Origin of the sequence: Pseudomonas putida, from assembly GCF_050989985.1 — a bacterium.
GTDB lineage: Bacteria > Pseudomonadota > Gammaproteobacteria > Pseudomonadales > Pseudomonadaceae > Aquipseudomonas > Aquipseudomonas putida_AI.
On the sequence record NZ_CP158815.1, the window covers coordinates 4,671,453 to 4,724,022 of the forward strand.

A 52,570-nucleotide genomic window follows, 5' to 3' on the forward strand; every position below is an offset into this window, starting at 1 on the left:
AAGGCTGCGTCCAGCGTTGGGATACCAAGCATTTCGGGAGTGGGCTGGCACAGGGCGATGAACTTCCCAACGCTCGGCGCGAAGTCGGAACCGGCCTTCCTGCACTGCTCGATGCCGAAGCGGATCTGCTCGATCTTGGTGATCTTTTCGGCCATGAAGGCCTTGGTCCAGGTTGCCTTCGCCGCGTTGATCGCTTCCTGATCGGGCCAGGCCTGCTTCCAGGCTGGAAAGATCGCCATCAACTCACGGAACAATGCGTTGATCACCTGCACGGTCCCCGTATCCGCCTTGAGAGGCACGACTTCTGCGCTCGGAACGTTGGACAGGGTTTGCAGCACGCTCGATACGGATTTCATCACAGACCTCCTAGGTCATCGCCCCAGCTGGTGTCGTTGAAGTCAGGTTCTTGCCCGCGCCCAGCGGCCTGAACGCGCTCACGCTTAACCCACTGCACTAGGCGGTAGCACCAGCCGGCAGCTGAATCCAGGGTGTTCGGCTTGGCGCAGTGGAACCCTTTGAACTTGCGGATGGCTTCGTCGGGAACGCAGTCGGCGGGTAGCCCTGCGATTGCAATCTGGTCGGACAAAGCTTTGGTCGGGGGAACCCAGGTGGCGAACATGGCGAAGCGTTGGTTTGCCGCTGGGCATTCGGCGGCGACCTGCTCTTGCTGTGCGATCTCGTCGGCCAAATCGCGCTGCAGCTGCTCTTCGGTTACCTGATGGTTCAGTGACGGATTGGGTGCAGATTCTGCACCCCGTTCTGTTCCAGGCTGCACCCCGTTCTGTTGTGAGTTGCACCCCGTTGCGTCATCTGCACCCCGTTTTGTACGGGGTGCAGGATTTGCACCCCGCGATAGTTGAAGGTCGTAAACGACTGGTCGACGGTCATGACGATCGATGTGCACGGCGGCGATAGCTTGGTTGCCTTTCAGGATTAGGCCGACCTTCTCCAGATCGTCCAGCTTGTAGCGCACGGTGCGCTCAGACAGGCCGGTGTCTTGTGCCAGGGTCGACGCAGATGGAAAGGCGCCAGCGCCGTTAGAACCGGCATAGTTGGCAAGACACAGCAGCACGTGTCGCGCGCTCGAGTCTTTCAGGGATTCGATGGGCAGAGAGAGCGCCCAGGACATAGCTTGAACACTCACAGCGAGGCTCCGATATTCTTTTCGGCCAGGTAGGCAAGGCCTTTCGGTGTTACGAGAGGTTGGAAGGCAGCACGGTCCAAGCCAGTCTCGGGGTCGCTCTTCAGCGCAGTGACTTTGTGCACCAGGTAGCCGGAGGTGATGCGGGGCTGGTAAGCCGTCCAACGCTTGGAGCCACCGCGATGGAATATCCAGCGATTCTTCTCAAGCCATTGGAAAAGCTTGGACGGAGGCACCTGCAGTTGTTTGGCAGCATCGCTGATGCAGATCGCGCCGCCAGCCGAGGCCAGACGCTTGATCGCAGCGACCTTCGGCTCCTGGTCGAGAATCACCAATCGAAGCGACTGGTTCTCCTTCGCCTGATCGGCAGCTGCTTGCAGGGCCTCGGCATAGGTCGCCGGAATTTGGAACTGATCCGCCCTCGCCTCCAGTTCCTGCCAGCGATCGATTATCCGCGCGCGCAGCTCAACGCTGTAACCCGATACCACCACCAGTGTGTCGCGCTGGGAAAGCTGGAACTCACGATAGACTTGGCCATTCTGCGGGTGGACGTAGGGGGTATCGTTTGAGGAAACGACACCCTTAGCAACGTAGGCCCTGATGGTTTTCAGAACATTGTCATGCGTGCTGCCGGTGAGTTCAGCAATCTCGCGTGACGACATGGTGTGTCGCGACACTTTTTCAGACCCAGCAAAATGTGTCGCAACACGGGTGGTATTGCCTGGAGCGGTGTCCGTGTTCATAATGGCTCCTCAAATGTTGTACCGCTGTTGAAAAAGCCGACCTCGACCGTCGGCTTTTTTGTTCCTGCAATTCAGGCAACCTTGACCGATGCTTCAATTGCGTCGATTTCACGGCGCACATGCGCGATTTCTTTACAGATCGCCGCCTTCTCGATCTGCGTTACGTGTCCATCGCCCAGTGCGTTATGTACTGCAACCGTCAGGTCAGCGAACTCCTTGCCTACAAGAGCCAGTGCAGCAGGAAGGGCTTTCACCTCCTTCACTTCCTTCGCTACAAGCGAATATCCGAACTCATCCAGCAATGCGCTGAGAACGATTGCCCGAGATTCGCAAGAGAGGTGAGTCAGGACCTGGCCGAACATCTCCAGGTTCATCCGGTGCGCTTCCCGATTTGGATTCGCGCAATCAAGCAGGCGGGTTTCGTTCACACCCATTCGCTTTGCCAAGGCTGTGCCGCCATCAGCCTTTACTTCCCGGTGCAAAGTCCTTTCAAAATGTTCCATTGCGAAAACCTCGTTTCTTCTCGCGTGGCGCTAAGCCATCACTGGTATCAAAATATTTCTCAAGGACCGGAGCGATGCAGAAGTCGCTTCAGGCCACCATTTCGGCCCATGGAAAAGCCGGGCAAAGGTCTTCCTTTTTGAAGGCCCGGCCGGTCAAATCTTCGGCCCGCTTGGCAATGACAGGAGACATGCCGTGCTTACCCCGGACCCAGCCAGAAACCGTGCTTTGATCGACCTTGAGCTTCTCAGCGGTGACCTCTTGCGTCCCGAAGAAGGCAACGAGGTCTTTAAAGATGGTGTTCATGCTGCCCCTCCGTATGTGAATACCCATATCGTAGAGCATGGGCATACCACTTTGCAACGATATGGGCGCACCAGTAATAATCGGGTGATGGAATATAAAGAACGCATCAAAGCAGCCCGACACCACGCCGGCCTTACCCAGGCTCAGTTAGCGAAAGCAGTGGGCATCGATCAGGCATCTATTTCTGACCTCGAGCGAGGCCGGTCACAGCGATCGTCTTACAACGCCTCAATTGCCAAGGCTTGCGGGGTTTCTGCTATTTGGATTGAAAGCGGTTCAGGTCCAATGGTGGCGGCTGAGGCCGAGCACGCCAACGTTAAGGATATTGTTCAGCCGGAAATGCTCTACCGATACCCGGTCATTAGCTGGGTTTCTGCAGGGTCTTGGGAGGAAGCAGTTCAGCCCTATCCGGATGGCTTCTCAGATAGGTACGAAGTTTCTGACTATGACTCAAAGGGGCCGGCCTTCTGGCTTGAAGTAAAAGGCGACTCAATGACAGCGCCCGCCGGCACCAGCGTGCCTGAGGGGATGATGATCCTGGTTGACACTGAAGCAGACGTCAAACCTGGCAAGTTGGTCATAGCCAAGCTTCCAGCAAGTAACGAAGCAACGTTTAAAAAGCTGGTTGAGGACGGTGGAATTCGCTACCTGAAGCCCCTGAACCCCGCATACAAAATGGTGGAGATGGACGAGGACTGCCGAATTATCGGGGTCGCAGTGCGGATGACTGGAAAGCTTTAAGGCTAAAAAACACTATGAGAAAAGCCCGCCAATAGCGGGCTTTTTTTGTGCCCGAGAGCCAGAAGAGTACAAATGTACTCCTCCCATATTGCCGTTTTCCCTTGGAACGAATACTGTTTATCCATACAGTAAAACCAAGGAAGATCAGTATGGAAGTCAGCAACTCCAGCATCACATTCAAATCAAATTCCTACGAGTTGGTTGGTCGACGTATTCAGCGCATGGTGTCCGATCCAGGCGTGCAAAAAGTTCAAGCGGTAACGGTAGTAAAACGCGAGGACGAGTCTCCTGATGCGTGGGAGCGAGTTCTCCAAGAGCTCGATGAAACCGTCGGTATAACCGTCGAGCGGATCGATGCCGTGAGCGTGACAATCGGATGGAGCAAATACGTAGACCTGTAACCGGAGCCCGCACATCGCGGGCTTTTTATCGCCCACGGGAAAATTTATGGGTTTACCCATTGACAGGAAATATGTGTAAACCTATATTTTGCCCATACCGGCACATAACCGGCTCCGCTCTTTAACAGTCAGCGCAACAAACAACAGACCGCATTGCCTCTACCGGCGACCGGCGAGCAGACAGGCCCGAAAGCCTGCCAACGACAGGAACAACCTGGACGGCTGCTCGATGGTGAAACGCCTTAACCGAGTGAATGACCCGGCAAGCAATGCGCCCCGCCCCTTCCGGCGGTAATTGGACGGACAGCATCACTTCTGCACCTTGGCGACAGGGTGCAGCGGGATGTAACCCAACCCAGAGGAATAACCATGTTCGGCAAACTGTTTGGCAAGAAATCCGGCGAAGCCCGTCAGGCCCTGGCCGTGATGACCAACCGCGATCTGATGCAGGCCTCGGTGTACGGCGTGTTCTACGTCGCTTCCGCCGATGGCGACATCGAGAAGGAAGAGCTGGAGAAGATCGAGAAGCTGATCAACAACTCCCCGGCCCTGAAAGGCTTCGGCGCCGAGCTGAGCAACACTATCGACCGCGCCAAGGCTGACTTCAACGACGGCGGCCCGCGCATCATCCGGCAGAACGCCGAGAAGGAACTGAAGGACCTGGCCCACAGCGTCGACGACGCGGCCACGGTGCTGAACTTCATGCTGACCGTGGCCGAGGCAGACGGCGAGATCGAAGACGCCGAGATGGTGGTGCTGGAGAAGGCCGCCAAGATCATGAACCTCAACCTCAAAGACTACCTGTAGTCATGTTCGGCAGGTTCAGCAACAAAGCGCAATCGCTGGCCGCCTACGGGCTCGCCGGCGGGATCGTCTTCGTCGACTCGGCCAGTCGAGTCCTTTCAATGGTCGGTGACCTGGTACTGGTTGCGCTGCTGTTGATGGTCCTGATGGTCGGAAAAACGAAGGACAAACCGTAGACATCACTTCTGCTCATTCACTGAGTGGGCAGCGGGATGCGGACGATTCTGCACCGCGCAACGCGGCCCCCTGCATAGGACCGGAAACAAATTGCACCTTTCCGGAATAGTTTTTCCACTCCCACCGAGGGCGACAGCCATGAAATAGACCATGACCGGAATTCACCGCATCTATGAAAGGCCCGAACGTCCAACGGGCCTTTCTTTTTTCCCGCGTTTATCCGCCAGCACTCTCCCCTGCGCCCAACGGCAACCAGCAGGCGGACAGAGTGTTGACGAATACACGCAACCCACAACGAGGGATCAGCCATGCAAATGCACCCATTGATCCAACAGAGGCGCGATGTCCTCAGCGCCTTGTTCATTCGCACCTACGCCGCTCGCGAAACCTTCGCCCGCCTCGCCAACCTGGTGATGCCGGAGAAGAAGGTGCGCTTCCAGGTGAAGACAGTCGGCAAGGCCTACCACGTCATCGACCTGGCCACCGGCAAAACGAAGGCGTTTCGCTGGACGTACAAGGCGGCGCTGGACATGGCCATGCAATTCGAAGAGAAGGCCAGCCGGTCGGCGGAAGGTGCGAAATGATCGGTCAGCCAATGCCCAATCCGCGCGACTCGATCATCGCGAACCTGAACCAGCAGCTGGACCACTTCTTCGGCGCCGGCCGGAAAGTGGAAGTGATCGCCCCGGGCGTCAGCGGCGAGCGTGAGCTGACCTTCGGCACCGCCCGCGGCAACAAGCTGCGCGCCGACCGCGACAAGCTGGCCCCGGCGCTGAAGAAGTTGGCCGAGGACGGCGCCACCCTGTACCAGGCCGCCAGCGAAATCGGCATCGACCACAAACGCGCCAAGCTCATCGCCCGCGAAAACAACTTCACGTACGCCGACAAATGAGGCGCATCAACAACCAGGTGCGCCAGCGCCGACGACAGACATGGCTGGATCTACCGGCCCACGGAATTGAAGAGGTAGGCTATGGCCAAGAGCAATGCAGATCGCTCAGCGAAAGCCGCGGCGAAGAGGAAGGAGCGCGGCGAAGAGGAAATTCGGCTGCACTGCCTACCCGGCACGCGCCAAGCCCTTGCTGAGCTGATGGCCTGGAGCGGAATCGAGGAACAGGGCGAGGCGATCACGCTGATGATTCACCACCTGCACGGGCTCGGCCCGGGCGGTGCCCTGCCCCTGCTTACGCCGCCGCGACACGAATACGTGGTACCCGAAAACGTGTCGCGGAAATTGGAGATTGCATATCGGCGCGAGTCTATGCGGCTGACCTGCGAAAGCTGATCAGATTTTGAAGCCTGCTGTTAGCTGGATGTTTTCCAGGGCCTCACGCGCCGCCGACTTCTCTTTAGGTCCGCCCGGCCCATTACTTCCCATGATTGATCCTGCTGCAGCCTTGAAAACCGAATCAGGAGGAAAACCAGCCCTCAAGCTGTTCTCCTTGATTAGGGCGATCACAAGATGCTCAAGAGCAGCCAAGCGTGCTGACTCATCCATAACAACACCTCCGTAGTAACCGGCCCCATGCCGGTCACCCGTAATACCCCAACCCAAACCAAATTGCCACCACCGGCCACGGAGGGCGGCGCCTACCCGAGGTAATCGCAATGCCTGTTCTCCACAGCATCATCCACAAGATCGACAAGAAGCCCGACGGCACCCCGGCCATCCTTCATTTCGGCAATGCTGAGCTGATCGATAGCCAGGCTCGCGAAGACCTGATGAGTCAGCTCAACGAAAGCTACAACGCCAAGACCGGCAAGGCCTGGGGTTTCTTTCATGCCGAATCGGGCGCCTACCCGCTCAGTGGATGGCTAAACGACTACTTGGCCGGCACCAATGACTTTATGAGCTTCAGCGGCAACGCCGTCGAGCACCTGACAAGGCTCATGGAAGAATCCAACCTGTCGGTGGGTGGCAATGCGCTGTTCTGTCACTACCAGCAAGGCATGACCGAATACCTGATCATCGCCCTGCTGCAGGAAACCGATGCGGTGATCATGACCGACGGGCTGACGCTGATGCCTGTTCGCCGTCTGGACCTGGATCACATCCATCTAGCTGCGCGAATCAACCTCAGCGAGTGGAAGAGCAACCCGGCCTCTCGCCAGTACATCTCGTTTATCAAGGGCAAGAAGGGGCGGAAGGCGACCGATTACTTCCGCGACTTCATCGGCTGCCAGGAAGGCATCGACGGCCCAGGTGAAACCCGCACCCTGCTCAAGGCCTTCAGCGACTTCGTGGAAAGCGAGGACCTGGGGGAAGAGGCGGCACGGGAGAAAGCGCACGCTCTGGTCAGCTACTCCATGGCGCAGGCTAAGCTCGGCGAGCCAATCACCTTGGACGATTTGTCAGAACTGATCGACGAGGATAAGCCCAAGTCGTTCGCCGACTTCATCCGCAACAAGGACTACGGCCTTTCCCCAGAGATCCCTGCAGATAAGCGCACGCTGAACCAGTTCCGTCGCTTCACTGGCCGGGCCGAAGGGCTGTCGATCAGCTTCGAGCAGCACCTGCTTGGCTCGAAGATCGAGTTTGATCAGGAGGGCGGCACACTGACTCTTCGCGGTCTGCCTACTCAGCTCACCGAACAGCTCAAGCGCGCAAGCCTCTGACGCCAACCCCACTTCAACGAATCACGCCAGCAACTCAATTTGACGCTTCACGATGGTCGCTAGTTGAGTTAAGCGAGGATCAAGGCCAGGCCTCTGAAGAGGGTACAACGAGAAGCCAACCGCACAACCGTCCATGATGCATCCTGTGAATCTATGGGTGTTTATTACCAAATCATCACCAGTAACTTCGATATCGATAAACCCGTATGTCATTTTCAACCGCTCTACAACTAAGGTGTGTGGCGGGTCAACGCGAAGTTTAAGAACGATATCTCTTGGACCATTTCGTACAGTTATTCCACCAGCTGAAACTTCAACATCCCAACTGTCTGTGTATGCAATCCACTCGTTGTCTACAATTTTTAGAGTTGGAGATCCGGACTTATCACAGAACGTCCCACTCAACAAAAATGGACCGCCCTCGCATTCTGGAGGCTTAATTTTTAGGAGCGGCGTTCCAAACATTTCCATTGGCGTTGGGCAGTTTTTTAGCAGCGCGCCACCGAATTGCACAGACGGGTGACCGTCACTATAAAAATCAAAAACGTGTTTCAGAAATCCTTCTTTGAGGCACGCCGGGTCCAATGCGTGGCGTTTAACCCTTTCCTTCGACCAAAACTTTGAAGTCACACTCGCATGACAAGTAGGGCATAACGTAACTATCGAATCTGGGTCATGAAATTCGGCTTCATGAAATTCAGGATCAACATGCTCATACTGAATTAGCCCACAGCCACAAATTATGCATCCAAAACCGCACCTTTTCCGAACTTCTCTCTTTATATGGGGAGGAATCTTTCGCGAGAGGCCGTATTTATTCTTCCCTGATTTTTTTACTTGCTCACTCATCGCTAAATCACCCGGCGCTTGCCCAAGAAAATAACGCTCTGACATTACCAGACAATGGATGCGAGGTATCCCCATGCCCACAGCTATCGATTTGTTCGCCGGTCTCGGCGGATGGTCCACCGGTGCCCGCAACGCCGGTATCAACGTTATATGGGCGGCCAACCACTGGCCGGTCGCGGTTGAGTGGCACAGCGCCAACCACCCGGAAGCAATCCATATCTGCCAGGACCTGCACCAGGCAGATTGGTCGAAGGTTCCATCTCACGACATTATGCTGGCTTCGCCGTGCTGCCAGGGCCATTCGAAAGCTCGTGGGAAAAAGTCTGGCAACGCTCAGCACGATGCATCTCGCTCGACAGCCTGGGCGGTGGTGTCGGCCGCCGAGTTTCACCGGCCGGAAGTGGTGCTGGTCGAGAATGTCGAAGAGTTCATGGGCTGGGCGTTGTACCCCGCCTGGTCGCAGGCGATGGCCGCGCTGGGCTACATGATCGCGCCGCATGTGGTCGATTGCGCAGATCTCGGTGTACCCCAGCACCGAGTGCGCCTGTTTCTGGTCTGCACCCGCAGTAAGTCGCCGCTGATGCTCGAGTTGCATCGGCGCCAGCATGTGCCCGCCGCCAGCTTCCTCGAGTTCGACGCCGGTAAGTGGTCGCCAATCGAGAAACCTGGCCGCGCGCAAGCCACGCTGGACCGGGTACGGAACGGCCGGGAACGCTTCGGTGATCAGTTCATCATGCCCTACTACGGCAAGGGCTCAGGACTAACTGGGCGCGACATCAACCGGCCGATCGGCACCATCACCACGCTCGACCGGTGGGCACTGGTTCGCGGCGACGAGATGCGGATGCTCTCGGCGAATGAGGCCTTGGCAGCCATGTCGTTCCCGGCCGACACCAAACGCCCCGACAACCACCGGCTGACAATGCACATGGCTGGCAATGCGGTACCCCCCCTGGCCGGTCAGCGAATAATTGAAGCGTTAAAGGTTGCTGCGTAGGAGAAGCGCTACGCGCTTTGTTCTGGGTCTTTGGTATGAAGGTTTTTCACATCACCCTTGTTCAAATGCGCCACAACATTTCCGCGCTCATCGTAAAGCGTGAACGTGTACTGCTCTTGAGATACGCGAGTGGCAGTGTCGTAGGCGTAATTGCTCCCATCATGCATTTCTACCTTAACGGTCATATTTGCCTCAGTTGTCAGTGAATGTTCGCTGAATATGGCACACAGCCGTGCATGGTTCAAAACGCCTGCCGCCGCCAATTTTTATGGTTCTTCACGCGATCCGCGCTCATTCGAAGCCCAACTCACTCCACCGCCCGGGCATGACCCGGCATAGGACGCCCCATGCCCACAGAAAACAAACTCGCCCTCAAGCGCCAGCGCTGCGAGCAAGTCAACCAGGTGATCCGGATCATTGCCGACCACGGCCGCCGGTTCTTCTACAGCCAGACCGTGAATCGCTACGCCAGCATGGAAGTCGATCGCCGCGGCAAGGTCTGGTTCATCGACGACTACAGCGGCAAGCGGGTCTTCACGCATGACACGGTGTACGGCGGCCGGTGGCGCGGCTTCAGTCACGGCGGCACGCTGAAGGATGTGGTCAAGGCTTTCCGTGACTACATCTGCACTGGCGAGCCGCTGCACCCTGGCTATCTCGGCCCTGAGCGGTTCAACGACAGCAACGTCTGGGGTTACGACGAGGCAGGCATGAAGGCCGTGCGCGAGCAGGCCGGCGCTCTTCCCGTCTTCCGGCAGACAGTCTCGGAGGCAGCATGATCAATCTCTTCTGGCGCCTGGTCGCCAAGCTGCTCGCGCGCCCGGCAATTGCCGACTGGCTCATCGCCCGCGCCAAGCTCACCCCGTACCAGCACATCATGTCCGCCGACGGCTCCGAGATGTACATGGGCCGCTGGTGGCTGTTCAACCCCTACTCCCGCACCACGCACAAGCCGGCGCTCTGGTGGTTCCCGTGGTCGTTCCGCATTCACCACATCATGCGGCCGGACGAAGACCGGGATCTGCACGACCACCCATGGAATGCCCGGACCATCATCCTGCGCGGTTGGTACACGGAGCAGCGACCGGCGGGCGATGAATGGAAAAAGGCAGTCATGGACGGCATGGTTTCGAAGCCGTCGCCCAAATGGGTTAGCTGGATCATGCGGGACGCCTGCGAGTGGATCAGGCGCGACCAGGGTGACACGGCGCAGCTGCTGCACGGCGAATACCACCGCATCGACCAGGTATCCCCCGGCGGCGTTACCACCCTGTTCATCACCAGCAAGTGGCGCGGTGACTGGGGATTTCTGGTCAACGGCGTCAAGGTCCCTTGGCGCACCTACACGGGTACGGACAATTGAAGGGGTTCAAAGTGAGCGAGCCAAAAATCAACTATCTCGGCCCGGCGGGCGAGGCTGACACCGGAGTTTGCAGGATGAACAATCAATGGAAGCTGGTGCCGGTTGAGCCCACACGGGAAATGCTTGTGGCAGCTCTGAAAACAAATGGCGCATGCCCGATCTACGCCGCCATGCTCGCCGCCGCACCTGAGCCGTCTGCGGGCTGGGAGCCGGAGGTTGTCGCAGTGATCAACGAGGAAGGCGGGCACTTCAAGGAAACAGTCGTCGAGCATCGGCCGGGCATTGACCGGCTTCCCGTGGGAACTGAGCTGGTAGACCGCGCCCACGTTATCCGGCTACAGGCCGAGCGTGACGCCCTGCAGCTGCGCCTAAACGCAGCAGATCAGCGGATTGATGAGCTGACCGCGCAGAAGGCCGAAAGCCGCATGATCACCCTGTCGGGCTGCGAGTTCAGCGAACACGAACTTCTCCGCACAGCCGTTCGAATGGTGACCGGCACCAGCCGGCGCGGCACGCAGCGCTGGGTCGCGATGAAGGACGCTTTCTGCTGTGGATCCGGTGTCGCGCACGCGCTATGCAGGCGGTTCGGGTTCGACCCCGACGAAACGGTGAAGCCGTGAAGCGATTCATCCGCCGCAAGGTTGAAGCCTGGCTGATCTTGCTGGCCGCGAAGATCCTCGAAGGCCGGAACGTCCACCGCTCACCGGTCGTCTCCCGCCGCGACAACAACAAGATGTACGGCATGGCCGAAGAACTCGAAGACATCGCCGAGCGCATCAGCAACAAATACCAGTAACTCCCTCCCCCTTCAAAGTCAGCCGCTATAGCGGCAAAGGAACAGTCATGCCTGAAGAAATTTCAGCCCGCCTGAATCGCGCGGCGCGGGATGTCATTGCCGAACGCCAGCGCCAAGTATCAGCAGAAGGATATTCGCTACATCGTGATGACCTCTATGTGAAGGGCGAGCTCGCCGAGGCTGGCGCGACGTACGCAAGCCTTGCCGGGAGGCCACGAAGCATGAGCACGGCATGGCCCTGGGGCGCCAGCACATTCAAACCAAGCGATGATCGGCGCCGAGACATGGTTAAGGCTGCAGCGCTGCTGCTTGCAGAGATTGAGCGCCTAGATCGTGTCGGCCTGATCCATTCCTGGCCGGTCAAGCGGGATGAAAACGGCATGTTCCAACATCCCGACCTGCCTGATTTTGATGAAGGCGACGAGGAAAAATGCAAAGCCTGGATCGCCGAGCAAGGGCTGCAGGTGAAAATGGTCGAGCTCGAATACCACAGCGACCAAACGGTATCTGAACGTTACTTCGACGCGGGTGATTCGGATTGCAGCTACTGGGATCCGGACAAGCCGGACGGCGACGGCTGGTTCTGCCTGGCGATCCACGACACAGACGATGGCCCGGTCTGCTGGTGGGCTCGTCGCGAGGTGACGCCATGAACACCTTGAATAGCTCGGCCGTGATCAGCGAGTGCGGCCTGTACCGGTACCGCCTCGACCGTTCGTGCTGCCCGCAGTTCGACGGCAGCAAGGTATTCGCCTTCTTTGGCGTAAACCCTAGCACCGCAGACGCAATGCTCGACGACCACACCGTCCGCAAGTGGCGCGGGTTCACGCTGCGCAACGGTGGGCATGCCTTCATCGTCGGAAACGTATTCTCGTTTCGAGCGACAGACGTGCGAGTGCTGCGCAAGACGCTTATCACCATGGGGCCGGATCACGGCAAGCACTTGGAAGCGATCATCCGCGAGGCCGACGTGCTGGTGCCATGCTGGGGCAGCAGCGACAAGCTCGACTACGGACACCGCCTGTACATGAAGGAGCTGATGCGCACGTTGCTTGACTCAGGCAAACCGGTGCTGCACTTCGGCAAAACTAAATCAGGTGACCCGATGCACCCGCTCACGCTTGGCTACGACACGCCGCTGATTCCGTGGGTGACGCCATGATCGCCCTCGCCTGGTTCGCCTACGTGTACTGCTACAAAGGGCCGAGATAAAAGAGTTCGCCCCACCAGTCATTCAGGGGAGAAAGCGTGTACGCAACTGGTGAGGCGAACTACTCAACCCTAGATCACCTGCCGCAGCCGCCTCACTCCCTTCGTCAGATATCACCCCTACCCCAAACAAGAGCCTGCCGGTGTACGGCGGGAAGGATGTCGTATGGAAAATGAGAACATCACCACGGAGGCGCAGCTGTGCACGATATTCATGGCGGAGTTCAACAGTTTGCCGGGCTGGACTTGCCACCCTGAGGCCGCTGGCTTCGATGTGTTGGTGGTTCACGAAGACGGCCGGCAGATCGGCGTCGAGGCCAAGATGGCACTCAATGCCAAAGTGGCCGACCAGATCCTGCCATCGCTCGGCGACGAGTTTTACGGAAAGCCGGGACCGGATCATCGACTGGTGATCGTCAGCCGGATAACAGACGCCAGCGCGGGCATATGCAAGATGCTCGAACATCTGGGTGTGCGGGTGCTGGTGGCCTCGCGATGCTCAAGCGTAAAGGGCCAGGAACATGCGTTCGGCATACAGCACAACTTGTTCTGGCCAGAGAAGAATTTCCCCCGGTGGGGCTACTACAACCGCATGTTCGATTGGTGGCCCGAAGAGCGCTGCAAAGTCCCTTCAGTGGTCACCACCTTGCCCGCTGGTGTGCCGTCGCCGGTCCGGCTCACTCCATGGAAAGAGTCGGCCCTGCGCGTCATCGCCCAGATGCGCCACCAAGGCTTCATCACCGCGAAGCAGATCGCTTCCTATGGGATCGGCGTAACGGCTTGGACGCAGTCGCCCGGCAGCAAGCCAGCATGGCTAGCCAGGGGCACTTCGCGTGGCCAGTGGCTCGAAACCGAGCATATGCCTGCCTTCGACAAGCAGCACCCGGACGCCTATGCGATGGCTGTCATCGAGATCGACGCCAAGGCCTCCGCGCCACTGGAGCTATTGCCATGACCATCACGAAGATCATCAAGGGCCCGCACCGCTTCGGCGGCTTCTGGTGGGTCATCGCCGACTGCGGCGGAAAAATCCAACACATCTGCCGACGTACCGAACAACAGGCTCGCGCGATCGCCCCAGGGCAGGACAGCGTGACCATTCACTGAACACTCTGCCGCCGCAGGCGGCATGGAGCATCCAATGAAAAAAGAACTGATCAAGATCAGCGAGTTTCAGCGCCGGCGCTGGGGCAGAGGCGGCACTCCGCTCTGCTCGCAAGCTATCCGCAACCACATCCGAAACGGGCTCGTTCCCGGCGAGCAGATCGGCAAACTCTGGTACGTTGACTGGAGCGCATTCAGCCGCTCGAACGGCAACGACCTGGTCGCAATGGTATTGAAAGGAGCCGCATGATGGTGCCACGGCCGCGCAACCCTGCGAATAAGGGACTTCCGCAAAACCTGTACTTCGATGCGCGGCGCTCGACCTATCGCTACCGGCGGCCAACCGACGGGAAGTGGTTTCCGTTCGGCGCCGACCGCCTCAAAGCCATTGATGCCGCGAAACAGCTGAATCTTGAATTCATGCGCGGCGCCGACCTAGTTGGCTCAGTTATGGGCAACACATCGGATCTGTTCACTGGATTTCTCGACACTTACGAGCGTGACGTCCTTCCGCCGCGGGAGCTGGCCAAGGGCACCCTGGGCTTGTACGCGGTGCACTTCCGGCGCTTTCGGAAGCATTTCGAAGGCAAGGCGGTGGACCAGATCACGATCCGCATGATCGCGGAGATGCTCGATGTTCTCACCCCGCGCACAGCTAACCAGTGCCGCGCCCTGCTGATCGACATCTTCAATCACGCCGCGGCGAAGGGGCTATGCCCGGATAATCCGGCCGCCAGCACCATCAATCGCATCGAGAAGAAGCAGCGCAAGCGCCACACCGTGGAGGGCCTGAAAGCCATCAGGGAGAAAGCACCAGCCTGGCTGCAGAACGCAATTGACCTCGCCCTGATCACCGCCCAACGCCGGACCGACATCCTCGATATGCGCTTCGACGGTGTTCGTGAGGGCTACCTCTATCTCGTGCAAAAGAAAACGGCCAAGGCCAGTGACGCAGCTTGGATTCGCTTTCGTGTGACGCCAGAGCTACAGGCGGTCATCAGCCGCTGCCGCGATGACACCGCATCACCATATCTCGTGCACCGGAAGCCTGATCGCCTGAAACAGAAGCAGGCTCAGACCAAGGACCACTGGACGAAGGTTGAAGAGCGTTATTTGACGCGAGCGTTCAAGGAAGCGAGAGAGGCAGCGGAATGTTACAAGGGATGGAAGGAGGAAGAGATGCCGGGCTTCCATGAAGTGCGAGCGCTGTCGCTGCACTTGTACAAGAAAGCCGGAAAAGATGGGCAGAAGATCGCGGGGCACGCGAGCGAGGACATGACCAAAAACTACCAGCGGGACCATGCGGAAGTCATCTGGTCCGAGGCAATTCCAGACCTGAATATCAGCGAAATCACCGGGTAGTTTTGCGCCAGTTTTGCGCGGGTTTTGCGCAGGCACAAAAAAGCCGATCTATTTGATCGGCTTAAGTGTCTGATTTTACTCAGGAATAATGGTCGGGACGGAGTGATTCGAACACTCGACCCCTAGCACCCCATGCTAGTGCGCTACCGGACTGCGCTACGCCCCGACTAGGCGTGTAACCTGTTCTTCACCTCGAAGAACGCTCAAGAATATATCGCAAGCTTTTGAAAACTGGAAGTATTTAAAAGCAGTAATTTTATTTCTTGAGGACCACCAGAACATCTTCAAGCTCAGCGATCATCTGGCGAATCATTTGCTTGTATTGCGTTGTGTCGTCTTTGGCTTCATCACCGGACAAACGCAGACGTGCGCCGCCGATGGTGAATCCCTGATCGTAAAGAAGCGCGCGGATCTGCCGGATCATCAGCACATCCTGGCGCTGATAATACCGGCGGTTTCCGCGGCGTTTGACGGGGTTGAGTTGAGGAAACTCCTGCTCCCAATAGCGCAGAACGTGTGGTTTTACCGCACACAGTTCGCTGACTTCACCAATGGTGAAGTAGCGTTTGCCTGGGATGACGGGAAGCTCGTCGTTATGACTTGGTTCCAGCATAAGCCTCAACTCGGGCCTTCAACTTCTGCCCTGGACGAAAGGTGACCACACGGCGAGCCGTGATCGGAATTTCTTCCCCGGTTTTCGGATTGCGGCCAGGCCGCTGGCGTTTGTCCCGCAGGTCGAAATTGCCGAAACCGGACAATTTGACCTGCTCGTTGTCTTCAAGAGCGTGCCTGATTTCCTCGAAAAACAGTTCGACCAACTCCTTGGCTTCCCGCTTGTTCAGGCCCAGCTCTTCATACAGACGTTCCGCCATCTCAGCTTTCGTCAAAGCCCCCATACGTCACTTCCTTAACGTGGCGTTCAACCTTTGTTCGAGCGAGGTGAGGATCTTTTGAGTCGTGGAATTCACCTCATCGTCATTAAGAGTGCGCGATGGATGCTGCCAGGTCAAGCCGACGGCGAGGCTTTTTCTATCAGGATCAATACCTTTACCCTGATATACGTCAAAGAGCCTGAGGTCTGTCAGCCATTCGCCTGCATTTTCACGGATTACGTCCAGTACAGCCGCGGCGGCAACGTCCTGGTGTGCAATCAGTGCCAGGTCACGACGCACCTCAGGAAAGCGCGACAACTCGTGGAATTTCGGCATTTTGCCCGACGCGACTTCCGCCAGAACCAACTCGAAAACGAATACCGGACGATCCAGTCCCAGAGTTTTCGACAATTCAGGGTGAAGGGCGCCAACAAAACCGACCAGACGACCTTCGCGCTCGATGCGCGCGGTTTGACCCGGGTGCAGTGCTGGGTGTTTACCCGGCACGAATGTGAACGCATCCAGTGCACCGGCGAAGCCCAGCACCGCTTCCACATCAGCCTTGACGTCGAAGAAGTCGACGACATCACGACCTTGTGCCCAGCCTTCCGGCAAGCGACTGCCGCAAACTACGCCAGCCAGCATCGGCTCTTGCTTCAAGCCTTCGAGCTGACCCACGAAACGCAAGCCGCTTTCGAACAGACGAACGCGATCCTGCTGACGGTTCAGGTTGTGCTGAAGTGCCTTGACCAGCCCTGGCCACAACGACGAACGCATGGCGGCCATGTCGTTGGAAATCGGATTGGCCAACAGCAACGGCTCGACACCCGGATTAAACAGTTCGAACTGTTTCGGATCAATGAAGCTGTAGGTGATCGCTTCCTGATAACCGCGGGCAACCAGCAGGCGGCGCAGTTCCGGCAGATCGCTACGGGCTTCAGCCTTGGCTTGCGGGGCCAGACGCGCTTGCGGGTAACGGACCGGCAGACGGTTATACCCGTACAGACGAGCCAGCTCTTCGATCAGGTCGACTTCCAGGCTGATATCGAAGCGATGGCTTGGCACTTCGACGCGCCATTGCCCTGCCCCTTCGGCCGTGACGATCAGGCCCAAGCCGCCCAGCAGGCTTTCGACCTGGGCCGAATCCATTTCCATCCCCAACATCTGGGTGATGCGCTGGGCACGCAGGGTTACTGGTGCGATCGACGGTAGATGCTGCTCGCTGACGGTTTCAATGATCGGGCCAGCTTCACCACCGGTAATTTCCAGCAGCAGGCCGGTGGCACGCTCCATCGCTTCCCGGGCCAGCTGCCAATCCACACCGCGCTCGTAGCGGTGCGAAGCGTCGGTGTGCAGGCCATAGGAACGGGCCTTGCCAGCGACGGCAATTTGATCGAAAAACGCGCTTTCAAGGAAAATGTCACGAGTGGTCGCGGTGTTGACGCCGCTGTGCTCGCCACCCATTACGCCAGCAATCGCCAGGGCGCGGGTGTGGTCGGCAATCACCAACGTATCGCTACGCAAACTGACTTCCTGACCGTCGAGCAGCACCAGCTTCTCGCCTTCTTCAGCCATGCGCACACGGATGCCACCGTTGATTTCGGCAAGATCGAAGGCGTGCAGCGGTTGACCCAGTTCAATCATCACGTAGTTGGTGATGTCGACGGCAGCGTCAATGCTGCGCACGTCGGCACGGCGCAGGCGCTCGACCATCCACAACGGCGTCGGCTTGGACAAGTCAACGTTACGGATCACTCGGCCCAGGTAGCGTGGGCATGCAGCTGGTGCCAACACTTCGACCGGTCGAACTTCATCGTGCGCGGCCGGTACGGCGGCAATCACCGGACGAGTCACCGAAGTGGCGTACAGTGCGCCGACTTCACGGGCCAGGCCCGCCAGGGACAGGCAATCTCCACGGTTCGGGGTCAGGTCGACCTCGATGCTGGCATCGTCCAGATTCAGGTATTCACGAATGTCCTGACCTACTGGCGCATCGGCCGGCAGCTCCATCAGACCGTCATTGCCCTCACCCACCTGCAGTTCGGCCTGCGAGCACAGCATGCCGTTGGACTCAACGCCACGCAGCTTGGCTTTCTTGATTTTGAAGTCACCCGGCAGTTCGGCACCGATGGTGGCGAACGGGATCTTCAGGCCTGGGCGCACGTTTGGCGCACCGCACACGACCTGGAAGGTCTCCGAGCCATTGCTGACCTGGCAAACACGCAGCTTGTCCGCGTCCGGGTGCTGTTCGGTGCTCAGCACCTCGCCCACGATCACGCCACTGAAAACACCGGCGGCCGGCGTAACGCTATCGACCTCAAGACCGGCCATCGACAGACGAGCAACCAGCTCGTCGCGACTTACCTGCGGGCTTACCCAGCCGCGCAGCCATTGTTCACTGAATTTCATCCTGCTCTCCTAAGAATTCGTTACGACTAGCGAAATTGCGCGAGGAACCGCAAGTCGTTGTCGAAGAACAGACGCAAGTCGTTCACGCCGTAACGCAGCATGGCCAGACGCTCGACGCCCATGCCGAAGGCAAAGCCCGAAAACTCTTCCGGGTCGATCCCGGACATGCGCAATACGTTCGGGTGAACCATGCCGCAGCCCATGACTTCCAGCCAGCCGGTCTGCTTGCAGACACGGCAGCCTTTGCCGCTGCACATCACGCACTCCATGTCGACTTCAGCCGATGGCTCGGTGAACGGGAAGTACGAAGGACGGAACCGCACGGCCAGTTCCTTTTCGAAGAACACACGCAGAAATTCTTCGATGGTGCCTTTCAGGTCGGCGAAGTTGATATCGCGATCGACCAGCAGGCCTTCGACCTGGTGGAACATCGGCGAGTGAGTGATATCGGAGTCGCTGCGGTACACACGGCCTGGGCAGACAATGCGGATAGGCGGCTGTTTCGATTCCATGGTGCGGACCTGTACCGGAGAGGTATGGGTGCGCAGCAACATGTTGGCATTGAAATAAAAGGTATCGTGCATCGACCGGGCCGGGTGATGGCCTGGGATGTTGAGTGCTTCGAAGTTGTGGTAATCGTCTTCGACCTCGGGGCCTTCGGCGATGCCGTAGCCGATGCGGGTGAAGAACTGCTCGATACGTTCCAGAGTCCGGGTAACCGGATGCAGACCGCCTGAGGTCTGGCCGCGGCCAGGCAGGGTCACGTCAATGGATTCGGCGGCGAGCTTGGCCGCAAGATCGGCCTCCTCGAACAACGCCTTGCGCGCATTGAGAACCTCTGTGACACGCTCCTTGGCAACGTTGATCAGCGCACCGACTTGCGGACGCTCTTCTGCCGGCAAATTCCCCAGGGTCTTCATCACCTGAGTCAATTCACCTTTTTTGCCAAGGTAGTGAACCCGGATTTGCTCCAGGGCATTGATATCTTCAGCGCTTTGCACAGCCTCTAGTGCTTGAGAGACGAGCGCGTCCAGGTTTTCCATGTACAGACTCCAGATACGAAATAGGGGAAGAGCTTGAAGGCTCTTCCCCTATTTATGACGTTTAACACCTGACCCCACAGAGGTGAGGCCGGGTGACTGTCGGGGGTACTTAAGCCAAGGTGGCTTTAGCTTTCTCGACAATCGCAGCAAACGCCGCTTTTTCGTTCACTGCCAGATCAGCCAGAACCTTACGGTCGATCTCGATGGACGCTTTTTTCAGGCCGGCGATGAAACGGCTGTAGGACAGACCGTTGATACGAGCACCAGCGTTGATACGAGCGATCCACAGAGCGCGGAACTGACGTTTTTTCTGACGACGGTCACGGTAGGCGTATTGGCCTGCCTTGATTACCGCTTGCTTGGCAACACGGAATACGCGCGAGCGAGCGCCGTAGTAGCCTTTAGCAAGTTTCAGAATTTTTTTGTGACGCTTACGGGCAATGACGCCACGCTTTACACGAGCCATGAGTTACTTCCTCTATTCTTGACTAAAATTAACGAAGGCGCAGCATGCGCTCGACTTTTGCCACGTCAGACGGATGCAGCAAGCTGCTACCGCGCAGTTGACGCTTACGCTTGGTCGACATTTTGGTCAGGATGTGGCTCTTGAAAGCGTGCTTGTGCTTGATACCGTTAGCAGTTTTCAGAAACCGCTTAGCAGCACCACTTTTGGTCTTCATTTTTGGCATGTTCGGATACTCCGCATTCAGTTGATAAACATAATCAGAAGGCCTGCCGTGCCCTGTTGATTACTTCTTCTTTTTCGGGGCGATGACCATGATCAGCTGGCGTCCTTCCATCTTCGGATGCTGTTCGACCGAACCGTACTCTTGCAAGTCAACCTCAACTCGCTTGAGGAGTTCCATCCCCAGCTCCTGGTGGGCCATCTCACGGCCGCGGAATCGCAAGGATACCTTGGCCCTGTCCCCGTCACTCAGGAAACGTACCAGGTTGCGTAGTTTTACCTGGTAATCCCCTTCCTCCGTCCCTGGACGAAACTTGATTTCTTTTACCTGAATCTGCTTCTGGTTCTTCTTGGCTGCTGCAATCTGCTTCTTCTTTTCGAAGATCGATTTGCCGTAGTCCATCACCCGGCAAACAGGCGGGACTGCGTCAGCGGAGATTTCTACCAGATCAAGCTTGGCTTCTTCAGCAATACGGAGCGCTTCATCAATCGAGACGATGCCAATCTGCTCGCCGTCAGCGCCAATTAACCGAACCTCGCGTGCCGAGATATTCTCGTTGATCGGGGCTTTCGGTGCAGTTCGTTTATCTTGTCTCATATCACGCTTAATAATAATTACTCCGAATCTTGGCGACCACGCCGGGAAACCGCTTGCGCAAGGAACTCGGAGAATTGGGCGACGGGCATTGAGCCCAGGTCAGCGCCTTCACGAGTGCGCACAGCGACAGTCTGTGTCTCGACTTCCTTATCCCCAATAACCAAGAGATATGGAACCTTGAGCAAAGTATGCTCGCGGATTTTAAAGCCGATCTTTTCATTTCTCAAGTCAGACTTGGCACGAAACCCGCTTTCGTTGAGAGTTTTTTCGACCTGAGCGACAAAATCTGCCTGTTTATCAGTGATATTCATCACCACAGCCTGAGTCGGCGCCAGCCACGCAGGGAATGCACCCTCGTAGTGCTCGATCAGAATTCCGACGAAACGCTCGAACGAACCGAGAATCGCCCGGTGCAACATCACCGGATGCTTGCGGCTGTTGTCTTCGGAGACAAACTCGGCGCCCAGACGGACAGGCAGGTTGAAATCGAGCTGCAAGGTACCACATTGCCACACGCGACCGAGGCAATCTTTCAGCGAGAATTCGATCTTCGGACCGTAGAACGCACCCTCTCCCGGCTGCAAATCGTACGGCAGGCCCGCGCTATCAAGGGCTGCGGCCAACGCAGCTTCTGCGCGATCCCACAACTCATCGGAACCGACGCGCTTTTCCGGACGAGTGGACAGCTTCATCTCGATGTCCTTGAAGCCGAAGTCGGCGTAGACATCCATGGTCAGCTTGATGAATGCGGCGGACTCGGCCTGCATCTGCTCTTCGGTGCAGAAGATGTGGGCATCGTCCTGGGTGAACGCACGCACGCGCATGATGCCGTGCAGCGCACCCGATGGCTCGTTACGGTGGCATGCACCGAATTCGGCCAGGCGCATCGGCAGTTCGCGGTAGCTCTTCAAGCCCTGGTTGAACACTTGCACGTGGCAAGGGCAGTTCATTGGCTTGATGGCGTAGTCGCGGCTTTCCGACTCAGTGGTGAACATGTTGTCGGCGTAGTTGGCCCAGTGGCCAGACTTTTCCCACAGGCTGCGATCAACAACTTGAGGCGTCTTGATCTCAAGGTAGCCGTTTTCGCGCTGTACCTTGCGCATGTACTGCTCGAGCACCTGGTACAGGGTCCAGCCGTTCGGGTGCCAGAACACCATGCCCGGCGCTTCTTCCTGGGTGTGGAACAGGCCCAGACGCTTACCGATTTTGCGGTGATCGCGCTTTTCGGCTTCTTCGATACGCTGGATGTAGGCAGCCAGTTGCTTCTTGTCGGCCCATGCAGTGCCGTAAACGCGCTGCAATTGCTCGTTCTTGGCATCGCCGCGCCAGTAGGCACCGGACAGCTTGGTCAACTTGAAGGATTTCAGGAAGCGAGTGTTCGGCACGTGCGGACCACGGCACATGTCGACGTATTCTTCGTGATAGTACAGGCCCATGGCCTGTTCATTCGGCATGTCCTCGACCAGGCGCAGCTTGTAGTCTTCGCCGCGAGCCTTGAACACTTCGATCACTTCGGCGCGCGGAGTGACTTTCTTGATCACGTCGTAATCTTTTTCGATCAGCTGCTGCATGCGCTGTTCGATGGCGGCCATGTCGTCCGGGGTAAAAGGACGCTCGTAGGCGATATCGTAATAGAAGCCTTCGTCGATCACCGGACCGATCACCATTTTGGCGGTCGGGTACAACTGCTTGACCGCGTGGCCAACCAGGTGGGCGCAGGAGTGACGAATGATCTCCAGCCCCTCTTCATCCTTTGGCGTGATGATTTGCAGCGTAGCGTCGCTGTCGATGATGTCGCTGGCATCGGCCAGCTTGCCATTCACCTTACCGGCCACAGTGGCCTTGGCCAGACCTGCACCGATGGATGCGGCGACCTCGGCGATGGAAACCGGGTGGTCGAATGAACGTTGACTGCCGTCGGGAAGAGTAATAGTTGGCATGGCGCCTCCTCTCCTAGTGGTGACCCCTACCAAAGGTCACGTGGGTTGGGATGAGCCAGTACAAGATCCGATCCAGGCCATTCAATGACGAACGCCTGCCTTACAGCGGCAGGAGCCTTGCGGCCAACCGGAAAACCGAACCAGAGTGACTGGGATTCAAATCAGGATTAGTCGGGTATTGCCGCGGCCGGGACTGAAGGTCGACCGGCGCCTGCAAGCGCCCGAGCGGAGCATCCTAGCACAGATGAACGGTCGTGGCGGCGTGAAGGTTTGCGACGGGGCAAATCCGGCGTTTTTATGCCAGAGTGATGAACTTGATCGCCGCTTTACCCCTCAGATAACAAGACATTGACCCACAAGGAGCATCCCGGCATGCGTCTGAATCGTTTATTCGCTGTAGTCGCACCTATCGTTCTGTCGCTACCGCTGGCCGCCCACGCTGACTGGCCGAAGGGTGAGCGTGAGAAATACATGGCGCAATGCGTTCCCGCAGCCGCGCAAAGTATCGGTGAGGCCGCGGCCAAAGCCCACTGCGCTTGTGGCGCCGACGCACTGAAATCTTACCCGCCCAGCGACCTCAAATCCCTGATGGACAACAAAGCCAGTCCAGAACTACAACAACAAGCCCTGACCCAGATTTCCAAGTGCAAGGCCAACAATCCGACGAAAAAATAAGCCTGTCAGGCCATTAAAAAAGCATTTTCAGTCAGTGATTAGCCACTGAAAAGCGCTTTTTCCTACAAATTATGCAGGCTTTACAGCTTTTTTTATCGTCTTTACGTTTGGCTGAAAGCCTTTTAAAACGGGGCTTCCAGCCCTAACCGGCAGCAAAGAATGTGCGACTGTAGGGCAAACAGCTCCTGCGGGGGGCTCCCAAAGCGAACATTTCGACTATGATACCCCGGTGTGCCCAGTTGGCCTGAGCAGCACAGCACTACTGAAAATATATGTTTCTTGGAGATACACCATGTCTAATCGCCAAACCGGCACCGTTAAATGGTTCAACGATGAAAAAGGCTTCGGCTTCATCACTCCTCAAGGTGGCGGTGACGACCTGTTCGTACACTTCAAAGCTATCGAAAGCGACGGTTTCAAAAGCCTGAAAGAAGGCCAAACCGTTTCCTTCGTGGCTGAGAAAGGCCAAAAGGGTATGCAAGCTGCTCAAGTTCGCCCAGAGTAATTTCCAGGCGCACTAAAAAAACCCCGTCCATGTGACGGGGTTTTTTGTGGGTGACGCAAATGCCCGGAGCGATCAGCCGCAGTTGACGCGGATGACAACCCGATTGGCATCAGTATTGAGGTTCAGACGGTCGGAGCGATACTCCAGCGTCACCATGTCGTTAGGCTGCAGGAACCGCGCGTTCTGCGCGCCGGCACGCTTGCGCGCCTGCTCCAGCAGCTCGGGCGAAGCCTGTTTGCCAATGGCGAATTCGGCTGCGTTGGCCTCACAACGGCTATGACCCGTGTCAGTCGTCGTTACAGGGTCTGCTGCCGACTCGGTTGTGCCAGTGCTGCAACCTGACAGCATGACAACGGCGAACAAAGTCCCCAATGACGCGAGCTTCCAAGGCATGACGCCTCCTTTTTCCTAGAGTTAAGCTGAGATCTTGCGACCGCCATTGCGGCGTTTGGTTTCACAACGAGAGCAGGCAAGCTGTTTTTTCGTTACAAACAGCCAGAGATTTTGCCTGAGCATCGCACTGCCCTTCACACCTCAATCGTGACTGAATATGAACAGCGCTCAATAGACGTCGATATAGTCGAAGGCCGGCTTTGGCCAGTTCTGCTTCAGCGCATTGAAGATCTGCATGACCCAGACTTCATCACTGGCCGCGACCCGGCCGACATAACCCGAGCCCTTGGCCCAGGTTTCCAGGCGAAACAGCAATCCATCGATATCGGTACCGCCGACGATCCCCGATGAAATATAGGCAATGCCGCCCTTGGTCACACGCAATTGGGTATGCACGTCATCGCTGGCGGACGCCAACAACTGCCGCACAGCCTCAAGGGTCAAGCCGTCAGGGTTGTTCAGATCGATCTGCACGGTGCAGTCCTTGAAAAGTCCTCAAAGACCAAGTGTCGCATAGCCTCGCGTTCATGCCTAAGTCGCAGTGCCAAACTCGCGGCAACATGGTTAACTCCTCGCCACGACTCCCCGACTGCACGAGCATCATCATGAGCACTGTAACCATCGACGCCGACATCAAAGCCAAGTGGCCAGAGGGTCACAGTTCCTATAGTCCCGGCAGCCCGGAAGAGCTCGCGATCATCGGTGTCGATCTACTGGTCAAGGAACTGGGCACCGAGGCCGCCCAATCATTCATCGAGCAGATCTTCGAAAAGTACCCGACAAACCAGAGCGCCAGGCATTCGGAGCAAGCGTAAAGCCTGCGAGCATGAATGCTATTTCAGACGCGCGAGACGCTCCGTCAGCAGATCAAAGAAACCCTCGGCATCGCCGTTTTCAACCCAGAAGACACTTTCCGGCACCTTGAGCCCGTTGCCCCAGTCGACAATGGTCTGACCGAAGGCCGGCCCCTCTTCAACATCAACCACGATGCTCACATTACGCCCGCTGAACAGCTGAGGCTTGAGCAGGTAGGCAATCACCGTCGCGTCATGCACCGGACCACCCGGAATGCCGTAACGCTCCATATCGGTCTTGACGTGATCATTGAGAATATCGACCACAAGCCTGCTGGCGTTGTTGCTCAATGCGGCGATCTTCCCCATGCGGGCGTCGCTGGTGAGTATCTTGTGAGTCACGTCCAGCGATAGATAGGTCAGTTTCACACCACTCTTGATCACCACCTCGGCCGCTTGTGGATCGGCAAACAGGTTGAACTCCGCCAGCGGCGTAATATTGCCGCCGTTGAAGTGAGCGCCGCCCATGATCACCACTTCCTTGATGCCCTGAGCGATGCCCGGCTCCCGGATAAATGCCAGAGCCAGGTTGGTCTGCGGCCCGAGCATGGCAATGGTGATGCTGTGAGGTTGGGCCGCCATCAGGGTATCGATCAGGTAATCGATGGCGTTGCCGTCTGCCAGGCCTTTCTTCGGTTCGTGGATTGGAACGCCCGACAGCCCTTCCACACCATGGACGTTCTCGGCATAGATGGGCTCACGCATCATCGGCTTCTCTGCGCCGGCATAGACCGGCACTTCCTCGCGCCCTGCCCACTCCCGGGCCAGCCGTGCGTTACGCGACGTCTTGTCCAGGCGCACGTTGCCGGCAACGGTGGTCAGTGCGCGAATGTTCAACTCCTGTGGCGATGCCAGCGCAAACAGCAGGGCAACCACATCATCGGCACCGGGATCGGTGTCGATGATCAGATCGATCTGTTCCGCCGCGTGGGCGCCAGTGGCGGTCATCAGGGACAAAGGCAGCAGACTCCGAAGCAAGTGATGCGGTGTGCGAACACAAGATACATGGCGCACGCCTTGCGCAGGGTAGAAAACAACAATCCGTCAGAAGGTCACCCCGGCGACCAGCACGATGTTGCAGTACGGTTGGCATTCGCCGGTCCGCACAATCGCCCTCGCCTGCCGGCTGAGCACCTTGAACTGCTCATGACTGAGCAACTCGCGCTGGCCCAGCGCGCCCTCGTTATTCAGCTCATCCAGCGCCATCAGGGCCGTCGGCTTTTTCTGCAGAATTTCTTCGGCCAATACATGGCTTTCGACCTGCATTTCGCTGAGCACAACCTTCAGGGTGCCGATGAAATCCGGAACGCCATGGGTCAAGGCGAGGTCGATCAGCTCGACGCCGGGCGGCACGGGCAGCCCCGCGTCGCCGATCACTACTTTATCGCCGTGCCCAAGGGAGGCGATCAGCCGCGACAGTGCAACGTTGAGTAATGGAGTCTTTTTCATGGGGTGTAGAAAGCCTGTACTTCGGACAAGGTAGGAATCGAGGGTTGCGCGCCGGCCCGGGTGACCGACATGGCCGCGGCGACTTGCCCGAAACGAATCGCCTCGGCTTCGCTTTTGCCGCTGGCCAGCGCGGCGGCAAAACCACCGACGAAGGTATCGCCCGCTGCGGTGGTATCGACCGCTTTCACGATCGGTGCGGGAAAATGCTCGAAACGCTTGCCGTCAGCCAACACCGCACCCTGGGCACCAAGGGTAATGATCACCTTGCCAGCGCCCAGCTCAATCAGACGTGTCGCGGCGGTTTCAGCCGTTTCCCGGGAATCCACCGGCAATCCGCTCAGTGCCGACGCTTCGCTTTCGTTGGGAATCAGATAATCGATATTGGCGTACCAGTGCGCCGGCAAAGGACCGCTGGCCGGTGCCGGATTGAGAATCACCGTCTTGCCCAGCTCCCGACCGCGCTTGAGTGCGTGGCCCACCGTGGCATCCGGGACTTCCAGCTGACAAATGATCACATCGGCAGTCTGCAGGACTGAATCGAAGCAACCGATCAGGGCCGGTGTCAGTTCACCGTTGGCCCCGGCAACGATCACGATCGCGTTCTGACTGTTGTCGTCGACCACAATCAGCGCCACGCCAGAGGAACCGTCCACAGTGCTGACCGCCTGACAATCGATCTGCTCGGCCATCAGGGCCGCGCGAAGCTGCGCACCGTAGGCGTCGCTGCCCACGCATCCGACCATCGACACCTGCGCTCCCAGTCGCGCGGCGGCCACGGCCTGATTCGCGCCCTTGCCCCCGGAAACCGTGGCGAACGATTGGCCGATCAGCGTTTCACCGCCCCGTGGCAGCCGCGACGCCCGGGTCACCAGGTCCATGTTCAGGCTGCCTATCACCACTACTTTTGCTGACATTCATCACTACTCATTTGTTCGGTTTTAGCGGTACTGGTCGAAGACACCCGCCAGCGGCGCGGTCGATTCACGGATGACAATGCTGGGCGTCACGATCCGCTGCTCGATGGCCAGGTCCGGCGTGGCAATCCGGCGCAGCAACACACCGGCGGCCATTTCGCCAAGCTGCAGGATCGACTGCCCCACCGTGGTCAAAGCCGGATAGACATAGCGACTCATTTGGATATCGTCGAAGCCGATCACCGACAGCTCCGTCGGTACACGAATGTTGCGCTCGGCGGCGGCCCGCAGCACGCCGATGCCGATCATGTCGTTGGCGGCGAAGATGGCGCTGGGCGGGTTGCCCTCCAGCAATGTCGCGGCGGCGTTGTAACCGCCGGTGCTGGTGAAGTCGCTTTCCAGCATGCGCTCGACAGGCACTTGGAGCCCCGCGTCTTTCAGGGCCCGGCAAAAACCGGCCAGACGCATTTGCGCCACGCTGGTGGTCGCCGGTCCACTGATGGTGGCGATGTCCCGATGCCCCAACTCCAGCAGATGCCGGGTCGCCAGATAGGCACCGTATTCGTGATCGATCCGCACCAGATCGGCATCGACACCCTCCAGCCCGCGGTCGACGATTACCATCGGCGTACGCACACCCGCCAGCCCCTGCGCCAACCCGCTGTCGCCGCCCGCCGAGGCAACGATCAGCCCGTCGATGCGCTTTTCCAACAACACGCGCAGATAGCTGCGCTGCTTGTCCGGGTTGTCATCAGAGTTACAGAGGATCACGCAATAGCCATTGCGCTCGCAGTAATCCTCGATGCCCCGGGCCAGTTCGGCAAAGTATGGATTGAGACTGTTGGGCACCAGCAAACCGATGGTGGCCGTGGTCTTGGCCTTGAGCGACCGGGCCACGGCGCTGGGCACGTAGTCGAGGGTCTTGATGGCGGCCTCGACCTTGATCCGCACTTCTTCACTGACCGGACGGGTCTTGTTCACCACATGGGAAACCGTGGTGTAGGAAATCCCCGCCAGAGCCGCCACATCTTTAATCGTTGCCATGATTCAGGTCCGCCGGCTTGCGCGTTGACTGCGGTAAGTATCGAGCACCACCGCGACCACGATCACCGCGCCAGTGATAATGCGTTTGGTCGGCTCTGTGGCACCGATCTGCGCCAGCCCCGCCGCCAGCACGGAGATGATCAACACGCCAAAGAAGGTACTGATCACCGAACCACGTCCGCCCATCAGGCTGGTGCCACCGATCACCACCGCGGCGATCACTTGCAGTTCCAGGCCGGAACCGGCATTCGGGTCCGCCGCTTCCAGGCGCGAAATCTGAAACAGCGCGGCAATCCCGGCCAGCAACCCCATCAGGCTGAAAACCAGGATTTTGTATGGTTTGGGATTGATACCCGCCAGGCGTACCGCTTCTTCGTTGGTGCCGATACCGATCAGGTAGCGGCCGAACACGGTGCGGGTCAGGACGGCCTGGGCGATGAAAATGATCAGCAAGGCAATGATAAACGACGGCGAGATGCCGAAGGCGATCGGGTTGGACAGCCAGGCGAAGGCATCGCCAATGTAGGCCGTGCGCGAACCAGTCATCTGATACGCCAGGCCACGGGCCATTTCCAGCACACCGAGGGACACGATGAATGACGGAATGCGCCACGCCACGGTGATCGAACCGGTGATGGTCCCGGCCAATGCAGCCGCTGCCATGCCGAGCAGTGCCGCCGGCAGAACGCTCCAGCCCCAGCCGAGAATCGCCACGCTGACCGTCGAAGCGGCGAGCGCCAGCACCGAACCTACCGACAGGTCGATACCACCGATGATCAACACGAACGTCATGCCGACCGCCAGGACCATCAAGTCCGGGATCTGGTTGGCCAGGGTGCTGAAAGTGTCATACGACAGGAAATGGCTGCTCAGGATCGAGAACAGAACGACCATCGCCAGCAAGGCACCGGCCAGGCCGAGGTAAGTACCCAGGCCATAAAAATTGCCGCTGCGCTTACCGGCCAAAGATGCAGTTTTCATGAAAGATTCCCAGGCGCTGCTTCATTGAGCAGCGCATCACGTTTTTGGTAGCCGGCGAATGCGGCGGCAAGCAAGTCATCCTGGTTCCAGCTGTCACGCTCGAAGGTGTCGATCAGACGCCCCGCCGACAACACTCCGATGCGGTCACAGATCAGCATCAATTCGCGCAGGTCACTGGACACCACCACCAGCGCCTTGCCCTGGCGGGTCAACTCGCCAAGCAGCGCATAAATGTCGAATTTGGCACCGACGTCGATACCCCGGGTCGGTTCATCGAACAGCAGCACCGAACAGTCGCGCTCCAGCCAGCGACCAATTACCACTTTCTGCTGATTACCTCCGGACAGTTCGGACACCAATTGTGTCGGGCCGGAGCTGCGGATGCGCATGGCGTCGATCTGGCGCTGGGCCAGGGACGATTCATCCGCCTGATTGACAAAGCCGCCACTGGAAATTCCGGGCATGTTGCCCAAGGCGATGTTGGCGCTGATCGACTGCGTCAACAGCAGGCCTTCGCCCTTGCGGTCTTCGGTGATCAGGGCAATGCCATGAGCGACCGCATCCACCGGGGAGCGAATACTGACCACCTGTGCGGGTGAACCCAGTGCCACCGTGCCGCTGTCCGCGGTATCGGCACCGAAGATCAGGCGCAGCAACTCAGTGCGCCCTGCCCCGATCAGGCCGGAAATGCCGAAAATCTCGCCAGCGCGCACTTCGAAAGAAACGTCACGCACCTTGTCGGCGCGAGTCAGGCCCTTGACCGTCAACGCTGGAGCGCCGATGTCGCGCGGCCCCATGTCGATGTGTTCGCCCAGCTCGCGACCGACCATCAACGTGACCAGTTGCTCGCTGTTGTAATTGGCCATCGGCTCGACGCACACCAGATTGCCATCGCGCAGTACCGCAATGCGCTGGGCGACCCGGGCCAGTTCTTCGAGGCGATGGGAGATATAGATGATCGATACACCACGGGCTTGCAGGCGGGTGATCTGCTCGAACAGCATTTCGACTTCACGGGCGGTGAGCATCGCGGTCGGTTCGTCGAGGATCAGCACATGGCAATCGCCGATCAGGTTGCGAGCGATTTCGACCATTTGCTGATGACCGATGCCGAGATCGCCGACCAGGGTGTCAGGGTCGATGGCATCGAGCCCGACCTGCGCCATGGCTTCAATCGCCGCCTTGCGCAATTGCTTGCGGCTGATCCAGCCACCTTTGCTGGGCAGGTTGTCGAGAAACAGGTTTTCCGCCACCGACAGGGTCGGCAACAGATTGAGCTCCTGCATGACCATGCGGATGCCCAGGTCTTCTGCCTGGGTGCGGCTGCCAGGGCGGTAATCCTGCCCCTGAAACTGCATCTGGCCGGTGGTCGGCGTGACCAGGCCGCCGATGATCTTCGACAGCGTGCTCTTGCCCGCGCCGTTCTCGCCAGTCAGCGCCAGCACTTCACCGCGCATGAGTGTCAGGTCAATGCCGGTCAGGACCGGTTGGGCGTAGGTCTTGCCGATGCCGCTGACCGAGAGGACAGCGTTCGGTGCGCGAACGGACATAAAAATCTCCATGTGCTCGCCCGGACGGGCGAGCACCGTTGTGTCGCCAGAGGATTACTTGGTAACCAGCTCTACCGGCGTCTCGATCACGCCGTTGGCGCTGCCGACTTTTTCGCCCTTGATGATTTTCAGCGCAGTCTCGATGCCAAATACCGCTTGCTTGGCAGCGAACTGGTCGGCGGTGGCCAGCACACGACCGTCCTTGAGCATCGGCTTGATGGCGTTGATGTTGTCGTAACCGACCACTTGCACCTTGCCAGCCTTGCCTGCGGCGCGAACTGCGGACACTACGCCGACCGCCATGCTGTCGTTGCCGGCCAGCAGGGCCTTGATCTGCGGGTATTCGCTGAGCATGGCGGAGGCCACCTGGTTGCCCTTGTTGATTTCCCAGTCACCGGACTGCACGGACACCACCTTGATCTGCGCGGCCTCCATCGCATCCTTGAAGCCTGCGGTGCGGGCCTGGGCGTTGGTGGTGGTGGACACGCCTTCGATGATGCCCACTTCGTCACCAGCCTTGAGCTGCTTGGCCAGGTATTCGCCAACCAGGCGCGCGCCTTTGCGGTTATCCGGCCCTACGAACGGCACACTGATGTTCTTGCTTTTGACCACGGCCGGATCGAGCTGATTGTCGATATTGATTACGGTAATGCCAGCATCCACCGCTTTCTTGATCACCGGCACCATGGCCTTGGAGTCGGCCGGTGCAATGACCAGCGCATCGACTTTGGAAACGATCATTTGCTCAACGATACGAATCTGATTGGCCGTGTCCGTTTCGTCCTTGATGCCGTTGGAAATCAACTCGAATTCGCCGGAGTGTTCTTTCTGGTAGGCCTTGGCACCGTCTTCCATGGTCAGGAAGAACTCGTTCGCCAGGGACTTCATGACCAGCGCGACTTTGGGTTTCTCTGGAGATTCGGCAAAAGCAGAAGAGACAGGCAGCACGGCGCAGGCGCCTGCCAGCATAGCGACAGCGAGAAGACGTCCAGCGAATGGCAGCTTCATGGGTTCACTCCGGTCTTATGATTATTGTGAGCAACGCTTGCGCTGGCGTAAGGTGCGTGGCGTCTACCGGCAGGTTTTGCCTGCCAGAAACATCTCGCAAACGTTTGCGTAGACCGAACTATGCGAATCTTGTCAAAATTTGTCAACGACCGAAAAGTACCTTCCGCAGTGTTGACCGATAAGGACAACCGCCTCTTTATCACGCCGTCGTGCTGATCACGCTGCCCGTGCTGGCGGCTTTGGTCATCTCCTTCGCCAGCGCCGCAGTGACTTGCATCATCGCCGCCGCGGTATCGGCAATCTGACTCTGGATCGCCATCACCGCCGCTGCCTTGGCTTCCGGTGTTGGAAACTCCGCCGCTTGCGTGGCTGCCAGTTGCTGCTGTTGTTCACGCAGTTGCTGTTGCAGTTCCTGAAGGCGCTTGAGCAGCGTCTTTACTGCGACGCTTTGATTGCCGCCGCTTTCGGTTTCGGAACCGCGGACGTCACCCAGGCTGACCGCTTTCTTCTCCCCGTCCTCAAGACCCAACCGCTGCCCTGCTGTGTCAGCCGCTGCTTCATTCAACGTCTCGGCAGTCGCCAGGGGCTTACCGCCGATATTGATTACAGATGCGCTTGGAAAACCGACAGTCAACGACATAAGAACTCCCTGAAAAATATTCCTTCAGAGAAGAGATCGACTTGTACCCGGCTTTCTTTAGCCCGGGTTCACAACCCGCCAGGACAATTTATTCAAGAACAATCCTTTTCGGTGAGTCGAACGGTAAAGCGACAAACGGTCGGAAACCCGGACGCCCGCTTCAAGACGGCGCCAATACAGATCGTTGAAATAGTTAAACAAATCAACAAATTAAACGTTTTTCTCCACGCAAAACATGACTGGTACAGATCCTGCTCTCCACCAGTGCCCCCCAATCGTTCAGATTCGTTTGGGCGCATCTAGATGAACCTGCATCTGCACCGTCACCACTAGAGAGAAAAATAATGACATCTGCTTTTAAAACCATACTTCCGGGCGCCTTGGCCCTCCTGCTGCTACTGCCAACTGCCTCTCAGGCGAAAGAAGCTCAAACCCAACAGAAACTGGCAAACGTCGTCATCCTCGCCACCGGCGGCACCATTGCCGGCGCGGGTGCGAGCACCGCCAACAGCGCGACCTACCAGGCGGCAAAAGTCGGTGTCGATAAACTGATTGCCGGCCTGCCGGAACTCGGCCAACTGGCCAATGTTCGCGGCGAACAGGTAATGCAGATCGCCTCCGAAAGCATCACCAACGAAAACTTGCTGCAACTGGGCCGCCGCGTGGCGGAGCTGGCCGACAGCGATGACGTCGATGGCATCGTGATTACCCACGGCACTGACACCCTGGAAGAAACCGCCTACTTCCTGAATCTGGTGGAAAAAACCGACAAGCCGATCATCGTTGTCGGCTCCATGCGCCCGGGCACGGCCATGTCGGCTGACGGCATGCTGAACCTGTACAACGCCGTCGCCGTGGCCAGCAACAAAGAGTCGCGCGGCAAAGGCGTGCTGGTGACCATGAACGATGAAATCCAGTCGGGTCGCGATGTCAGCAAGATGGTCAACATCAAGACCGAAGCATTCAAAAGCGCCTGGGGCCCACTGGGAATGGTGGTAGAAGGCAAATCCTACTGGTTCCGCCTGCCAGCCAAGCGTCACACCATGGATTCGGAGTTCGACATCAAGACCATCAAGAGCCTGCCTGATGTGGAAATCGCCTACTCCTACGGCAACGTCAGCGACACTGCTTATAAGGCACTGGCTCAGTCAGGCGCCAAAGCCATCATCCATGCAGGCACCGGTAACGGCTCGGTTTCTTCGCGCGTGGTTCCAGGCCTGCAAGCATTGCGCAAGGATGGCGTGCAAATCATCCGGTCTTCCCACGTCAACGCTGGCGGTTTCGTACTGCGTAACGCCGAGCAACCCGACGACAAATACGACTGGGTCGTGGCGCATGACCTGAACCCACAAAAAGCCCGCATCCTGGCCATGGTCGCCCTGACCAAGACCAACGACAGCAAAGAACTGCAGCGGATGTTCTGGGAATACTGATTCACCCTCGCCCGAACGATTCCGTTCGGGCACCGATTGCGCCACTCGCCCGTTTTGGCGAGTGGCGCCCTCCCGCAAAAACCTCTTTGCCCTACATCAAATGGAAAAAGTCGCTGTCAGAGGATTCTCTTGAATTTTAAGCAGTTGCGAAAATGCCGACAGTTAAATACTGTATGCACGTACAGCTTAATAAGGATAATCCTATGGACACTACTTCCGCTTCAGTTGATGCCTATATCCGCATGGGCCTGCGCGTCCAGAAAATCATCAATTCCCCCACCGCTCAAAAAGCCAAGGCCGCGCTGATTTTCCGCCTGCCAGACGAGCCGGTGGATGAATGGGAACGGCTGCTCGAAGAGATCGATGAAAACGACAACGTCACCCTCGCCTATCGCGACGATGGCGGTGTGCAGGTTTTCTGGGTAGTACCGAAGGAAGACTGAGTTAATGAGTGTCCGTTGTTTGAGTTTTCTGCTTCTGTTGTTCGCCATGGGCGCCCAGGCCGAGGCGCCGCGCACTTTCACCGAAGCCAAAAAAGTCGCCTGGAAACTGTATGCACCTCAATCCACCGAGTTCTATTGCGGCTGCAAATACACAGGCAACAAAGTGAACCTCGCGGCCTGTGGTTATGTGCCGCGCAAGAATGCCAAGCGCGCAGCCCGCATCGAGTGGGAGCACATTGTCCCGGCGTGGCAGATCGGCCACCAGCGCCAGTGCTGGCAGGAGGGCGGGCGCAAGAACTGCACGCGCTACGATTCCGTCTATCAGAAGGCAGAAGCCGACCTGCACAACCTGGTGCCGAGCATTGGTGAGGTCAACGGCGATCGCAGCAACTTCAGCTTCGGCTGGCTGCCGGAGCAATCGGGTCAGTATGGCTCCTGCCTGACGCAAATCGACTTCAAGGCGAAGAAGGTCATGCCGCGCCCGTCCATTCGCGGCATGATCGCCCGCACTTATTTCTACATGAGCAAGCAGTATGGTTTGCGCCTGTCGAAACAGGATCGGCAACTGTATGAAGCCTGGGACAAGACCTATCCTGTCCAGGCCTGGGAACGCCAACGCAACCAGAGCGTGGCGTGCGTCATGGGGCGCGGCAACGAATTTGTCGGCCCCGTCGATATGAAAACCTGCGGCTGATCGCCGCCTGAAAACGAAAAAGGCCTCGGATTCATCCCCGAGGCCTTCCTGTTCCAACTGCCTGTGTGCTGCAATCGACGCCTTACTGAACCACAGGACGCTCGAGAACCAGCACCTCAATGTTCTGCTTCTTCGCCCGGACCAGCGCTGCGTTCACCTCTGCCTGCTTGGCATCGGCTTCAGCCTTCGAAGCGTAGGGGCCCATCAGAATTCGGGTATTGCCGTTTGCTTCCCTGATGACATTGGACATGAACTGGTGCTCGATCAACCAGCCGCTCAGGTCGCTGACGGCCTGTGGCGTTTCTCCGCGCACCTCCAGATCCCATTGCGGTGCCGACGCCTGCGCAGGTGCGACCTGCGTTGCCGGCGCGGGCTTTGGCGCCTCGGCACGCTTGTCTTCACCACATCCCGCCAGCGCCAGTACCGCCATTACCAAGACCAATTTGCGCACAGCGTTTCCCCCAGAAGGCTCAAAACGCGGATTTTAACACTCATGATTACTTCCCGAGTGCCGCAAAATGGGCTCAAAACTACGAGAATGATGGGTGCGGCCTCTGTATAGTTACGCCTTGGGAATTAATGCTGTATCTGCGCGTCAGAAAGAGGCACCCAAACCGTGAGACTTCGCACTAATCTATACATACCACCGACTTCTGCACTGTCCGAATCAGGTGCCCCACGAAGCAATTAAGGAGAAGACCATGCTGATACTCACCCGCAAAGTCGGTGAAAGCATAAATATTGGTGATGACATTACGATCACCATCCTCGGCGTAAGCGGTCAGCAAGTCAGGATTGGCATCAACGCTCCGAAGGACGTTGCGGTGCATCGCGAAGAAATCTATCAGCGCATTCAGGCTGGCCTCACCGCTCCGGCGAAACCGCCAACTCCTTGAGCCTGATGCAGTCAGTAGCCAGCCCGTTCACCCCGGAATGACGGCTGGCTAAAGATTCAAGAGCCAAAGCACCCGCCCCTCTATTCTTCGACTAGCCAAACGTCACGCCGCGCGCCATACCAGTTGCCGCTATCACCATCAGCAATACCAGCAACGCCTCAACATGACTGATTCGTGCAAACAGCGTCGCGCGCCCGGTATCGATTACCGCGCCACGCGCCAACGCCACTCGCCACTTGATCAAGGTCACCATCGGTGCCACTTCAAGCAGCAGGATCAGGACGAAAAACGTCATCTTCAGGTGGAACAACGGCTGGTGCAGGTAGTAGTCCGTGCCTTTTTCGTACCCGCCAAAAGCGCGCATCCCACCTGTCACCAGCAGGATGAGCGCGGAAATCCCCCAGAGGTTGTCCGCAATCAACACGCTGCGAGCCTCCCCCACGCCTGTCGCAAAACGCCGAAAATTCGTACCACGCGTCAGCACTGCCCAGAATCCCAGGCCAAACGCCAATAGGTGAAGTGCCGCAAGTAGCCAGTGAGTCAGCATCGAGAAACTCCTGTCAGGATCAAGTTAATCAAGCCTGTCAGTAGTAGCTCATCAATCGCTGAATTGCATCCGCGCCATGATCAGCAAATGCGCGGGTTCGGCTCGGTCGGCCTATGCCACAGGTCGCATAAAACATGGCATTACAGGGACCAACTAGACTCCACTACGCCAGTGCGACAGGTTCCTGCCAACGCACTGTCCCCAACCGAAGTCATTCCCACCGATTGATCCGAGTAAATAAAATCATGTGTAAATCATGTGATTCAAACTCTGCTTCAAACAACCCTGAGCGTCGTCGTTTTCTTCGCCTTGCCGGATTAGGAGCCGGTGCGCTGCTACTCGCCGGAACCTTGCCCGATCGAATACTTCAGGCAGCCGAAAAAACCTCGACGCCTCCCAAACCGAAAAACGTCATCAGCCCGGATGAGGCACTGAAAAGACTGATGGCAGGCAATCAACGCTATGTCAGCGGCAACTCGGAGACACACGATTTCAAGGACGAACGCGAAGCACTGGTCTCAGGCCAGAACCCGTTCGTGGCAATCCTGAGTTGCTCCGACTCGCGTATCGCCCCGGAGTATGCGTTTGACACTGCGCGAGGCGACCTCTTCGCCGTCCGCGTCGCCGGCAACTTCGTCACAGACGAAGGCCTGGCAAGCCTCGAATATGGGGTCGCCGTGCTCGGCGCACCATTGATTCTGGTACTAGGGCATGAAAGCTGCGGTGCCATCGAGGCTGGCGTCAAGGCCGTCAAGGATCACACGGTCTTCCCCGGGCAAATCCCGAAACTCACGGACGCCCTCAAGCCATCAATCGAGCAAGTGATTAAACAGCCGGGGGACCTGGTGGCAAACGCGACCGCGCAAAATGTGAAGAACTCGGTCGAACGCCTCAAGCAAGCCACCCCTCTGCTGACCGATGCACTCGGCAGCGGCAAGTTGAAAATAGTGGGGGGCGTTTATCGCCTGGCAACCGGCAAGGTCGAACTGATCGCCTGAGGCCTGGGTGAAACGAGCCAGATGTACAGAGCCCAGCGCAATGGCCGGGCTCTGATTTACCTTCTGTTTTCCATCATCTTGTCGGCGAGGGTTTTGGCCCTCTCTATCAACAGATTTTGCCTGTCTTCATGAGTAGCGCCACCGACGACGGGTGCGGTCAGATTGCTTTCAGCAATCAGCGCGGCGCAGAAGTATTGATCCCAAACGGCTTGGCTGGCGGAAGACGGCTTGTTTACTGGGTCGGAGATCATGATCGACTCCTCTGGATGAGATAGCGCTTTCCATTCTACGCCTGAATGGCAGCGTGACAGCGACGCTTTGGCTTCAGCTCAGTGACATGTAGCGGGTTACAGGATCCATCTGAGAAGCACGTGAGATGCGATCCACGAAGACGCCTCCACCACCGTCCATTGGAGCAAGAGGCAAACGGACAAGTAAGCCGCAAAGAACTTGATCATCGCTCGCCTCCCCATTCAACACTCTCCCGCTCAAGAATCAGCGAAACACATGGACGTGTTCGGGTTGGACGCAATTGGGCGCTGACAGTTCAATATCAAATCGAATTGGTTTTCATTCGGAGGCGTATACCCGACATTCCTTCATGTATGGACGGGTAATCCGGGCAACGTAAATATCGTCAAGCCTTTGATATCGGCGCCTCAATCCTCTTGATCAATCTGATCGAGATAATCGACGTCATCATCCACTTCGTCTTCATCATCAAGAATCCCTTGAGCGTCCGCCTCGGCGAATGATTCGTTTTCGTGGAATTCATGATCGAGCAGATGGTCATGCTCGGGTTCGGGAATATCAATCTCGTCGCTCATTTGCGTTTCCTGCATTGACCGCATTGCGCGTAGGCTCCCGTTCAAGCGCCAAACGCCAGACAACAAAAAAGGGCCCACCTTTCGGTGGGCCCTTCCAGACCGCCCAGCAGAGCGGATTTTGTTTGGTAGGCGCGATTGGACTCGAACCAACGACCCCCACCATGTCAAGGTGGTGCTCTAACCAACTGAGCTACGTGCCTGCTGTGAGGCGGCATTCTACGGATTTGCGTATGGGTGTCAACACCTTTTTTCGCGCTAACCCTATGAATATGCAAAATATTTAATTTCGCTGCTGCAAAGAAGGTTTTGTGGTGGCTGGCGGTGTTTTTTTAACTCGGGTAGGATCGATGCACTCGTAAAATATATTAAACAGAGGCAGCAGGATGGCGAACACCCCCTACCCAGAGTCCTACTACGCCGCATCGGCCAATGCGGTGCCGCCGCGCCCGGCCCTGCAGGACGACGTTGAGACTGATGTTTGTGTCATCGGTGCCGGTTATACCGGCTTGTCCGCTGCCCTGTTTTTGCTGGAGAGCGGTTTCAAGGTCAAGGTACTTGAAGCGGCGAAAGTCGGTTTCGGCGCGTCGGGGCGCAATGGCGGGCAGATCGTTAACAGTTACAGCCGGGATATCGACGTGATTGAACGCAGTGTTGGCCCCAAGCAGGCGCAATTGCTGGGGCAGATGGCGTTCGAGGGCGGTCGGATCATTCGTGAGCGGGTCGCGAAGTACAACATCCAGTGCGACTTGAAGAACGGTGGCGTGTTTGCCGCCATCACCAGCAAGCAGATGGGCCACCTGGAGTCCCAGAAGCGCTTGTGGGAGCGTTTCGGTCATACGCAACTCGAGTTGCTGGACGAGCGGCGCATCCGTGAAGTGGTGGCGTGCGATCAATACGTCGGCGGCATGCTCGACATGAGTGGCGGCCACATTCACCCGCTTAACCTGGCGCTGGGTGAAGCCGCGGCGGTCGAGTCGCTTGGCGGCACGATCTATGAACAATCGCCGGCGGTGCGTATCGAACGCGGCGCCAATCCGGTGGTGCACACGCCACAAGGCAAGGTCCGGGCGAAATTCATCATCGTGGCGGGCAACGCTTACCTGGGGAATCTGGTGCCGGAGCTGGCCGCCAAGTCGATGCCGTGCGGCACTCAGGTCATCACCACCGAACCTTTGGGCGATGCGTTGGCCAAGAGCCTGCTGCCTCAGGACTACTGCGTCGAGGACTGCAACTATCTGCTCGACTACTACCGCCTCAGTGGCGACAAGCGCCTGATTTTCGGCGGTGGCGTGGTCTATGGCGCGCGGGATCCGGCAAACATCGAGGCGATTATCCGGCCGAAGATGCTCAAGGCCTTCCCGCAACTCAAGGACGTGAAGATTGATTACGCCTGGACCGGCAATTTCCTGCTGACCCTGTCGCGCCTGCCGCAAGTCGGGCGACTGGGCGACAACATTTACTACTCCCAGGGTTGCAGCGGCCACGGCGTGACCTACACCCATCTGGCCGGCAAGGTGCTGGCCGAAGCACTGCGCGGCCAGGCCGAGCGTTTCGACGCGTTCGCCGACCTGCCCCACTACCCGTTCCCCGGCGGCCAATTGCTGCGCACACCTTTTGCGGCATTGGGTGCCTGGTATTACGGATTGCGGGACAAGTTCGGGTATTGATCGACAGATGTGAAAAGGGCCGCTTGAGCGGCCCTTTTCATACAGCAACAAATCACAATTTATCCCGCGCGATACCACTGCGAATCCGCAGGATATCGGCCAGTACAGCCAAGGCAATTTCCGCCGGCGTCTTGCTGCCCAGGTTCAAACCGATTGGCGCGTGAATCCGCGCCAACTCCGCTTCCCCCAAACCGCCAATACGTCGCAGGCGCTCGAAGCGTTTCTGCGAGGTTTGCACAGACCCCATCACCCCGATGTAGAACGCCTCGGTACGCACCGCTTCCATCATCGCCAGATCGTCAATGCGCGGATCATGGGTCAAGGCGACCACTGCCGTGTCACGGTGGCAGCCGCCATCGGCGATGATCACCGATGGCAGTTGGCGCCGAATCTCCACGTTGTCCAGCACGACGCCTTCAAGCACCTCGTCCCGGGGATCGCAGAGAATCACTTCAAAGCCCAAACCCACGGCAAATTCGGCGCAGGCTCGCGCCACGCTGGAATATCCGGCCAGCAACAGACGCTGGGCAGCCCCGATACGCAACCGGACCCGGTCGATTTCCCGCTCGACCCGCACCCCCTGTTCGCGATCATCGAACAGGCTGCGGGCGCCGCTGGCCAGGTCAACTTCACGGATCAGCCGACGCCGGCCCGACAGCGCCGACTCCAGCTCGCGCAAATGCGCCTGCACGTCGCAATCGGGCTCAAGCTTTTCGACCAGCACGTCCAGCACGCCGCCGCAGGGCAGGCTGACCCTTGAACGCGGGTCATCGCCTTCGCCGTAGCGCACGACGCTGACCGCTTGCTCAAATGCCCCTTCAGCGACGCGCTCAAGGAAATCTTCCTCGACACACCCGCCGGACAGCGAACCGATCCACTGTCCAGCGGCGTTCACCGCCAGCAACGAACCCGGCGCGCGCGGCGCCGAACCGTAAGTGGCGAGCACGGTGCACAGCCACAGGCGTTGTCCGGCTGCCGACCACTCCAGCGCCCGGCGCACTACTTGCAGATCCAGATGCTGCATGTCAGTGCGCCTTGTGCTCGAGCGGCGGCGCATCGGCGCGCAGCGTCTGCACAGTGTTCACGGCCAGATCACCCGGCTGGCCACCCCAGCCTTGGCGCAGGTAGTTCAGCAGGTCGGTCAATTGCTCGTGGCTGAGCTTCTCGGCGAAACCCGGCATCGGTTGCATGTGTTCGAACCCGGCAAACTTCTGCTCGCCAATGCCGTCGTCGATCACCCGCACCAGGTTGCGCGGGTCTTCCAGGCGCAGCGTGGTGTTGCCACGCATGGCCACGGCGATGTGCGGCTTGCCCTCGCCTTCAGGGGCGTGGCAACCGGCACAGACATTCAAATATTCCTGACGGCCGCGCTGGGCACTGGCCGTGAGCTTGTCCAGTGGCACGTCGGTCAGCACTTTCGCCGCCGGCGGTTGATCGCCCAGCAGGAAGGTGGCCATGGCCGCCAGATCGGCATCGTTCAGGCCCTGGGTGCTGTTGTGGAACACCGGGAACATCTCGTTGAACATCGTGCCCTGGGCGCTCATGCCGTGCTTGAGGAACGCGCTCAGGTCCTGATGGTTCCAGCCACGAGCGGCCAGGTCGGTGGCCAACAGGGAAGGCGCGAGATAACCGTTGAGCAGGCCGCCGGTCAGTCGCTTGTCCTGCTGCATCGCCCCCGTCTGGCCCCGTGGCGTGTGGCATTCACCGCAGTGTCCGAGCACATCGACCATGTACTGGCCGCGCTTGAACGCTTCGCTCTTGCCTTCGGTCGGCGCCAGCTTCACGTCCTTGCCGTACATCATGTTCCAGGCGATCAGGCCGGGACGAACGTTGAACGGGAAGCTCAGGCTGGTCACCGGCGCCGCACGCTCGATGGGCTCGAAGGTTTTCAGATACGCATGAATCGCGTCGGAATCTTCACGAGGCATCAGGTGATACGAGGTGTACGGCATCGCCGGATACAGGTTGGCGCCATCACGGCGCTTGCCCTCGGTCAACGCGGCGAAGAATTCGTCATCGTTGTACAGGCCGATGCCGTGCTCTTTGCTCGGGGTGATGTTGGTGCCGTAGATCGTGCCAAACGGCGAAACGATCGGCAGCCCGCCCGCAAAAGGCGCGCCGCCCGGTGCGGTGTGGCAGGCCATGCAATCGGCGGCGCGGGCGAGGTATTCGCCACGCTCGACCTGATCATCGGCCTGCGCCAGCAACACAGGCGCAGCCAGGCCGACCGCCAGCGTCAGGCGGGTCAGTAAATGCTTCATGCTTAGCCCTCCTTGACCAGGCCGAGATCGGTCAACACGTTGCGCGTGGCGTTGTAGTAACGCACGTACCCGGTGCAACGGCAGATGTGATGACCGAGGCTGTCCTCGATGACTTTTTCCAGCTGGCTCTTGACGATCGGCTGACGCTGCAGCTTTTCCACCAGCACCGTCGCGGCGTTGACGAAACCTGGTGCGCAGTAGCTGCACTGGAAGGCGAATTCGTCGACGAAACGCTGCTGGATCGGGTTCAGTTCGGTGACCTTGCCCTGCTCGTCACGGGTCGCGTGGCCTTCGATGGTCCGCACTTTCTTGCCTTCGAAATAGTGCGCGCCGGTGATGCAGGTGCGCACTTCTTCGCTGGTGCCGTCCGGGTTGTCGACGATCACCACGCAGGCGTGGCAGATGCCCTGGCCGCAGCCCAGGCGCGAGCCGGTGAGGTTTTTGTATTCGTGCAGGTAATCGATCATCGGCAGGTCATCAGGGATGTCCACCGGGCCGACGGTTTGACCGTTGAGGGTCAGTTGAAGCGGACGGTTAGCCATTGAGGGCCTCCTTGATGCGCGCAGAAGTGATAGGCAGGTCGCGGACACGTTTGCCAATGGCATGGGCCACGGCGTTACCGATGGCGCCGACCACCGGGATCATCACCACCTCGGCGATGCCTTTGGACGGGTCGCTCGGCGACAGCGGCGGCAGGATTTCCGCGGTCTGCTTCCACACCGCGACGTGCCGCGCCATCGGCAGGCGATAACGGTTGAAGTTCCAGTCGCCCTCGCCCGGTCCGCCTTCGTACAGCGGCATCTCTTCCATCAGCGCGTGGCCGATACCCATGGCGGTGCCGCCTTCGATCTGGCCCTTGACCAGTTCTGGTACCAGCACCCGGCCGCACTCGACCCACGAGTGATGGTTGAGCACTTCGACTTCCGCCGACCCCTTGTTCACTTTCAGTTCCACCAGGGTTGCCACGGGGCTGTAGTAGGTCACGGCCGCGTTGTTCAACTGGGTTGGCGGATAGGCGATGCTCTGCCGATCCAGCAGATGGAAACCGGCGCTGTTCATTTGTGCCAGCTTCGCCTTCGGTGCACCCTCGCCGTACTTGACCGCCAGGCCATCGAGCGGCAGGCGCTCGCGCACGCCGTCGATGCTGTACTCGGCCTCGGCCCAGCTCCAGCGGTTGAAGCCGTGCACGGTGGCGCCAGTCACCAGACCGCGCTCGTGGGCACGCTTGGCCAGCATCGCGAATGGCAGCGGCTCCATGCCGTTAGCGGTGAGCTTGCCATCGACCCAATGGGCGTCTTCGCGGCGCACCACGTAAGGATTGGCCTGGCCGCCGTACGGGCCTTGTCGCCAGATTTCCAGCGCCGCCGGCCACAGGCCGTGGTTGAACAGCACGCGCGCCGCTTCACGGGTGGCGTGGCTGAAGTAGTAGGCGGAGTTGGTCGCCGACGACGCCGAAGCGATCTTGCCGACCCAGCGCGGATTGCGCAGGAAGCCATCCTGTTCGGCCTGGCTCATGATGTAAGGGTTGCCGCCGGTGATCAGCTGCATCTCTTTCCAGTCGGTCTCGCCGGTCTTCACTTCATGAGCTGGCAGACCGAGGAAGTCGGCCACCACCATCGCTTGCGACGTGGACATGCCGGTGCCGATTTCGATTCCGATGTGGCGCAGGCTGATGCGACCGTCAGCGGTGAATTCGATGCTCGCCATCGGCGCTTCGGAACCGGTGCCGAAGTCTTTCTGGCAGATGGCGAAACCGATGCCGTACCAGTTGTCGGGATCCGCCGCTTCACGTTGCATCTTGATCAGGTCGCGTTTTTTCCAGGTTTCGTGAGCCGCAGCCTTGTCGAGAATTTCATGCAAACGCAAGGCACCCGCAGGGACCGCGCCCTGGGTGTTTTTCATGCCCGAACGCAAGGCGTTCTTGCGACGCAGTTCAATGGCGTCGATGCCCAGGCGTCCGGCGATTTCATCGACCATCATCTCGGTGGACGCCATGCTCTGCAGGGTGCCGTAGCCACGCATGGAACCGGCCTCAACGGCGCGGGAGTGGTAGGCGGTGACCTGCAGATCGTTCTGCGGCATGTAGTAGATCGACTGCGCCGCCGTGGCGCCAACCGCCGCCACCGACGGGCTGTAGTTGATCCGTCCACCGCCGTCGACACTCATCTCGGCGCGGAAAATCTTGAAGCTGTAGTCGGTCTTGTCCACCGCCAGCTGATAACGGATATCGAACGGGTGACGCTTGATGCCGCTCTGGAACTGCTCGTAACGGTCGTTGGCCAGGCGCACCGGCACACCGGCGCCGTACAGCGCAGCAAGGGCTGCGTAGTAGACGAAAATGTTGTGGTCCTTGGAACCGTAACCCACGGTGTAACCCGGGTGCATGTTCAGGTTGGCCAGGCCGAAACGCGACGGCGCGATCATTTTCGCGGTCTCGGTCGCGGTTTCCAGCGGGCACTGGGTCGCCACCACAAAGTGCAGGGTCTTGGTCGCCGGGTCGTACCAGCCGTTGCCGTTGTCCGGCTCCATGGCCGCCGGTTCGATCGACGGGGTCTTGTAGCGTTCGTCGAACACCAGCCAGTTGTCCGGCGGCGTATCGATCTGCTGTTTCATGCGCTCGGCATAGAACAACCCGCGCTCGGTCAGGTTACCGTGCAGGTTCGGTTGCGAGTTCCACACCGGGCGGCGGTTGCGCAGCATCGGGAACAGGATCGAATCCTTGAGGCTGGCGAATTCGTCTTCGTCCGCCGAGGTCGCGCCGCCGACACGCACATAGCGGAAGCTGCCGTAGGGATCGCCCTCGTAGAACGGCACCTGGGCGCCGTAGCGGATTGCCTTGTCATTGAACTTGAGCAAGGCCTTGGCCTTGCGGAAGCGCTCGAAGTCGTTCCAGATCAGGATCGCCACCGGGTGACCGATGAACATCGGCACCTTGCCGGCCGGCAACAGTGGATCAGGGGCGTGTTCTTCCGGAAAGACGATGCCGTCCTTGACCAGGTCCTCGGCGGTGACGATGCGGTCGGGCTGCAGGTCAGCGCCCAGCCACGACAGGTCGTAACCGTCATAGATGCGGTCGGCCTTGATGGTCTTGAGCAACATGGCGTGGCCTTGTTGCTGCGGCCAGCCCGGCATGTCCTTGGCACGGATGTCGCGGGCAAAGACTTTGCTGCCGCAGACCTTGGACAAGGCATCGTTACGCGCGCGCGCCTTGCCATTATTGCCGAGCCATTGCTCGGACGGCACGGTCACGCTGTTTTCCATCAAGGCTGCCAGCGCCTGGCTGCTCAGCGGCGTAAGCGTCACGCTCACACCCGCCACCAGCCCGCCCTGAAGGAACGAACGCCGGGAAATATCACGGTTGGACATGGATCATCCTCTGGGCGGTTATGGGGTCCGCCCTTTTGGTTGTGTACTGGAAATCTGGGGTCTTGCGGCAGCCCTTCCTGACGTTGCGAAGGGCTGGAATGACAGCGTAAAGCTGACTGAAGGGTTAAGTTTATAGGCTTACGCGCTTGCGGCAAACACCAGAAACAAAAAAACTGACCAAAGAATCAAAATTTTACAGCTTTACTGCGCAGCAAATCGATGAACAGCCCCAGTTCCCGACTGATGTGCTCACCCTTGCGCAACAGCAACCCGAACGGCGCCAGTTGCACATCCAGTTCCACCGGCAACGCCACTACCAGGCCCATTTTCAGGTAGTCGCGCAGGGCGGTTTCCGACAGCACCATGATCGCGTCGGTCAGTTGAATCAGTTGCTGCATCGAATACACCGAACTGCACTCGATGATGTCCGCTGGAAGCGGCAACGCCTGACGCTGCAAGGCCTGATCCAGACCGATCCGCGCCGGGCTGGTTTCCGGCTGCAGGATCCAGGGCCAGGCACTGACCAGTTCCGCCAGTTCAAGCTTGTCGCGCCGGGCCAAGGGGTGGCCGGCGTGCACCACCACCAGCAAGCGTTCATTGCCCAATTGCTCGAACTCGTAGTGCTGGCTGTCGGTGGCGGCATTGCGCCGGGCGATGGCCAGGTCAATGCGGCCCTGCTCCAGCAACTGGATCACCTGGTCGCTGGTGTCGCCCATGATGCGAATCCGTAACTGGGGATTAAGCGCCTTGATTTCGGCGATCGAATCCATCACCAAGTCCGGCGCCGCACCCATGATGGTCCCGATGGAAAGATAGCCATAACCGCCCTGTTGTCGCGCCATCAGGTCCTCGGCACAGCGGTCGAGGCCGCTCAAGGCCGATTCGGCAAAACGAATCAACTCTTGTCCCAGCGCCGTCGGCCGCATGCCCCGGGGCAAACGTTCGAACAGGTCACAGCCAAACATGTCTTCAATTTCATGGAGCATGCGGGTGGCCGCCGGTTGCGACATGTTCAGGTTTTGCGAAGCGCGGTGCAGGTTCTGGCTGGTGCTCAGCGCCACCAGCATGTGCAGATGCTTGTAGCGCAGGCGGTTGAACAGGCTGCGGGAGAGAATCGGCGTAGTCATGTCGGGCCTTTCTATCGATAACTTTAAGGTATCAGTTGTGAGCTAGATTCGATTTGTAACGCATCGATCAGCGGCCGTACAGTCATTCCCATAAGAACAAATGCCCTACCAAAGGAAAACTGCGATGAAGACTCTACCCGCGCCTCTGCTCGCCAAAATTTCCTGGCGGCTGCTCCCGTTTCTCCTGTTGATGTACATCATGGCCTTCCTCGACCGCGCCAACGTCGGGTTCGCCAAGCAAGCCTTCCAAGCCGACACCCACATCAGCGACGCCGCCTTCGCCTTCGGCGCCGGGGTGTTCTTCGTCGGTTACGCACTGCTCGAAGTGCCGAGCAATCTGATCCTGCACCGCGTCGGCGCCCGCCTGTGGATGTGCCGGATCATGGTCACCTGGGGCCTGGTCTCCGCGGCCATGGTCTTTGCCCACAACGAGACCACTTTCTACGTCCTGCGATTCCTGCTGGGCGTGGCCGAAGCCGGCTTCTTCCCCGGCGTGATCCTTTACCTCACCTACTGGTTCCCCAGCGCCGTGCGCGGCAAGGCCATGGGCTTCTTCTACTTTGGTGCGCCACTGGCGTTCATCTTCGGCAGCCCGCTGTCCGGACTGCTGCTGGAGCTGGACGGTTTCGCCGGCTTCCACGGCTGGCAATGGCTGTTTGCGGTGGAAGGTTTGATGGCTTCGGTGGTCGGCATCTGGGCTTACTTCTACCTGGACAATCGCCCGGCCGATGCCAAGTGGCTGACAGCCACGGAACGCCAGCAGATCCAATCCCTGCTCGATCAGGAAGACAGCCACAAACAGAACCACGGCCGCAGCCTGCTCAACGTGTTGTGCCAGCCTTCGGTGCTGTACCTGTGCCTGATCTATCTGCTGATCCAGGCCAGCGTCTACGGCGTGGTGTTCTACCTGCCGACCCAGGTGGGCGGCTTGCTGGGCACCAAGGTCGGGCTGATGGTCGGACTGGTCACCGCGATCCCGTGGATTTGCGCACTGCTGGCGGCCTACCTGATTCCCGGTTACAGCGACCGCACCGGCGAACGTCGACGCACCGCGAGCCTGACCTTGCTGATGGCCGCCGCCGGCATTGCGTGCTCGGTGACCTTCAGCAGCCCGTTCCTGGGCATCGTCGCCCTGTGCTTCGCTGCTTCCGGTTTCATCGCTGTGCAACCGGTGTTCTGGACCTTCCCTTCCAGCTACCTCGCCGGCAGTGCCGCGGCGGCCGGCATCGCCCTGATCAACTCGTTCGGCGCCCTCGGCGGCTTCATCGCCCCGGTGCTGAAAAACTGGGCCGAAGGCGCCTTCCATTCTCCGGCAGCCGGTCTCTACCTGCTGTCCGCTACCACCGTCATCGCCGCGTTGCTGGTGCTGGGCGTACGTTCGCCCGGCCATAAAGCCTCGAACAAACCGGCCACCGTTTAACCTGAGGAGTCACACCATGGGCATTCCAACCATCAAACACGTCCGCGCCTTCACCCTGCGAGGCGGCGGCGCGGATTACCACGATCAGGCGGACGGCCACTGGATCGACGATCACATCGCCACGCCAATGAGCAAATACCCCGAGTACCGCCAGAGCCGCCGCACCTTCGGCATCAACGTGCTCGGCACCCTGGTGGTGGAAATCGAGGCCAGTGACGGCACCGTAGGCTTTGCCGTGACCACCGGTGGCGAACCCGCTGCCTACATCGTCGAGAAACACCTGGCACGCTTCCTCGAAGGCGCCAAAGTCACCGACATCGAAAAGATCTGGGATCAGATGTACCAGTCGACCCTGTATTACGGGCGCAAGGGCATCGTGATCAACACCCTCTCCGGCGTTGACCTGGCGCTGTGGGACTTGCTCGGCAAGATCCGCCAGGAGCCGGTGCACCAGCTGCTTGGCGGCGCGGTGCGCGATGAGTTGCAGTTCTATGCCACCGGCGCCCGTCCGGACCTGGCGCAGAAAATGGGTTTCATCGGCGGCAAGATGCCCTTGCACCACGGTCCGGCCGAAGGCGAGGAAGGCCTGCGCAAGAACCTTGAAGAACTGGCGACCATGCGCGAACGCGTTGGCCCTGACTTCTGGCTGATGCTCGACTGCTGGATGAGCCTGGACCTCAATTACGCGACCAAACTGGCGGTCGGCGCCCATGAACATGGCTTGAAATGGATCGAGGAGGCGTTGCCGCCAGACGACTACTGGGGCTACGCCGCCCTGCGCAACAACGTACCCAAAGGCATGCTGGTGACCACCGGCGAACACGAAGCGACCCGCTGGGGCTTCCGCATGCTCCTGGAAATGGGCTGCTGCGACATCATTCAGCCAGACGTCGGCTGGTGCGGCGGCCTGACCGAGCTGGTGAAGATCTCGGCGCTGGCCGATGCCCACAACGCCCTGGTCATCCCTCACGGCTCGTCGGTCTACAGCTATCACTTCGTCGCCACCCGCCACAACAGCCCGTTCGCCGAGTTCCTGATGATGGCGCCCAAGGCTGACGAAGTGGTGCCGATGTTCCACCCGCAATTGCTCGGCGAACCCGTGCCGGTAAACGGACGCATGCGCCTGTCGGCACTCGATCAGCCCGGTTTTGGCGTGACGCTCAACCCCGAATGCCAACTGCATCGGCCGTACAGCCGCTGAGACAGGAGCCCCGTGATGAACATGCCGCACAACGCTTTCAAGGCCGCGCTGAAACAACCCGCGACCCAATACGGCATCTGGGCCGGTTTCGCCACCGGTTACGCCGCCGAGATCGTCGCCACCACCGGTTACGACTGGATGCTGATCGACGGTGAACATGCGCCCAACACCGTGCCCGGCGTGCTCGCGCAATTGCAGGCGGTCGCGCCCTACTCCACCGCGCCCGTGGTGCGCGCTGTGACGGGCGATGCCAACCTGATCAAGCAACTGCTGGATATCGGTGCGCAGACCCTGATGATCCCCATGGTCGAAACCGCCGAACAGGCCCGGGCGCTGGTGCGCGCCATGCGTTATCCACCCCACGGCATTCGCGGCGTCGGTGGCGGCCTGACCCGTGCCACGCGCTGGGACGGCGTGCCCGATTACCTCAATACCGCCCATGAACAGCTGTGCCTGATCGTCCAGGTGGAATCGCGCCTGGGTGTGGAAAACGTCGAGGCCATTGCCGCCGTGGAAGGCGTGGATGCGGTGTTTATCGGCCCGGCGGACCTGTCCATCGGCCTCGGCCATGCCGGCAATCCCGGCCACCCGGAAGTTCAGGAGCGTATCCGTCACGCGGTGGAGGCCACGCTGGCGGCCGGCAAGGCCTGCGGCATCCTCGCACCGAATGAAGAAGACGCGCGCCGCTACCAGAGCTGGGGTTGTCAGTTCATTGCTGTCGCCATCGACATCAGCCTGTTGCGCCAAAGCGCCATGACCGCCTTGGCGCGCTATCGCGAACCCGCTCACACGCAAGCACCGTCACGCACTTACTGAACTGCCAAGGAGTCGTCCCATGTCGTCCGTGCCTGTCTTTGATAACTTCATCAACGGCCAGTTTGTGGCCAGCGCTGCCCACCTCGATGTGATCAACCCCGCCACCGGCGCGGTGCTGTCGAAAGTCCCGGCCTCGACCGCCGAGGACGTCGACCGCGCCCTCGCCGCCGCACGTGCCGCGCAAAAGGACTGGTCGCGCAAACCGGCCAATGAGCGCGCCGGTTACTTGCGCCGGATTGCGGCCAAATTGCGCGAAAACGTGCCGCATCTGGCGCGCACCATCACCCTGGAACAAGGCAAGATCAGCGGCCTGGCCGAGGTCGAAGTCAATTTCACCGCCGACTACCTCGACTACATGGCCGAATGGGCCCGCCGCATCGAAGGCGAAATCATCACCAGCGACCGCCAGAACGAAAACATCTTCCTGTTCCGCAAACCCCTGGGCGTGGTCGCCGGGATCCTGCCGTGGAACTTTCCGTTCTTCCTGATCGCCCGCAAGATGGCCCCGGCTTTGCTGACCGGCAACACCATCGTCATCAAGCCCAGCGAAGAAACCCCGAACAACTGCTTTGAATTCGCCCGACTGGTGGCGGAAACCGATCTGCCGCCCGGCGTGTTCAACGTGGTGTGCGGTGATGGCCGGGTTGGCGCGGCGTTGAGCGCGCATAAAGGCGTGGACATGATCAGCTTTACCGGCAGCGTCGATACCGGCTCGCGAATCATGGCCGCCGCTGCGCCGAATATCACCAAGCTCAATCTGGAACTGGGCGGCAAGGCGCCGGCCATTGTGCTGGCGGATGCCGACCTGGAGCTGGCGGTGAAGGCGATCCGCGACTCGCGAATCATCAACAGTGGCCAGGTGTGCAACTGCGCCGAGCGGGTGTACGTCGAGCGCAAGGTGGCGGATCAATTCATCGAACGCATCGCGGCGGCAATGAGCGCAACGCGCTATGGCGATCCAATCGCTCAGCCGGACGTAGAGATGGGGCCGCTGATCAACCGCCAGGGCCTGGACAGCGTCAATAACAAGGTACGTACGGCGTTGAGCCAGGGTGCGAGCCTGGTCAGTGGCGGGCAGATCGCCGACCTGCCGAACGGCTTCCACTTCCAGCCCACGGTATTGGCCGGCTGCCGCGCCGACATGCATATCATGCGCGAAGAAATTTTCGGCCCGGTGCTGCCAATCCAGATCATCGACGACCTGGACGAAGCCATCGCCCTGGCCAACGACTGCGAATACGGCCTGACCTCATCGATCTACACCCGCGACCTGAGCAAAACCCTGCACGCGATGCGCGAGCTGGATTTTGGTGAAACCTACGTCAACCGCGAGAACTTCGAAGCCATGCAGGGCTTCCATGCCGGCGTGCGCAAATCCGGTATTGGTGGAGCGGACGGCAAGCATGGGTTGTATGAGTACACCCATACCCATGCGGTGTATTTACAGGGTTGAGGCAGCCCTTCCTGTAGGAGCGAGCCCGCTCGCGATAGACGTCAACGACAACGCGCTCAGACTGATTGAGCGCGGTATCACAACGTTTTTCGCGAGCAAGCTCGCTCCTACAGAAATCGAGTATCGGGAAAAGGAGCAAGAGGAGAAAAAACCAAATACCAGAAACAAAAAACCCCGGTCTTTCGACCAGGGTCTTTGCTATCGATTCGAAGCAAGCGCTGATGGCTTTCTTCGTGCTTCAAGGCGTTCAGTGGTCCTTGAGGCAGATATGGCGCAGCGGACGGGACTCGAACCCGCGACCCCCGGCGTGACAGGCCGGTATTCTAACCGACTGAACTACCGCTGCGTATCGCTGTGGACTTGCGTCCAGGTAACTCGTTTGATTGAAAGCTTCGGTACTTTCAATCGCAAACCGGACGAATCCGATTTGTAAAATATGGCGCAGCGGACGGGACTCGAACCCGCGACCCCCGGCGTGACAGGCCGGTATTCTAACCGACTGAACTACCGCTGCGCGTCGGTGGAGGCTTTTCAGCTTCCATCTTGCTTTCGCAAGACTCTCGGGAGTGGTGGGTGATGACGGGATCGAACCGCCGACATTCTGCTTGTAAGGCAGACGCTCTCCCAGCTGAGCTAATCACCCGTTTGCATCTCCGAGGCCGCGAAATTTACGCAGGTAGCGAACCTAAGTCAATAGCAGGATTGAAGTTTTTCTAAAAAAGACAAAAACATGTCATTCCGGCCAGGGTCA

The 52,570-nt window shown here is 58.9% G+C and carries 67 protein-coding genes and 5 tRNA genes (1 of these 72 running past the window's edge); 32 read left to right on the forward strand and 40 right to left on the reverse strand.

The features are described 5' to 3' along the window. From ABTV29_RS21315 to ABTV29_RS21335, 5 genes are all read right to left on the reverse strand, one after another. Positions 1–356, reverse strand: the 5' portion of a protein-coding gene (locus tag ABTV29_RS21315; protein WP_433766660.1) for a replication protein P. 304 nt of this gene lie to the left of the window's left edge; the window shows 356 of its 660 coding nt (coding positions 1–356); the start codon lies at positions 354–356; its stop codon lies beyond the left edge, outside the window. Then, positions 356–1,129, reverse strand: coding sequence for a helix-turn-helix domain-containing protein (locus ABTV29_RS21320; protein ID WP_433771960.1), 774 nt, complete (start codon positions 1,127–1,129; stop codon positions 356–358). Before ABTV29_RS21320 ends, ABTV29_RS21315 begins: the two co-directional genes overlap by 1 nt. 11 nt (positions 1,130–1,140) lie before the next feature. Beyond that, positions 1,141–1,884 (reverse strand): phage antirepressor KilAC domain-containing protein, encoded by a 744-nt coding sequence (locus ABTV29_RS21325; RefSeq protein ID WP_433766661.1) that lies wholly within the window; start codon positions 1,882–1,884, stop codon positions 1,141–1,143. Between the two features lie 71 nt (positions 1,885–1,955). After that, the gene (locus tag ABTV29_RS21330; RefSeq protein WP_433766662.1) at positions 1,956–2,387 is read right to left on the reverse strand and encodes a phage regulatory CII family protein; all 432 of its coding nucleotides are present in this window, start codon (positions 2,385–2,387) and stop codon (positions 1,956–1,958) included. An 88-nt stretch (positions 2,388–2,475) separates the two neighbouring features. Further along, positions 2,476–2,691: a hypothetical protein gene (locus ABTV29_RS21335; RefSeq protein ID WP_433766663.1), complete on the reverse strand. Its 216-nt coding sequence runs from the start codon at positions 2,689–2,691 to the stop codon at positions 2,476–2,478. Between the two features lie 87 nt (positions 2,692–2,778). On the opposite strand from ABTV29_RS21335, the gene ABTV29_RS21340 reads away from it, so the two are divergent. The 7 genes from ABTV29_RS21340 (at position 2,779) to ABTV29_RS21370 (ending at position 6,099) form a co-directional block, all read left to right on the forward strand. After that, a complete protein-coding gene (locus tag ABTV29_RS21340) occupies positions 2,779–3,432 on the forward strand; it encodes a LexA family protein (protein ID WP_433766664.1) in 654 nt (217 codons plus the stop codon). Positions 3,433–3,581: 149 nt separating this feature from the next. Next, on the forward strand, positions 3,582–3,833 hold the full coding sequence (locus tag ABTV29_RS21345) for a DUF1654 domain-containing protein (RefSeq protein ID WP_433766665.1): 252 nt from the start codon (positions 3,582–3,584) through the stop codon (positions 3,831–3,833). Positions 3,834–4,202: 369 nt separating this feature from the next. Further along, complete coding sequence (locus ABTV29_RS21350) at positions 4,203–4,640, forward strand: tellurite resistance TerB family protein (protein ID WP_433766666.1); 438 nt, start codon at positions 4,203–4,205, stop codon at positions 4,638–4,640. Between the two features lie 2 nt (positions 4,641–4,642). Beyond that, complete coding sequence (locus ABTV29_RS21355) at positions 4,643–4,813, forward strand: hypothetical protein (protein ID WP_433766667.1); 171 nt, start codon at positions 4,643–4,645, stop codon at positions 4,811–4,813. Between the two features lie 315 nt (positions 4,814–5,128). Continuing rightward, positions 5,129–5,398 (forward strand): hypothetical protein, encoded by a 270-nt coding sequence (locus ABTV29_RS21360; protein WP_433766668.1) that lies wholly within the window; start codon positions 5,129–5,131, stop codon positions 5,396–5,398. Next, the gene (locus tag ABTV29_RS21365) at positions 5,395–5,706 is read left to right on the forward strand and encodes a hypothetical protein (protein ID WP_433766669.1); all 312 of its coding nucleotides are present in this window, start codon (positions 5,395–5,397) and stop codon (positions 5,704–5,706) included. Before ABTV29_RS21360 ends, ABTV29_RS21365 begins: the two co-directional genes overlap by 4 nt. Before the next feature lie 81 nt (positions 5,707–5,787). After that, positions 5,788–6,099: a hypothetical protein gene (locus ABTV29_RS21370; RefSeq protein ID WP_433766670.1), complete on the forward strand. Its 312-nt coding sequence runs from the start codon at positions 5,788–5,790 to the stop codon at positions 6,097–6,099. On the opposite strand, the gene ABTV29_RS21375 is transcribed toward ABTV29_RS21370, so the two are convergent. Further along, positions 6,100–6,312, reverse strand: coding sequence for a hypothetical protein (locus ABTV29_RS21375; protein ID WP_433766671.1), 213 nt, complete (start codon positions 6,310–6,312; stop codon positions 6,100–6,102). It lies immediately after the preceding gene. Between the two features lie 110 nt (positions 6,313–6,422). On the opposite strand from ABTV29_RS21375, the gene yejK reads away from it, so the two are divergent. Further along, positions 6,423–7,430, forward strand: coding sequence for a nucleoid-associated protein YejK (gene yejK / locus ABTV29_RS21380; RefSeq protein ID WP_433766672.1), 1,008 nt, complete (start codon positions 6,423–6,425; stop codon positions 7,428–7,430). 21 nt (positions 7,431–7,451) lie between these two features. On the opposite strand, the gene ABTV29_RS21385 is transcribed toward yejK, so the two are convergent. Beyond that, positions 7,452–8,279: an HNH endonuclease gene (locus ABTV29_RS21385; RefSeq protein WP_433766673.1), complete on the reverse strand. Its 828-nt coding sequence runs from the start codon at positions 8,277–8,279 to the stop codon at positions 7,452–7,454. 73 nt (positions 8,280–8,352) lie between these two features. Here ABTV29_RS21385 and ABTV29_RS21390 point away from each other — a divergent pair, with 73 nt between their 5' ends. Then, positions 8,353–9,276, forward strand: coding sequence for a DNA cytosine methyltransferase (locus ABTV29_RS21390; protein WP_433766674.1), 924 nt, complete (start codon positions 8,353–8,355; stop codon positions 9,274–9,276). An 8-nt stretch (positions 9,277–9,284) separates the two neighbouring features. Here the strand turns inward: ABTV29_RS21390 and ABTV29_RS21395 are convergent, their stop codons facing one another. Continuing rightward, positions 9,285–9,461 (reverse strand): hypothetical protein, encoded by a 177-nt coding sequence (locus ABTV29_RS21395; RefSeq protein WP_433766675.1) that lies wholly within the window; start codon positions 9,459–9,461, stop codon positions 9,285–9,287. 162 nt (positions 9,462–9,623) lie between these two features. On the opposite strand from ABTV29_RS21395, the gene ABTV29_RS21400 reads away from it, so the two are divergent. From ABTV29_RS21400 to ABTV29_RS21445, 10 genes are all read left to right on the forward strand, one after another. Then, on the forward strand, positions 9,624–10,055 hold the full coding sequence (locus tag ABTV29_RS21400; RefSeq protein WP_433766676.1) for a hypothetical protein: 432 nt from the start codon (positions 9,624–9,626) through the stop codon (positions 10,053–10,055). After that, a complete protein-coding gene (locus ABTV29_RS21405; protein ID WP_433766677.1) occupies positions 10,052–10,639 on the forward strand; it encodes a hypothetical protein in 588 nt (195 codons plus the stop codon). The genes ABTV29_RS21400 and ABTV29_RS21405 overlap by 4 nt, the downstream gene beginning before the upstream one ends. Positions 10,640–10,650: 11 nt before the next feature. Continuing rightward, complete coding sequence (locus tag ABTV29_RS21410) at positions 10,651–11,259, forward strand: hypothetical protein (protein WP_433766678.1); 609 nt, start codon at positions 10,651–10,653, stop codon at positions 11,257–11,259. Beyond that, positions 11,256–11,435 (forward strand): hypothetical protein, encoded by a 180-nt coding sequence (locus ABTV29_RS21415; RefSeq protein WP_433766679.1) that lies wholly within the window; start codon positions 11,256–11,258, stop codon positions 11,433–11,435. The genes ABTV29_RS21410 and ABTV29_RS21415 overlap by 4 nt, the downstream gene beginning before the upstream one ends. Before the next feature lie 380 nt (positions 11,436–11,815). Continuing rightward, positions 11,816–12,088, forward strand: a complete 273-nt coding sequence (locus ABTV29_RS21420) for a hypothetical protein (RefSeq protein ID WP_433771962.1) — start codon at positions 11,816–11,818, stop codon at positions 12,086–12,088. Beyond that, positions 12,085–12,597 carry a DUF1643 domain-containing protein gene (locus ABTV29_RS21425; protein WP_433766680.1) on the forward strand — a complete coding sequence of 171 codons (513 nt, stop codon included), beginning with the start codon at positions 12,085–12,087 and terminating at the stop codon, positions 12,595–12,597. Before ABTV29_RS21420 ends, ABTV29_RS21425 begins: the two co-directional genes overlap by 4 nt. A gap of 213 nt (positions 12,598–12,810) precedes the next feature. Continuing rightward, complete coding sequence (locus tag ABTV29_RS21430) at positions 12,811–13,599, forward strand: hypothetical protein (protein ID WP_433766681.1); 789 nt, start codon at positions 12,811–12,813, stop codon at positions 13,597–13,599. Next, complete coding sequence (locus tag ABTV29_RS21435; protein WP_162634935.1) at positions 13,596–13,751, forward strand: hypothetical protein; 156 nt, start codon at positions 13,596–13,598, stop codon at positions 13,749–13,751. Before ABTV29_RS21430 ends, ABTV29_RS21435 begins: the two co-directional genes overlap by 4 nt. 34 nt (positions 13,752–13,785) lie before the next feature. Beyond that, a complete protein-coding gene (locus ABTV29_RS21440; protein WP_433766682.1) occupies positions 13,786–13,998 on the forward strand; it encodes a hypothetical protein in 213 nt (70 codons plus the stop codon). After that, a complete protein-coding gene (locus tag ABTV29_RS21445) occupies positions 13,998–15,110 on the forward strand; it encodes a tyrosine-type recombinase/integrase (RefSeq protein WP_433771964.1) in 1,113 nt (370 codons plus the stop codon). The genes ABTV29_RS21440 and ABTV29_RS21445 overlap by 1 nt, the downstream gene beginning before the upstream one ends. 89 nt (positions 15,111–15,199) lie before the next feature. On the opposite strand, the gene ABTV29_RS21450 is transcribed toward ABTV29_RS21445, so the two are convergent. From ABTV29_RS21450 to thrS, 9 genes are all read right to left on the reverse strand, one after another. Next, positions 15,200–15,276 (reverse strand) — tRNA-Pro (locus ABTV29_RS21450). A 90-nt stretch (positions 15,277–15,366) separates the two neighbouring features. Next, positions 15,367–15,723 carry a MerR family transcriptional regulator gene (locus tag ABTV29_RS21455; protein WP_003179985.1) on the reverse strand — a complete coding sequence of 119 codons (357 nt, stop codon included), beginning with the start codon at positions 15,721–15,723 and terminating at the stop codon, positions 15,367–15,369. Further along, the gene (ihfA, locus tag ABTV29_RS21460; protein WP_002553164.1) at positions 15,704–16,006 is read right to left on the reverse strand and encodes an integration host factor subunit alpha; all 303 of its coding nucleotides are present in this window, start codon (positions 16,004–16,006) and stop codon (positions 15,704–15,706) included. Before ihfA ends, ABTV29_RS21455 begins: the two co-directional genes overlap by 20 nt. A gap of 3 nt (positions 16,007–16,009) precedes the next feature. After that, the gene (pheT, locus tag ABTV29_RS21465; protein ID WP_433766683.1) at positions 16,010–18,391 is read right to left on the reverse strand and encodes a phenylalanine--tRNA ligase subunit beta; all 2,382 of its coding nucleotides are present in this window, start codon (positions 18,389–18,391) and stop codon (positions 16,010–16,012) included. 26 nt (positions 18,392–18,417) lie between these two features. After that, positions 18,418–19,434, reverse strand: a complete 1,017-nt coding sequence (gene pheS, locus ABTV29_RS21470; protein WP_110967418.1) for a phenylalanine--tRNA ligase subunit alpha — start codon at positions 19,432–19,434, stop codon at positions 18,418–18,420. A gap of 109 nt (positions 19,435–19,543) precedes the next feature. After that, on the reverse strand, positions 19,544–19,900 hold the full coding sequence (gene rplT, locus ABTV29_RS21475; protein WP_007905879.1) for a 50S ribosomal protein L20: 357 nt from the start codon (positions 19,898–19,900) through the stop codon (positions 19,544–19,546). A 28-nt stretch (positions 19,901–19,928) separates the two neighbouring features. Further along, a complete protein-coding gene (gene rpmI, locus ABTV29_RS21480; RefSeq protein WP_002553160.1) occupies positions 19,929–20,123 on the reverse strand; it encodes a 50S ribosomal protein L35 in 195 nt (64 codons plus the stop codon). A gap of 60 nt (positions 20,124–20,183) precedes the next feature. Further along, positions 20,184–20,735, reverse strand: coding sequence for a translation initiation factor IF-3 (infC, locus tag ABTV29_RS21485; RefSeq protein ID WP_175377598.1), 552 nt, complete (start codon positions 20,733–20,735; stop codon positions 20,184–20,186). After that, the gene (gene thrS / locus ABTV29_RS21490; RefSeq protein ID WP_433766684.1) at positions 20,735–22,657 is read right to left on the reverse strand and encodes a threonine--tRNA ligase; all 1,923 of its coding nucleotides are present in this window, start codon (positions 22,655–22,657) and stop codon (positions 20,735–20,737) included. Before thrS ends, infC begins: the two co-directional genes overlap by 1 nt. 372 nt (positions 22,658–23,029) lie before the next feature. Between thrS and ABTV29_RS21495 the strand changes: the two genes are divergently transcribed. Together ABTV29_RS21495 and ABTV29_RS21500 are read left to right on the forward strand one after the other, a co-directional pair. Beyond that, positions 23,030–23,332: a hypothetical protein gene (locus ABTV29_RS21495; RefSeq protein ID WP_433766685.1), complete on the forward strand. Its 303-nt coding sequence runs from the start codon at positions 23,030–23,032 to the stop codon at positions 23,330–23,332. 292 nt (positions 23,333–23,624) lie between these two features. Continuing rightward, positions 23,625–23,837, forward strand: a complete 213-nt coding sequence (locus ABTV29_RS21500; RefSeq protein WP_003179963.1) for a cold-shock protein — start codon at positions 23,625–23,627, stop codon at positions 23,835–23,837. Between the two features lie 72 nt (positions 23,838–23,909). Here ABTV29_RS21500 and ABTV29_RS21505 read toward each other — a convergent pair whose 3' ends face one another. After that, complete coding sequence (locus ABTV29_RS21505) at positions 23,910–24,230, reverse strand: I78 family peptidase inhibitor (protein WP_433766686.1); 321 nt, start codon at positions 24,228–24,230, stop codon at positions 23,910–23,912. Between the two features lie 168 nt (positions 24,231–24,398). Continuing rightward, on the reverse strand, positions 24,399–24,704 hold the full coding sequence (locus ABTV29_RS21510; protein WP_433766687.1) for a hypothetical protein: 306 nt from the start codon (positions 24,702–24,704) through the stop codon (positions 24,399–24,401). Between the two features lie 131 nt (positions 24,705–24,835). Between ABTV29_RS21510 and ABTV29_RS21515 the strand changes: the two genes are divergently transcribed. Beyond that, a complete protein-coding gene (locus ABTV29_RS21515) occupies positions 24,836–25,045 on the forward strand; it encodes a hypothetical protein (protein ID WP_433766688.1) in 210 nt (69 codons plus the stop codon). An 18-nt stretch (positions 25,046–25,063) separates the two neighbouring features. Here ABTV29_RS21515 and ABTV29_RS21520 read toward each other — a convergent pair whose 3' ends face one another. The 8 genes from ABTV29_RS21520 to ABTV29_RS21555 form a co-directional block, all read right to left on the reverse strand. Further along, positions 25,064–26,032 (reverse strand): nucleoside hydrolase, encoded by a 969-nt coding sequence (locus ABTV29_RS21520; protein ID WP_433771966.1) that lies wholly within the window; start codon positions 26,030–26,032, stop codon positions 25,064–25,066. Positions 26,033–26,128: 96 nt separating this feature from the next. After that, on the reverse strand, positions 26,129–26,533 hold the full coding sequence (rbsD, locus tag ABTV29_RS21525; RefSeq protein ID WP_433766689.1) for a D-ribose pyranase: 405 nt from the start codon (positions 26,531–26,533) through the stop codon (positions 26,129–26,131). Continuing rightward, positions 26,530–27,447, reverse strand: a complete 918-nt coding sequence (rbsK, locus tag ABTV29_RS21530; RefSeq protein WP_433766690.1) for a ribokinase — start codon at positions 27,445–27,447, stop codon at positions 26,530–26,532. The genes rbsD and rbsK overlap by 4 nt, the downstream gene beginning before the upstream one ends. A gap of 24 nt (positions 27,448–27,471) precedes the next feature. Then, positions 27,472–28,491, reverse strand: a complete 1,020-nt coding sequence (locus tag ABTV29_RS21535; protein ID WP_433766691.1) for a LacI family DNA-binding transcriptional regulator — start codon at positions 28,489–28,491, stop codon at positions 27,472–27,474. 3 nt (positions 28,492–28,494) lie between these two features. Further along, positions 28,495–29,472, reverse strand: coding sequence for an ABC transporter permease (locus tag ABTV29_RS21540; protein WP_433766692.1), 978 nt, complete (start codon positions 29,470–29,472; stop codon positions 28,495–28,497). Continuing rightward, positions 29,469–31,022: a sugar ABC transporter ATP-binding protein gene (locus ABTV29_RS21545; RefSeq protein WP_433766693.1), complete on the reverse strand. Its 1,554-nt coding sequence runs from the start codon at positions 31,020–31,022 to the stop codon at positions 29,469–29,471. Before ABTV29_RS21545 ends, ABTV29_RS21540 begins: the two co-directional genes overlap by 4 nt. A 54-nt stretch (positions 31,023–31,076) precedes the next feature. Continuing rightward, the gene (locus ABTV29_RS21550; RefSeq protein WP_433766694.1) at positions 31,077–32,030 is read right to left on the reverse strand and encodes a sugar ABC transporter substrate-binding protein; all 954 of its coding nucleotides are present in this window, start codon (positions 32,028–32,030) and stop codon (positions 31,077–31,079) included. 199 nt (positions 32,031–32,229) lie between these two features. Further along, positions 32,230–32,670 (reverse strand): hypothetical protein, encoded by a 441-nt coding sequence (locus ABTV29_RS21555; protein WP_433766695.1) that lies wholly within the window; start codon positions 32,668–32,670, stop codon positions 32,230–32,232. Between the two features lie 344 nt (positions 32,671–33,014). On the opposite strand from ABTV29_RS21555, the gene ABTV29_RS21560 reads away from it, so the two are divergent. The 3 genes from ABTV29_RS21560 to ABTV29_RS21570 all read left to right on the forward strand — a co-directional run bounded on the left by ABTV29_RS21560 (position 33,015) and on the right by ABTV29_RS21570 (position 35,240). Beyond that, complete coding sequence (locus ABTV29_RS21560) at positions 33,015–34,103, forward strand: asparaginase (RefSeq protein WP_433766696.1); 1,089 nt, start codon at positions 33,015–33,017, stop codon at positions 34,101–34,103. A 203-nt stretch (positions 34,104–34,306) separates the two neighbouring features. Next, positions 34,307–34,546 (forward strand): DUF1654 domain-containing protein, encoded by a 240-nt coding sequence (locus ABTV29_RS21565; protein WP_433766697.1) that lies wholly within the window; start codon positions 34,307–34,309, stop codon positions 34,544–34,546. Between the two features lie 4 nt (positions 34,547–34,550). Beyond that, complete coding sequence (locus tag ABTV29_RS21570) at positions 34,551–35,240, forward strand: endonuclease (protein ID WP_433766698.1); 690 nt, start codon at positions 34,551–34,553, stop codon at positions 35,238–35,240. A gap of 82 nt (positions 35,241–35,322) precedes the next feature. On the opposite strand, the gene ABTV29_RS21575 is transcribed toward ABTV29_RS21570, so the two are convergent. Continuing rightward, complete coding sequence (locus tag ABTV29_RS21575) at positions 35,323–35,691, reverse strand: SPOR domain-containing protein (RefSeq protein WP_433766699.1); 369 nt, start codon at positions 35,689–35,691, stop codon at positions 35,323–35,325. Positions 35,692–35,941: 250 nt separating this feature from the next. On the opposite strand from ABTV29_RS21575, the gene csrA reads away from it, so the two are divergent. Beyond that, entirely contained in the window at positions 35,942–36,136 is a 195-nt protein-coding gene (gene csrA / locus ABTV29_RS21580) for a carbon storage regulator CsrA (protein ID WP_077044507.1), read from the forward strand. Positions 36,137–36,227: 91 nt separating this feature from the next. On the opposite strand, the gene ABTV29_RS21585 is transcribed toward csrA, so the two are convergent. Continuing rightward, positions 36,228–36,683 carry a DUF2214 family protein gene (locus ABTV29_RS21585; RefSeq protein ID WP_433766700.1) on the reverse strand — a complete coding sequence of 152 codons (456 nt, stop codon included), beginning with the start codon at positions 36,681–36,683 and terminating at the stop codon, positions 36,228–36,230. Between the two features lie 245 nt (positions 36,684–36,928). On the opposite strand from ABTV29_RS21585, the gene ABTV29_RS21590 reads away from it, so the two are divergent. Then, positions 36,929–37,681, forward strand: a complete 753-nt coding sequence (locus tag ABTV29_RS21590; protein ID WP_433771968.1) for a carbonic anhydrase — start codon at positions 36,929–36,931, stop codon at positions 37,679–37,681. A 56-nt stretch (positions 37,682–37,737) separates the two neighbouring features. On the opposite strand, the gene ABTV29_RS21595 is transcribed toward ABTV29_RS21590, so the two are convergent. From ABTV29_RS21595 to ABTV29_RS21605, 3 genes are all read right to left on the reverse strand, one after another. Next, complete coding sequence (locus tag ABTV29_RS21595; protein ID WP_433766701.1) at positions 37,738–37,932, reverse strand: hypothetical protein; 195 nt, start codon at positions 37,930–37,932, stop codon at positions 37,738–37,740. A gap of 408 nt (positions 37,933–38,340) precedes the next feature. Beyond that, positions 38,341–38,508 carry a hypothetical protein gene (locus ABTV29_RS21600; protein ID WP_433766702.1) on the reverse strand — a complete coding sequence of 56 codons (168 nt, stop codon included), beginning with the start codon at positions 38,506–38,508 and terminating at the stop codon, positions 38,341–38,343. Positions 38,509–38,631: 123 nt separating this feature from the next. Continuing rightward, a tRNA-Val gene (locus tag ABTV29_RS21605) sits at positions 38,632–38,708 on the reverse strand. A gap of 183 nt (positions 38,709–38,891) precedes the next feature. Here ABTV29_RS21605 and ABTV29_RS21610 point away from each other — a divergent pair. Beyond that, positions 38,892–40,175: an NAD(P)/FAD-dependent oxidoreductase gene (locus ABTV29_RS21610; RefSeq protein ID WP_433766703.1), complete on the forward strand. Its 1,284-nt coding sequence runs from the start codon at positions 38,892–38,894 to the stop codon at positions 40,173–40,175. Between the two features lie 52 nt (positions 40,176–40,227). Here the strand turns inward: ABTV29_RS21610 and ABTV29_RS21615 are convergent, their stop codons facing one another. The 5 genes from ABTV29_RS21615 to ABTV29_RS21635 form a co-directional block, all read right to left on the reverse strand. Then, positions 40,228–41,199 (reverse strand): XdhC family protein, encoded by a 972-nt coding sequence (locus ABTV29_RS21615; RefSeq protein ID WP_433766704.1) that lies wholly within the window; start codon positions 41,197–41,199, stop codon positions 40,228–40,230. Position 41,200: 1 nt separating this feature from the next. Then, the gene (locus ABTV29_RS21620) at positions 41,201–42,436 is read right to left on the reverse strand and encodes a c-type cytochrome (RefSeq protein WP_433766705.1); all 1,236 of its coding nucleotides are present in this window, start codon (positions 42,434–42,436) and stop codon (positions 41,201–41,203) included. 2 nt (positions 42,437–42,438) lie between these two features. Continuing rightward, a complete protein-coding gene (locus ABTV29_RS21625; protein ID WP_433766706.1) occupies positions 42,439–42,978 on the reverse strand; it encodes a (2Fe-2S)-binding protein in 540 nt (179 codons plus the stop codon). Further along, complete coding sequence (locus ABTV29_RS21630) at positions 42,971–45,802, reverse strand: xanthine dehydrogenase family protein molybdopterin-binding subunit (RefSeq protein WP_433766707.1); 2,832 nt, start codon at positions 45,800–45,802, stop codon at positions 42,971–42,973. Before ABTV29_RS21630 ends, ABTV29_RS21625 begins: the two co-directional genes overlap by 8 nt. Positions 45,803–45,987: 185 nt before the next feature. Next, entirely contained in the window at positions 45,988–46,929 is a 942-nt protein-coding gene (locus ABTV29_RS21635) for a LysR family transcriptional regulator (RefSeq protein WP_433766708.1), read from the reverse strand. A gap of 124 nt (positions 46,930–47,053) precedes the next feature. On the opposite strand from ABTV29_RS21635, the gene ABTV29_RS21640 reads away from it, so the two are divergent. Genes ABTV29_RS21640 through aldA form a run of 4 tightly spaced genes read left to right on the forward strand, consistent with a single transcriptional unit; the run spans position 47,054 to position 51,819 of the window. Continuing rightward, entirely contained in the window at positions 47,054–48,349 is a 1,296-nt protein-coding gene (locus ABTV29_RS21640) for an MFS transporter (RefSeq protein ID WP_433766709.1), read from the forward strand. Between the two features lie 16 nt (positions 48,350–48,365). After that, complete coding sequence (rhmD, locus tag ABTV29_RS21645; protein ID WP_433766710.1) at positions 48,366–49,550, forward strand: L-rhamnonate dehydratase; 1,185 nt, start codon at positions 48,366–48,368, stop codon at positions 49,548–49,550. Positions 49,551–49,565: 15 nt separating this feature from the next. Next, a complete protein-coding gene (locus ABTV29_RS21650) occupies positions 49,566–50,366 on the forward strand; it encodes an aldolase/citrate lyase family protein (protein ID WP_433766711.1) in 801 nt (266 codons plus the stop codon). Between the two features lie 19 nt (positions 50,367–50,385). Then, entirely contained in the window at positions 50,386–51,819 is a 1,434-nt protein-coding gene (aldA, locus tag ABTV29_RS21655; protein WP_433766712.1) for an aldehyde dehydrogenase, read from the forward strand. A gap of 269 nt (positions 51,820–52,088) precedes the next feature. Here aldA and ABTV29_RS21660 read toward each other — a convergent pair. The 3 genes from ABTV29_RS21660 to ABTV29_RS21670 form a co-directional block, all read right to left on the reverse strand. Beyond that, positions 52,089–52,165: transfer RNA gene (locus ABTV29_RS21660), tRNA-Asp, on the reverse strand. Between the two features lie 91 nt (positions 52,166–52,256). After that, positions 52,257–52,333: transfer RNA gene (locus tag ABTV29_RS21665), tRNA-Asp, on the reverse strand. A gap of 53 nt (positions 52,334–52,386) precedes the next feature. Then, a tRNA-Val gene (locus tag ABTV29_RS21670) sits at positions 52,387–52,462 on the reverse strand. Positions 52,463–52,570 lie beyond the last annotated feature (108 nt).

Excerpts from the sequence above, each read along its gene's own strand:
- ABTV29_RS21320 (WP_433771960.1), bottom strand. The coding sequence starts at position 1,129 with ATGTCCTGGGCGCTCTCTCTGCCCATCGAATCCCTGAAAGACTCGAGC.
- ABTV29_RS21325 (WP_433766661.1), bottom strand. The coding sequence starts at position 1,884 with ATGAACACGGACACCGCTCCAGGCAATACCACCCGTGTTGCGACACAT.
- ABTV29_RS21330 (WP_433766662.1), bottom strand. The coding sequence starts at position 2,387 with ATGGAACATTTTGAAAGGACTTTGCACCGGGAAGTAAAGGCTGATGGC.
- ABTV29_RS21335 (WP_433766663.1), bottom strand. The coding sequence starts at position 2,691 with ATGAACACCATCTTTAAAGACCTCGTTGCCTTCTTCGGGACGCAAGAG.
- ABTV29_RS21340 (WP_433766664.1), top strand. The coding sequence starts at position 2,779 with ATGGAATATAAAGAACGCATCAAAGCAGCCCGACACCACGCCGGCCTT.
- ABTV29_RS21345 (WP_433766665.1), top strand. The coding sequence starts at position 3,582 with ATGGAAGTCAGCAACTCCAGCATCACATTCAAATCAAATTCCTACGAG.
- ABTV29_RS21350 (WP_433766666.1), top strand. The coding sequence starts at position 4,203 with ATGTTCGGCAAACTGTTTGGCAAGAAATCCGGCGAAGCCCGTCAGGCC.
- ABTV29_RS21355 (WP_433766667.1), top strand. The coding sequence starts at position 4,643 with ATGTTCGGCAGGTTCAGCAACAAAGCGCAATCGCTGGCCGCCTACGGG.
- ABTV29_RS21360 (WP_433766668.1), top strand. The coding sequence starts at position 5,129 with ATGCACCCATTGATCCAACAGAGGCGCGATGTCCTCAGCGCCTTGTTC.
- ABTV29_RS21365 (WP_433766669.1), top strand. The coding sequence starts at position 5,395 with ATGATCGGTCAGCCAATGCCCAATCCGCGCGACTCGATCATCGCGAAC.
- ABTV29_RS21370 (WP_433766670.1), top strand. The coding sequence starts at position 5,788 with ATGGCCAAGAGCAATGCAGATCGCTCAGCGAAAGCCGCGGCGAAGAGG.
- ABTV29_RS21375 (WP_433766671.1), bottom strand. The coding sequence starts at position 6,312 with ATGGATGAGTCAGCACGCTTGGCTGCTCTTGAGCATCTTGTGATCGCC.
- yejK (WP_433766672.1), top strand. The coding sequence starts at position 6,423 with ATGCCTGTTCTCCACAGCATCATCCACAAGATCGACAAGAAGCCCGAC.
- ABTV29_RS21385 (WP_433766673.1), bottom strand. The coding sequence starts at position 8,279 with ATGAGTGAGCAAGTAAAAAAATCAGGGAAGAATAAATACGGCCTCTCG.
- ABTV29_RS21390 (WP_433766674.1), top strand. The coding sequence starts at position 8,353 with ATGCCCACAGCTATCGATTTGTTCGCCGGTCTCGGCGGATGGTCCACC.
- ABTV29_RS21395 (WP_433766675.1), bottom strand. The coding sequence starts at position 9,461 with ATGACCGTTAAGGTAGAAATGCATGATGGGAGCAATTACGCCTACGAC.
- ABTV29_RS21400 (WP_433766676.1), top strand. The coding sequence starts at position 9,624 with ATGCCCACAGAAAACAAACTCGCCCTCAAGCGCCAGCGCTGCGAGCAA.
- ABTV29_RS21405 (WP_433766677.1), top strand. The coding sequence starts at position 10,052 with ATGATCAATCTCTTCTGGCGCCTGGTCGCCAAGCTGCTCGCGCGCCCG.
- ABTV29_RS21420 (WP_433771962.1), top strand. The coding sequence starts at position 11,816 with ATGTTCCAACATCCCGACCTGCCTGATTTTGATGAAGGCGACGAGGAA.
- ABTV29_RS21425 (WP_433766680.1), top strand. The coding sequence starts at position 12,085 with ATGAACACCTTGAATAGCTCGGCCGTGATCAGCGAGTGCGGCCTGTAC.
- ABTV29_RS21430 (WP_433766681.1), top strand. The coding sequence starts at position 12,811 with ATGGAAAATGAGAACATCACCACGGAGGCGCAGCTGTGCACGATATTC.
- ABTV29_RS21435 (WP_162634935.1), top strand. The coding sequence starts at position 13,596 with ATGACCATCACGAAGATCATCAAGGGCCCGCACCGCTTCGGCGGCTTC.
- ABTV29_RS21440 (WP_433766682.1), top strand. The coding sequence starts at position 13,786 with ATGAAAAAAGAACTGATCAAGATCAGCGAGTTTCAGCGCCGGCGCTGG.
- ABTV29_RS21445 (WP_433771964.1), top strand. The coding sequence starts at position 13,998 with ATGGTGCCACGGCCGCGCAACCCTGCGAATAAGGGACTTCCGCAAAAC.
- ABTV29_RS21455 (WP_003179985.1), bottom strand. The coding sequence starts at position 15,723 with ATGCTGGAACCAAGTCATAACGACGAGCTTCCCGTCATCCCAGGCAAA.
- ihfA (WP_002553164.1), bottom strand. The coding sequence starts at position 16,006 with ATGGGGGCTTTGACGAAAGCTGAGATGGCGGAACGTCTGTATGAAGAG.
- pheT (WP_433766683.1), bottom strand. The coding sequence starts at position 18,391 with ATGAAATTCAGTGAACAATGGCTGCGCGGCTGGGTAAGCCCGCAGGTA.
- pheS (WP_110967418.1), bottom strand. The coding sequence starts at position 19,434 with ATGGAAAACCTGGACGCGCTCGTCTCTCAAGCACTAGAGGCTGTGCAA.
- rplT (WP_007905879.1), bottom strand. The coding sequence starts at position 19,900 with ATGGCTCGTGTAAAGCGTGGCGTCATTGCCCGTAAGCGTCACAAAAAA.
- rpmI (WP_002553160.1), bottom strand. The coding sequence starts at position 20,123 with ATGCCAAAAATGAAGACCAAAAGTGGTGCTGCTAAGCGGTTTCTGAAA.
- thrS (WP_433766684.1), bottom strand. The coding sequence starts at position 22,657 with ATGCCAACTATTACTCTTCCCGACGGCAGTCAACGTTCATTCGACCAC.
- ABTV29_RS21495 (WP_433766685.1), top strand. The coding sequence starts at position 23,030 with ATGCGTCTGAATCGTTTATTCGCTGTAGTCGCACCTATCGTTCTGTCG.
- ABTV29_RS21500 (WP_003179963.1), top strand. The coding sequence starts at position 23,625 with ATGTCTAATCGCCAAACCGGCACCGTTAAATGGTTCAACGATGAAAAA.
- ABTV29_RS21505 (WP_433766686.1), bottom strand. The coding sequence starts at position 24,230 with ATGCCTTGGAAGCTCGCGTCATTGGGGACTTTGTTCGCCGTTGTCATG.
- ABTV29_RS21515 (WP_433766688.1), top strand. The coding sequence starts at position 24,836 with ATGAGCACTGTAACCATCGACGCCGACATCAAAGCCAAGTGGCCAGAG.
- ABTV29_RS21520 (WP_433771966.1), bottom strand. The coding sequence starts at position 26,032 with ATGACCGCCACTGGCGCCCACGCGGCGGAACAGATCGATCTGATCATC.
- rbsD (WP_433766689.1), bottom strand. The coding sequence starts at position 26,533 with ATGAAAAAGACTCCATTACTCAACGTTGCACTGTCGCGGCTGATCGCC.
- rbsK (WP_433766690.1), bottom strand. The coding sequence starts at position 27,447 with ATGTCAGCAAAAGTAGTGGTGATAGGCAGCCTGAACATGGACCTGGTG.
- ABTV29_RS21535 (WP_433766691.1), bottom strand. The coding sequence starts at position 28,491 with ATGGCAACGATTAAAGATGTGGCGGCTCTGGCGGGGATTTCCTACACC.
- ABTV29_RS21540 (WP_433766692.1), bottom strand. The coding sequence starts at position 29,472 with ATGAAAACTGCATCTTTGGCCGGTAAGCGCAGCGGCAATTTTTATGGC.
- ABTV29_RS21545 (WP_433766693.1), bottom strand. The coding sequence starts at position 31,022 with ATGTCCGTTCGCGCACCGAACGCTGTCCTCTCGGTCAGCGGCATCGGC.
- ABTV29_RS21550 (WP_433766694.1), bottom strand. The coding sequence starts at position 32,030 with ATGAAGCTGCCATTCGCTGGACGTCTTCTCGCTGTCGCTATGCTGGCA.
- ABTV29_RS21555 (WP_433766695.1), bottom strand. The coding sequence starts at position 32,670 with ATGTCGTTGACTGTCGGTTTTCCAAGCGCATCTGTAATCAATATCGGC.
- ABTV29_RS21560 (WP_433766696.1), top strand. The coding sequence starts at position 33,015 with ATGACATCTGCTTTTAAAACCATACTTCCGGGCGCCTTGGCCCTCCTG.
- ABTV29_RS21565 (WP_433766697.1), top strand. The coding sequence starts at position 34,307 with ATGGACACTACTTCCGCTTCAGTTGATGCCTATATCCGCATGGGCCTG.
- ABTV29_RS21570 (WP_433766698.1), top strand. The coding sequence starts at position 34,551 with ATGAGTGTCCGTTGTTTGAGTTTTCTGCTTCTGTTGTTCGCCATGGGC.
- csrA (WP_077044507.1), top strand. The coding sequence starts at position 35,942 with ATGCTGATACTCACCCGCAAAGTCGGTGAAAGCATAAATATTGGTGAT.
- ABTV29_RS21585 (WP_433766700.1), bottom strand. The coding sequence starts at position 36,683 with ATGCTGACTCACTGGCTACTTGCGGCACTTCACCTATTGGCGTTTGGC.
- ABTV29_RS21590 (WP_433771968.1), top strand. The coding sequence starts at position 36,929 with ATGTGTAAATCATGTGATTCAAACTCTGCTTCAAACAACCCTGAGCGT.
- ABTV29_RS21595 (WP_433766701.1), bottom strand. The coding sequence starts at position 37,932 with ATGATCTCCGACCCAGTAAACAAGCCGTCTTCCGCCAGCCAAGCCGTT.
- ABTV29_RS21600 (WP_433766702.1), bottom strand. The coding sequence starts at position 38,508 with ATGAGCGACGAGATTGATATTCCCGAACCCGAGCATGACCATCTGCTC.
- ABTV29_RS21610 (WP_433766703.1), top strand. The coding sequence starts at position 38,892 with ATGGCGAACACCCCCTACCCAGAGTCCTACTACGCCGCATCGGCCAAT.
- ABTV29_RS21615 (WP_433766704.1), bottom strand. The coding sequence starts at position 41,199 with ATGCAGCATCTGGATCTGCAAGTAGTGCGCCGGGCGCTGGAGTGGTCG.
- ABTV29_RS21620 (WP_433766705.1), bottom strand. The coding sequence starts at position 42,436 with ATGAAGCATTTACTGACCCGCCTGACGCTGGCGGTCGGCCTGGCTGCG.
- ABTV29_RS21625 (WP_433766706.1), bottom strand. The coding sequence starts at position 42,978 with ATGGCTAACCGTCCGCTTCAACTGACCCTCAACGGTCAAACCGTCGGC.
- ABTV29_RS21630 (WP_433766707.1), bottom strand. The coding sequence starts at position 45,802 with ATGTCCAACCGTGATATTTCCCGGCGTTCGTTCCTTCAGGGCGGGCTG.
- ABTV29_RS21635 (WP_433766708.1), bottom strand. The coding sequence starts at position 46,929 with ATGACTACGCCGATTCTCTCCCGCAGCCTGTTCAACCGCCTGCGCTAC.
- ABTV29_RS21640 (WP_433766709.1), top strand. The coding sequence starts at position 47,054 with ATGAAGACTCTACCCGCGCCTCTGCTCGCCAAAATTTCCTGGCGGCTG.
- rhmD (WP_433766710.1), top strand. The coding sequence starts at position 48,366 with ATGGGCATTCCAACCATCAAACACGTCCGCGCCTTCACCCTGCGAGGC.
- ABTV29_RS21650 (WP_433766711.1), top strand. The coding sequence starts at position 49,566 with ATGAACATGCCGCACAACGCTTTCAAGGCCGCGCTGAAACAACCCGCG.
- aldA (WP_433766712.1), top strand. The coding sequence starts at position 50,386 with ATGTCGTCCGTGCCTGTCTTTGATAACTTCATCAACGGCCAGTTTGTG.